The sequence below is a fragment of the Streptomyces sp. NPDC012769 genome, assembly GCF_042901205.1.
Classification (GTDB): Bacteria; Actinomycetota; Actinomycetes; order Streptomycetales; family Streptomycetaceae; genus Streptomyces.
This window is the reverse complement of sequence record NZ_JBIBCP010000005.1, coordinates 643,792-689,838: the sequence shown is the minus strand read 5'-3', so window position 1 is coordinate 689,838 and position 46,047 is coordinate 643,792. Positions and strand designations below refer to the sequence as shown.

General features: G+C 72.9%; 43 protein-coding genes (1 of these 43 only partly in view). 15 read left to right on the top strand and 28 right to left on the bottom strand.

Going from position 1 to position 46,047, the window contains the following annotated elements; genetic code table 11:
- Positions 1–548: 548 nt before the first annotated feature.
- Complete coding sequence (trpS, locus tag ACFY7C_RS28430; protein WP_389655632.1) at positions 549–1,547, top strand: tryptophan--tRNA ligase; 999 nt, start codon at positions 549–551, stop codon at positions 1,545–1,547.
- 85 nt (positions 1,548–1,632) lie between these two features.
- Here the strand turns inward: trpS and proC are convergent, their stop codons facing one another.
- From proC to ACFY7C_RS28405, 5 genes are all read right to left on the bottom strand, one after another.
- Complete coding sequence (gene proC, locus ACFY7C_RS28425) at positions 1,633–2,442, bottom strand: pyrroline-5-carboxylate reductase (protein WP_389655630.1); 810 nt, start codon at positions 2,440–2,442, stop codon at positions 1,633–1,635.
- Positions 2,443–2,532: 90 nt separating this feature from the next.
- Positions 2,533–3,270 (bottom strand): ABC transporter permease, encoded by a 738-nt coding sequence (locus ACFY7C_RS28420; RefSeq protein WP_389655628.1) that lies wholly within the window; start codon positions 3,268–3,270, stop codon positions 2,533–2,535.
- Positions 3,267–4,091, bottom strand: coding sequence for an ABC transporter ATP-binding protein (locus ACFY7C_RS28415; protein ID WP_389655626.1), 825 nt, complete (start codon positions 4,089–4,091; stop codon positions 3,267–3,269). Before ACFY7C_RS28415 ends, ACFY7C_RS28420 begins: the two co-directional genes overlap by 4 nt.
- Before the next feature lie 83 nt (positions 4,092–4,174).
- A complete protein-coding gene (locus ACFY7C_RS28410; RefSeq protein WP_389655624.1) occupies positions 4,175–4,678 on the bottom strand; it encodes a hypothetical protein in 504 nt (167 codons plus the stop codon).
- Positions 4,679–4,714: 36 nt separating this feature from the next.
- Positions 4,715–5,050 (bottom strand): SH3 domain-containing protein, encoded by a 336-nt coding sequence (locus ACFY7C_RS28405; RefSeq protein ID WP_389655622.1) that lies wholly within the window; start codon positions 5,048–5,050, stop codon positions 4,715–4,717.
- Positions 5,051–5,220: 170 nt separating this feature from the next.
- Here ACFY7C_RS28405 and ACFY7C_RS28400 point away from each other — a divergent pair, with 170 nt between their 5' ends.
- The gene (locus ACFY7C_RS28400) at positions 5,221–7,386 is read left to right on the top strand and encodes a protein kinase (RefSeq protein WP_389655620.1); all 2,166 of its coding nucleotides are present in this window, start codon (positions 5,221–5,223) and stop codon (positions 7,384–7,386) included.
- Between the two features lie 92 nt (positions 7,387–7,478).
- Here ACFY7C_RS28400 and ilvD read toward each other — a convergent pair whose 3' ends face one another.
- The 4 genes from ilvD to ACFY7C_RS28380 all read right to left on the bottom strand — a co-directional run bounded on the left by ilvD (position 7,479) and on the right by ACFY7C_RS28380 (position 11,990).
- Positions 7,479–9,332 carry a dihydroxy-acid dehydratase gene (gene ilvD / locus ACFY7C_RS28395; RefSeq protein WP_389655618.1) on the bottom strand — a complete coding sequence of 618 codons (1,854 nt, stop codon included), beginning with the start codon at positions 9,330–9,332 and terminating at the stop codon, positions 7,479–7,481.
- 136 nt (positions 9,333–9,468) lie between these two features.
- On the bottom strand, positions 9,469–10,083 hold the full coding sequence (locus ACFY7C_RS28390) for a TetR family transcriptional regulator (RefSeq protein WP_389655616.1): 615 nt from the start codon (positions 10,081–10,083) through the stop codon (positions 9,469–9,471).
- Positions 10,080–10,913 (bottom strand): sugar phosphate isomerase/epimerase family protein, encoded by an 834-nt coding sequence (locus ACFY7C_RS28385; protein ID WP_389655614.1) that lies wholly within the window; start codon positions 10,911–10,913, stop codon positions 10,080–10,082. Before ACFY7C_RS28385 ends, ACFY7C_RS28390 begins: the two co-directional genes overlap by 4 nt.
- Before the next feature lie 150 nt (positions 10,914–11,063).
- Complete coding sequence (locus ACFY7C_RS28380; protein WP_389655612.1) at positions 11,064–11,990, bottom strand: Ppx/GppA family phosphatase; 927 nt, start codon at positions 11,988–11,990, stop codon at positions 11,064–11,066.
- Positions 11,991–12,133: 143 nt separating this feature from the next.
- On the opposite strand from ACFY7C_RS28380, the gene ACFY7C_RS28375 reads away from it, so the two are divergent.
- Entirely contained in the window at positions 12,134–12,922 is a 789-nt protein-coding gene (locus ACFY7C_RS28375; protein WP_389655689.1) for a hypothetical protein, read from the top strand.
- A 37-nt stretch (positions 12,923–12,959) separates the two neighbouring features.
- Here ACFY7C_RS28375 and ACFY7C_RS28370 read toward each other — a convergent pair whose 3' ends face one another.
- The gene (locus tag ACFY7C_RS28370) at positions 12,960–14,636 is read right to left on the bottom strand and encodes a hypothetical protein (RefSeq protein WP_389655610.1); all 1,677 of its coding nucleotides are present in this window, start codon (positions 14,634–14,636) and stop codon (positions 12,960–12,962) included.
- A gap of 187 nt (positions 14,637–14,823) precedes the next feature.
- Between ACFY7C_RS28370 and radA the strand changes: the two genes are divergently transcribed.
- Both radA and disA read left to right on the top strand, forming a co-directional pair.
- Positions 14,824–16,227: a DNA repair protein RadA gene (gene radA / locus ACFY7C_RS28365; RefSeq protein ID WP_389655608.1), complete on the top strand. Its 1,404-nt coding sequence runs from the start codon at positions 14,824–14,826 to the stop codon at positions 16,225–16,227.
- 194 nt (positions 16,228–16,421) lie between these two features.
- Entirely contained in the window at positions 16,422–17,480 is a 1,059-nt protein-coding gene (gene disA, locus ACFY7C_RS28360; RefSeq protein ID WP_356698777.1) for a DNA integrity scanning diadenylate cyclase DisA, read from the top strand.
- Positions 17,481–17,574: 94 nt separating this feature from the next.
- Here disA and ACFY7C_RS28355 read toward each other — a convergent pair whose 3' ends face one another.
- Positions 17,575–18,396 (bottom strand): hypothetical protein, encoded by an 822-nt coding sequence (locus ACFY7C_RS28355; RefSeq protein ID WP_389655606.1) that lies wholly within the window; start codon positions 18,394–18,396, stop codon positions 17,575–17,577.
- Between the two features lie 207 nt (positions 18,397–18,603).
- Here ACFY7C_RS28355 and ACFY7C_RS28350 point away from each other — a divergent pair, with 207 nt between their 5' ends.
- The 6 genes from ACFY7C_RS28350 (at position 18,604) to cseC (ending at position 24,027) form a co-directional block, all read left to right on the top strand.
- Positions 18,604–19,266, top strand: a complete 663-nt coding sequence (locus ACFY7C_RS28350) for a phosphatase PAP2 family protein (protein ID WP_389655604.1) — start codon at positions 18,604–18,606, stop codon at positions 19,264–19,266.
- Between the two features lie 33 nt (positions 19,267–19,299).
- Positions 19,300–20,292, top strand: coding sequence for an A/G-specific adenine glycosylase (locus ACFY7C_RS28345; RefSeq protein WP_389655602.1), 993 nt, complete (start codon positions 19,300–19,302; stop codon positions 20,290–20,292).
- A gap of 324 nt (positions 20,293–20,616) precedes the next feature.
- Positions 20,617–21,204, top strand: a complete 588-nt coding sequence (locus ACFY7C_RS28340) for a SigE family RNA polymerase sigma factor (protein WP_389655600.1) — start codon at positions 20,617–20,619, stop codon at positions 21,202–21,204.
- A complete protein-coding gene (locus ACFY7C_RS28335) occupies positions 21,192–21,881 on the top strand; it encodes a hypothetical protein (protein WP_389655598.1) in 690 nt (229 codons plus the stop codon). The genes ACFY7C_RS28340 and ACFY7C_RS28335 overlap by 13 nt, the downstream gene beginning before the upstream one ends.
- A gap of 60 nt (positions 21,882–21,941) precedes the next feature.
- On the top strand, positions 21,942–22,646 hold the full coding sequence (gene cseB / locus ACFY7C_RS28330; RefSeq protein WP_389655596.1) for a two-component system response regulator CseB: 705 nt from the start codon (positions 21,942–21,944) through the stop codon (positions 22,644–22,646).
- A 61-nt stretch (positions 22,647–22,707) separates the two neighbouring features.
- On the top strand, positions 22,708–24,027 hold the full coding sequence (gene cseC / locus ACFY7C_RS28325) for a two-component system sensor histidine kinase CseC (RefSeq protein ID WP_389655594.1): 1,320 nt from the start codon (positions 22,708–22,710) through the stop codon (positions 24,025–24,027).
- A gap of 9 nt (positions 24,028–24,036) precedes the next feature.
- Here cseC and ACFY7C_RS28320 read toward each other — a convergent pair whose 3' ends face one another.
- From ACFY7C_RS28320 to ACFY7C_RS28310, 3 genes are all read right to left on the bottom strand, one after another.
- Complete coding sequence (locus tag ACFY7C_RS28320) at positions 24,037–24,486, bottom strand: VOC family protein (RefSeq protein ID WP_389655592.1); 450 nt, start codon at positions 24,484–24,486, stop codon at positions 24,037–24,039.
- Between the two features lie 25 nt (positions 24,487–24,511).
- Positions 24,512–24,970, bottom strand: coding sequence for a helix-turn-helix transcriptional regulator (locus tag ACFY7C_RS28315; protein WP_389655687.1), 459 nt, complete (start codon positions 24,968–24,970; stop codon positions 24,512–24,514).
- 180 nt (positions 24,971–25,150) lie between these two features.
- Positions 25,151–26,728, bottom strand: coding sequence for an MDR family MFS transporter (locus tag ACFY7C_RS28310; protein WP_389655590.1), 1,578 nt, complete (start codon positions 26,726–26,728; stop codon positions 25,151–25,153).
- A gap of 116 nt (positions 26,729–26,844) precedes the next feature.
- Here ACFY7C_RS28310 and ACFY7C_RS28305 point away from each other — a divergent pair, with 116 nt between their 5' ends.
- Positions 26,845–27,399, top strand: coding sequence for a TetR/AcrR family transcriptional regulator (locus tag ACFY7C_RS28305; RefSeq protein ID WP_389655588.1), 555 nt, complete (start codon positions 26,845–26,847; stop codon positions 27,397–27,399).
- Positions 27,400–27,414: 15 nt separating this feature from the next.
- Here ACFY7C_RS28305 and ACFY7C_RS28300 read toward each other — a convergent pair whose 3' ends face one another.
- Positions 27,415–28,152: a M23 family metallopeptidase gene (locus ACFY7C_RS28300; RefSeq protein WP_389655586.1), complete on the bottom strand. Its 738-nt coding sequence runs from the start codon at positions 28,150–28,152 to the stop codon at positions 27,415–27,417.
- Between the two features lie 486 nt (positions 28,153–28,638).
- Here ACFY7C_RS28300 and ACFY7C_RS28295 point away from each other — a divergent pair, with 486 nt between their 5' ends.
- The gene (locus tag ACFY7C_RS28295) at positions 28,639–31,677 is read left to right on the top strand and encodes an NACHT domain-containing protein (RefSeq protein ID WP_389655584.1); all 3,039 of its coding nucleotides are present in this window, start codon (positions 28,639–28,641) and stop codon (positions 31,675–31,677) included.
- A gap of 77 nt (positions 31,678–31,754) precedes the next feature.
- Here ACFY7C_RS28295 and ACFY7C_RS28290 read toward each other — a convergent pair whose 3' ends face one another.
- Positions 31,755–34,277: an ATP-dependent Clp protease ATP-binding subunit gene (locus ACFY7C_RS28290; RefSeq protein ID WP_389655582.1), complete on the bottom strand. Its 2,523-nt coding sequence runs from the start codon at positions 34,275–34,277 to the stop codon at positions 31,755–31,757.
- A 464-nt stretch (positions 34,278–34,741) separates the two neighbouring features.
- On the opposite strand from ACFY7C_RS28290, the gene ACFY7C_RS28285 reads away from it, so the two are divergent.
- Complete coding sequence (locus ACFY7C_RS28285; protein ID WP_389655580.1) at positions 34,742–35,377, top strand: SCO3374 family protein; 636 nt, start codon at positions 34,742–34,744, stop codon at positions 35,375–35,377.
- On the opposite strand, the gene ACFY7C_RS28280 is transcribed toward ACFY7C_RS28285, so the two are convergent.
- The 10 genes from ACFY7C_RS28280 to ACFY7C_RS28235 all read right to left on the bottom strand — a co-directional run bounded on the left by ACFY7C_RS28280 (position 35,356) and on the right by ACFY7C_RS28235 (position 43,641).
- A complete protein-coding gene (locus ACFY7C_RS28280) occupies positions 35,356–35,694 on the bottom strand; it encodes an Lsr2 family protein (RefSeq protein WP_389655578.1) in 339 nt (112 codons plus the stop codon). The genes ACFY7C_RS28285 and ACFY7C_RS28280 overlap by 22 nt on opposite strands.
- Positions 35,695–35,850: 156 nt before the next feature.
- Positions 35,851–36,372, bottom strand: coding sequence for an amino-acid N-acetyltransferase (locus ACFY7C_RS28275; protein WP_389655576.1), 522 nt, complete (start codon positions 36,370–36,372; stop codon positions 35,851–35,853).
- A 9-nt stretch (positions 36,373–36,381) separates the two neighbouring features.
- The gene (locus ACFY7C_RS28270; protein ID WP_389655574.1) at positions 36,382–36,816 is read right to left on the bottom strand and encodes a BlaI/MecI/CopY family transcriptional regulator; all 435 of its coding nucleotides are present in this window, start codon (positions 36,814–36,816) and stop codon (positions 36,382–36,384) included.
- Positions 36,817–36,937: 121 nt separating this feature from the next.
- Positions 36,938–37,117 (bottom strand): hypothetical protein, encoded by a 180-nt coding sequence (locus ACFY7C_RS28265; RefSeq protein WP_389655573.1) that lies wholly within the window; start codon positions 37,115–37,117, stop codon positions 36,938–36,940.
- A 14-nt stretch (positions 37,118–37,131) separates the two neighbouring features.
- Entirely contained in the window at positions 37,132–37,818 is a 687-nt protein-coding gene (locus tag ACFY7C_RS28260; RefSeq protein ID WP_389655686.1) for a hypothetical protein, read from the bottom strand.
- A 181-nt stretch (positions 37,819–37,999) separates the two neighbouring features.
- Positions 38,000–38,806, bottom strand: a complete 807-nt coding sequence (locus ACFY7C_RS28255) for a type III pantothenate kinase (RefSeq protein ID WP_389655572.1) — start codon at positions 38,804–38,806, stop codon at positions 38,000–38,002.
- Complete coding sequence (gene nadC, locus ACFY7C_RS28250; protein ID WP_389655570.1) at positions 38,806–39,822, bottom strand: carboxylating nicotinate-nucleotide diphosphorylase; 1,017 nt, start codon at positions 39,820–39,822, stop codon at positions 38,806–38,808. Before nadC ends, ACFY7C_RS28255 begins: the two co-directional genes overlap by 1 nt.
- On the bottom strand, positions 39,819–41,555 hold the full coding sequence (locus ACFY7C_RS28245; RefSeq protein ID WP_389655568.1) for an L-aspartate oxidase: 1,737 nt from the start codon (positions 41,553–41,555) through the stop codon (positions 39,819–39,821). Before ACFY7C_RS28245 ends, nadC begins: the two co-directional genes overlap by 4 nt.
- Positions 41,552–42,616 (bottom strand): pantoate--beta-alanine ligase, encoded by a 1,065-nt coding sequence (gene panC, locus ACFY7C_RS28240; RefSeq protein WP_389655566.1) that lies wholly within the window; start codon positions 42,614–42,616, stop codon positions 41,552–41,554. Before panC ends, ACFY7C_RS28245 begins: the two co-directional genes overlap by 4 nt.
- Complete coding sequence (locus ACFY7C_RS28235) at positions 42,613–43,641, bottom strand: Rossmann-like and DUF2520 domain-containing protein (RefSeq protein ID WP_389655564.1); 1,029 nt, start codon at positions 43,639–43,641, stop codon at positions 42,613–42,615. Before ACFY7C_RS28235 ends, panC begins: the two co-directional genes overlap by 4 nt.
- Before the next feature lie 123 nt (positions 43,642–43,764).
- Between ACFY7C_RS28235 and ACFY7C_RS28230 the strand changes: the two genes are divergently transcribed.
- A complete protein-coding gene (locus ACFY7C_RS28230) occupies positions 43,765–44,919 on the top strand; it encodes a threonine aldolase family protein (RefSeq protein ID WP_389655562.1) in 1,155 nt (384 codons plus the stop codon).
- Between the two features lie 66 nt (positions 44,920–44,985).
- On the opposite strand, the gene ACFY7C_RS28225 is transcribed toward ACFY7C_RS28230, so the two are convergent.
- A complete protein-coding gene (locus ACFY7C_RS28225; protein WP_389655560.1) occupies positions 44,986–45,660 on the bottom strand; it encodes a response regulator in 675 nt (224 codons plus the stop codon).
- Between the two features lie 18 nt (positions 45,661–45,678).
- A protein-coding gene (locus ACFY7C_RS28220) for a sensor histidine kinase (protein WP_389655558.1) crosses the window boundary here: on the bottom strand, positions 45,679–46,047 show its 3' portion. Its footprint extends 837 nt past the window's final position; only the last 369 of its 1,206 coding nucleotides appear in the window; the start codon falls outside the window, past its right edge — the gene reads right to left on this strand; its stop codon occupies positions 45,679–45,681.

Genomic DNA, 46,047 nt, shown 5'->3' with positions numbered 1-46,047 from the left:
TCCCTTTCGCTTTCGCTCCGGGCCCTTCCGGCGGTTCCGACTCTATCAGATCCTTTCGGGCCTGATTCCCAGTCAGCGGGAGTTGTCTTCGCGGCCGTTGGGCCGTTCCGACGAGTGAGACTTTAGCGGATTCCCCGCCCCCGACGCTAATCGGGGGCTCCCGTCCAAACCTTCGAACGTGGATTCCTCATTTCGCAAAAACGCACGGAAAGACAAGACGGCACGACGAATCGACACCGTCAGGCGTTGTGGTTCTTGCGGAATGGCTGTCCGGGGCCGACCGGAGTCGGTGCTCACGTCGGACAACCCGGAGAACACTACGGTTCCGATAATCCCGTGTCAACCCCGGGCCTGGGGCGTACCCTCCGGGTATGACTACGCATGCGCACACCACCCAGTGGTGGGCCGCCTGACGGCGGCCCGTACGCACGCGTGCAGACGACGGCCGCCGCTTCGGCGGCCGTTCGCGTATCCCCCTCCGGGAGTCCGGCCGACGGGTCGGCGGCGCTCGTACAGAGACAGCCAGGAGAGTAGGGAGAACGAACGCGATGAAGCGGATCTTCAGTGGGGTCAAGCCGACCGGGCATCTGACGCTGGGCAACTACCTCGGGGCCGTGCGGCGGTGGGTCGAGGTGGACCAGCACCGGGCGGACGCGTTGTTCAGCGTCGTGGACCTGCACGCGCTGACCGTGGAGCACGATCCGGCGCGGGTCAGGCGGCTGAGCCGGCAGGCGGCGACGCTGCTGCTGGCGGCGGGGCTCGATCCGGAGCGGTGCACGGTGTTCGTGCAGAGTCATGTGGACGAGCACGCGCGGCTCTCGTATCTGATGGAGTGCGTCGCCACGGACGGCGAGATGCGCCGGATGATCCAGTACAAGGAGAAGAGCGTCCGGGCGCGTGAGTCCGGGCAGAGCGTACGGCTGTCGCTGCTGACGTACCCGGCGCTGATGGCGGCGGACATCCTCGCGTACGGGACCGACGAGGTGCCGGTGGGTGAGGACCAGACGCAGCACGTGGAGCTGGCGCGGGATCTCGCCGTGCGGTTCAACCATCGGTACGGGCACGTGTTCACCGTGCCGAAGGCGACGAGTCCGGCGGTGGCGGCGCGGGTCATGGATCTGCAGGACCCCACGTCGAAGATGGGGAAGTCGCACGAGGACGGGGCCGGGATCGTCTATCTGCTCGATGACGCCGACACCGTGCGGCGGAAGATCATGCGGGCCGTGACGGACAGCGGACGGGAGGTCGTCCACGACCGGGAGGCCGCTCCGGGGGTCGCGAACCTGCTGGATCTGCTGGCGGCGGCGGCGGGTGGGAACCCGATCGAGCTGGCCGGTGTATACGAGTCGTACGGATCGCTGAAGAAGGACACCGCGGAGGCGGTGATCGAGCTGCTGCGTCCGGTGCGGGAGCGGCATGCCGTTCTCGCGGCGAACCCGGGGGAGGTGGACAAGGTGCTGCGGGAGGGTGCCGAGCGGGCGCGCGGGATGGCGCGGCCGCTGGTGGACCGGGCCTATCGGGCGATCGGGCTGTTGCCGGCCGTGTGACGGGATGCCTCGCGGTGGACGCGCGGCCGCGCTCGGCCGTGGCGCTCGGCCGTGGCGCTCGGCCGTGGCGCTCGGCCTTTGCCGGTCAGCCGTTGCCGGAGGCGAGTTCGCGGCTGCGGTCGCGGGCGGCTTCGAGGGCGGCGATGAGGGCGGCTCGTACGCCGTGGTTCTCGAGCTCGCGGATGGCGGAGATGGTGGTGCCGGCGGGGCTGGTGACGGCCTCGCGGAGCTTGACCGGGTGCTCGCCGCTGTCGCGGAGCATGACGGCGGCGCCGATGGCGGCCTGGACGATCAGGTCGTGGGCCTGGGCGCGGGGCAGGCCGAGGAGGATGCCGGCGTCGGTCATGGCCTCGACGAGGTAGTAGAAGTAGGCCGGGCCGGAGCCGGAGAGTGCGGTGGCGGCGTCCTGCTGGGACTCGGGGACGCGCAGGGTCTTGCCGACGCCGCCGAAGATCTCTTCGGTGTGGACGAGGTGCTCGTGGGTGGCGTGGCTGCCGGCGGAGATCACGGACATGCCCTCGTCGACGAGCACGGGGGTGTTGGGCATGACCCGGACGACGGGGGTGCCGGTGGTGAGGCGTTCCTCGATGAAGGCGGTGGGGATGCCGGCGGCGGCGCTGATGACCAGGCGGTCGACGGCGACGTGCGGAGCGAGTTCGTCGAGGAGGCGGCCCATGTCCTGGGGCTTCACGGCGAGGATGAGGGTGTCGGCTCGCTTGGCGGCGTCGGCGTTGCTGACGGCCTCGACTCCGTAACGGGCGTGGAGTTCCTCGGCGCGCTCGGTGCGGCGGGCGGTGACGAGGAGGTTGGCCGGGCGCCAGCCGGCGCGGATCATGCCGCTGAGGAGCGCTTCACCGATCTTGCCGGTACCGAGGACTGCGACGGTCTGGGTCATGGGTCTGTTCACCTCGCCGGAAGGGGCTCCACGTGCAGGGACATCCTCGCACCGGGGGCCCTCCCCGTGCGCCCGGTGTCCGAGGGGCGGTCATGCGGTGCGACGGCGGAGGGTGGCGGCGCCGAGGGCGAGGACGAGGACCGCGCAGCCGGCGACGACGAGGGCGTCGCGGACGAAGTCGGCGGTGATGTCGGTGTGGCGCAGGACCTGGTTCATGCCGTCGACGGCGTAGGACATGGGCAGGACGTCGGAGATCGTTTCGAGGGCGGGGGCCATGCGGTCGCGCGGGGTGAACAGGCCGCACAGGAGCAGCTGGGGGAAGATCACGGCCGGCATGAACTGGACGGCCTGGAACTCGGAGGCGGCGAAGGCCGAGACGAACAGGCCGAGTGCGGTGCCGAGCAGGGCGTCGAGCAGGGCGACGAGGAGCAGCAGCCAGGGGGAGCCGGTGACGTCGAGGCCGAGGAGCCACAGCGCGAGGCCGGTGGCGAGGGCGGACTGGACGACCGCGAGCAGACCGAAGGCCAGGGCGTAGCCGGCGATCAGGTCGGCTTTGCCGAGGGGCATGGCGAGGAGGCGTTCGAGGGTGCCGGAGGTGCGTTCGCGCAGGGTGGCGATGGAGGTCACCAGGAACATGGTGATGAGCGGGAAGATGCCGAGCAGCGAGGCGCCGATGCCGTCGAAGGTCCGTGGGCTTCCGTCGAAGACGTAGCGCAGCAGGACCAGCATCAGGCACGGCACGAGCAGCATCAGGGCGATCGACCGCGGGTCATGACGGAGCTGGCGCAGGACGCGGGCGGCGGTGGCGAGGGTGCGGGCGCTGTTCACGGGCGGGGCTCCTCTTCCATCCGGGCGGGGTGCCGGGCGGCGGCGCGGGCCGCGGCGGCGTCGACGAGGTGGAGGAAGGCCTCCTCGACCGTGGGGGTGTCGTTGCGGCGGCGCAGTGCTTCGGGGGTGTCCTCGGCGAGGAGTTCGCCCTCGCGGAGCAGGAGCAGCCGGTGGCAGCGCTCCGCCTCGTCCATGACGTGGGAGGAGACGAGGAGTGTGGTGCCGCGGTCGGCGGCGATGCGGTGGAAGAGGTTCCACAGGTCGCGGCGGAGCACCGGGTCGAGGCCGACGGTCGGTTCGTCGAGGACGAGGAGCTCGGGGGCGCCGAGGAGGGCGACGGCGAGCGAGACGCGGCTGCGCTGGCCGCCGGAGAGCCGTCCGGCGAGGGCGTCGGCGTGGGTGGTGAGGTCGACGTCCGCGATGGCCCGGTCGACGGCGGCGCGGCGGTCGGCGCGGTGGCCTCGGCCGGGGAGGAGGACGGCGGCGAAGTAGTCGAGGTTCTGGCGGACGGTGAGGTCGTCGTAGACGGACGGGGCCTGGGTGACGTAGCCGATGCGGGAGCGCAGGGCGGGGGCTCCGGCGGGGTGGCCGAGGACGTCGAGGGTGCCGGTGACCTTGGCCTGGGTGCCGACGACGGCGCGCATGAGGGTGGACTTGCCGCAGCCGGAGGGGCCGAGGAGGCCGGTGATGCGGCCGCGGGGGACGGTGAAGTCGAGGTCGCGGAGGACGGGGCGGTCGCCGCGGACGACGCTGAGGCCGGACGCGAGGATCGCGGGGGTGGCCTCGGCGGTGGGGGCGACCCCATCGCTTTTATTCATCATGTGATGAATAGTGGGCCTGGGGGTGCCGCAACGTCAAGGACCCCGGACGATGTCCGGGGTCCTCGGGAGATCTCAGGTGGGGGCTAGCGCTTCGGCTTCTTGCGGCCGGAGGGATTGCCCGTACGGGTCGACCGGCGCTTCTCGTGGCGGGTGACGGCCTCTTCGTACTCGGCGCGCCGCAGCTTCTCGCCCGGGGCCTCGACGAAGGAGCGGACGAAGTAGGCGAGGAGCGAGCCGATGAAGCCGATGGCCTTCAGGCTGCGCAGGGCGTCCTCGCGGGCCGGGTCGGCGGGGCGGCGGCCGAAGCCCTCCCACGTCTTGCGGAAGGCGATCGCGCTGCAGACCGCGAACATCACCACCACGAGCGTGTTGACGAAGCCGCCGACCGCCGCGATCTCCAGGCCCTGGAACGCGAAGCGCAGCACCAGGGCGCCCGCGACGGCGGCGGCGAGCGAGCCGGCGGCCACGCCGACCCGGCGCAGCCCGTAGTGGCCGCCGTGGTCCACCCAGGTCGTCCCGAAGAAGCGGAGCTCCTCGGGCTGGGGCCCTGCCGGAGTGCCGGTCCTGCTCTGCTTGTCGTCGCTCACGGGATCGATTATCCCCGGGTGGGGCGAAGACCGCCGTCAGCCGCAGCGGCGGGCCACATAGCCGTCGGTGCCGGTCTTCACATACGCGTCGGAGACGAACTGACCCGGGCTGATGTTGTCCCAGATGTTCGTGGTGCCGTACGGGCCGGAGATCCATTCGCCGGGCGTCTGGCAGTAGATCTGCACCCAGGCGCCCAGGGTCAGGGTCCGCACGATCGGGTACTTGGTGCCCGGCCCCGAGCGGACGTGCACCCGGTAGCCCGGCGCGATCGGATAGGCGGTCACCTCCGCTGCCATGGTCGCCATCTCGGCGCTGTCGGCGGTCTGGGTGCTCTCCGCGTTCTCCACGTTCTCGGCGTTCTCCACGCTCATGGCCACTCCCCCGTCTGGCGTGAAAGCGCTGTCTCGGAAGCGCTCCGGTGAAATTCACTCTCCGCGACGCGCAGGCTAGCAAGCCCCACCGACATCGGCCGCACCATCGACTAGGCTCCGTGCGTCGCGCACGCGCGCGGACTCGACGGGGAACCACACGGGGGTTGGCGATGCCGCCGTTGCGCAGTACCGGCGCGGACCGGGAAGCGGAAGGGCCCGACTACGCGGGCGAATACCGGCTCCAGGCCTGCCTCGGCGCCGGCGGCATGGGCGTCGTCCACCTCGCCACCTCCGCCTCGGGGCTCCGGCTCGCGGTCAAGGTGGTGCACGCGCAGTACGCGGAGGACCCGGAGTTCAGGGCCCGCTTCCGCCAGGAGGTGGCCGCGGCCCGGCGGGTCAGCGGCGCGTTCACCGCGCCCGTCGTGGACGCCGACCCCGACGCCGTACGCCCCTGGATGGCGACCCTCTATGTCCCCGGGCCGACTCTCGCCGACCAGGTGAAGCGGAGCGGTCCGCTGTCCCCCGCGGAGCTGCGCCGGCTGACGGCGGGGCTCGCGGAGGCGCTGCGGGACATCCACCGGGCGGGCGTGGTCCACCGGGACCTCAAGCCGAGCAACGTCCTGCTGACCGATTCCGGCCCCAAGGTGATCGACTTCGGGATCTCCCGGCCCGTCGACAGCGACCTGCACACCGAGACGGGGAAGCTGATCGGCTCGCCGCCGTTCATGGCGCCCGAGCAGTTCCAGCGGCCGAGGGAGGTCGGTCCCTCCGCCGACGTCTTCGCGCTGGGCTCGGTCCTCGTGCACGCGGCGACCGGGCACGGGCCCTTCGACTCCGACAGCCCGTACATCGTGGCGTACCAGGTCGTGCACGACGAGCCGGATCTGACGGGCGTCCCGGACGAGCTGGCGCCCCTGGTGGCCCGTTGCCTCGCGAAGGAACCGGCCGAGCGGCCGACGCCCGCCGAGATCATGGCGGCGCTGCTGCCGCCCTCGTACGAGGCGGCGGCGTTCATACCCGCTCAGCGGCGGTCCCCCGGCCCCCTGCCGGCCGCCCCCGGTCCCGCCGCCTCCGCATCCCCGTCCGGCGCGTGGGACGCCGACACTCCGGTACGGGCGGTGCCGCCGCCCCGCAAGCGCCGGCGGCTGCGGCTGCCCGTCACCCTGGGCGTGCTGCTCGCCCTCGCAGCGGGGGGCACCGTCGCCGTCCTCGCGGCGCAGGGCGGACAGCGGCCGGCCGCTCCGACGCGCCCGGCGGAGGCGGCCACCTCCTTCCCCGGCTGGCGGACCACCCTCGGCAAGGGCCGTGGCGAGGGCGGCGGCGATCCCACGGCGCCGGCCTGCACGCTCGCCGGGGGCGCGCTCTACTGCTCGGGCCCCGGCGCCGTCGTCAGCCGGCTCGACGCCACGACGGGCCGGGTCGTCTGGGCCCGGCCGGCCGCCGGGACGAGCGGCGCCGCCGCTCCCGCGCTCCTGTCCGGCGGCGCCGCCGTCGCCGTCACCACCGCCACCGGCGAGCTGCGCACCTACGCGGCCGGGACCGGCGCACCGGGCTGGCGCACCGGATCCGCGGCGGCCGAGACCAACCGGCCGGCCGGCTCCGTCGTCGTGCTCGCCGGCGGCACCGGCCGGCTGCGCGCCGTCGACGGCGCCACCGGCAGGCAGGTGTGGCGCCACGCCCTGCCCGGCCACAGCGCCCCGCAGCTCGGCCCGTACGACTCCGCGAGCGGCCTGCTCACCGTCTTCGAACCGACGGCCGACGCGAAGCACACCGTGGTCAGCGCGGTGCGGCCGGCCACGGGCGAGGTGGCCTGGTCGCACCGTCTGAAGGGGAACCTCGCGCCGGTCGCGTACGACCGGGAGGGCGCCCTGGTCCTGTCCGCCACCTACCGCGACATGCAGACCGAGGCGCTGGTCCGCCACGACCCCGAGCGGCGGGAGACGCGGCGCGTCCCGCTCCCGTACCGCATCGACACCGCGTCGATCACCGTGGTCGGCTCGACCGCGTACCTGCTGGGCAGACTCGGGGACCTGACCGCCGTCGACCTCGCCGGGCAGCGGGTCCTGTGGGACCTGGAGACCGGCAGCCGCAACGTCTCCGCGCTCGCGCCCGGGGAAGGCGACCGGCTGTACGTCTCCGCGTCCGACGGCCGGCTCCTCGCCGTCGACACGGCGCACGGCGTCCTCGCGGGCCAGACCCGCCCCCGCCTCGGCGACGGCCGCCTCGGCTTCGTGACCACCGTCCCCGCCCCGGCGACGTCCGGCCCCCGCGTCTACGGCACCGCCCCCGACGGCTCCGTCTTCGCCGTGGACGCGCGCGATCCGGGGAGCTGGTGACGGGGCGGCCGCCCGCCCCGTGAACGGACGGAACGCGCGACGGCGGTGCGGGGAGGATTCCCGCACCGCCGTCGCTCGTCCTTACCGGGGCGTCAGCCCAGCTTCGACACGTCGCGCACCGCGCCCTTGTCCGCGCTCGTCGCCATCGCCGCGTACGCCCGCAGCGCCGCCGAGACCTTGCGCTCGCGGTTCTTCGGGGCGTAGACGCCGTTCAGGGCCTCGCGGCGGGCGGCGAGGGTCGCGTCGTCGACCAGGAGATCGATCGAGCGGTTCGGGATGTCGATACGGATGCGGTCGCCGTCCTCGACGAGGGCGATCGTGCCGCCCGAGGCGGCCTCCGGGGAGGCGTGACCGATCGACAGGCCCGAGGTGCCGCCGGAGAAGCGGCCGTCGGTCACCAGGGCGCAGGTCTTGCCCAGGCCCCGGCCCTTGAGGAAGGAGGTCGGGTAGAGCATCTCCTGCATGCCGGGGCCGCCCTTGGGGCCCTCGTAGCGGATGACGACGACGTCGCCGTCCTTGACCCGCTTGTTCAGGATCTTCTCGACGGCCTCCTCCTGCGACTCGCAGACGACCGCGGGGCCCTCGAAGGTCCAGATCGACTCGTCGACGCCGGCCGTCTTCACCACGCAGCCGTCGACCGCGAGGTTGCCGCGCAGCACGGCGAGGCCGCCGTCCTTGGAGTAGGCGTGGGCCGCGTCGCGGATGCAGCCGCCGGCCGCGTCCACGTCGAGGGAGTCCCAGCGCTCGGACTGCGAGAAGGCCTCGGCGGAGCGGACACAGCCCGGGGCGGCGTGGAACAGCTCGACGGCCTCCTCGGAGGCGGAGCCGCCGCGGACGTCCCAGGTGTCCAGCCACTCCTTGATGGAGCGGGAGTGCACCGCGTGGACGTCCTCGTTGAGGAGCCCGGCGCGGTACAGCTCGCCCAGGATCGCGGGGATGCCGCCGGCCCGGTGCACGTCCTCCATGTAGTACGTGCCGCGCGGGGCGACGTTCGGGGCGACCTTGGCCAGGCAGGGGACGCGGCGCGAGACGGCGTCCATGTCGGTCAGGCCGTAGTCCAGCTCGGCCTCCTGGGCGGCGGCGAGCAGGTGCAGGATCGTGTTGGTGGAGCCGCCCATGGCGATGTCGAGGGCCATGGCGTTCTCGAAGGCCGCGTACGTGGCGATGTTGCGCGGCAGGACGGAGGCGTCGTCCTCGTCGTAGTAGCGGTGGGTGAGCTCGACGACGGTGCGGGCGGCGTTCTCGTACAGCGCACGGCGGGCGGTGTGGGTGGCGAGGACGGAGCCGTTGCCGGGGAGGGAGAGGCCGATGGCCTCGGTCAGGCAGTTCATCGAGTTGGCGGTGAACATGCCGGAACAGGACCCGCAGGTCGGGCAGGCGTTCTCCTCGATGCGGAGGATGTCCTCGTCGGAGACCTTGTCGTTGACGGCCTCGGAGATGGCGTCGACCAGGTCGAGGGTGCGGACGGTGCCGTCGACGAGGGTGGCCCGGCCGGACTCCATGGGGCCGCCGGAGACGAAGACCGTCGGGATGTTGAGGCGCAGCGCGGCCATCAGCATGCCGGGGGTGATCTTGTCGCAGTTGGAGATGCAGATCAGGGCGTCGGCGCAGTGCGCCTCGACCATGTACTCCACGCTGTCGGCGATCAGGTCGCGGGACGGCAGGCTGTAGAGCATGCCGCCGTGGCCCATGGCGATGCCGTCGTCGACGGCGATCGTGTTGAACTCGCGGGCGATGCCGCCGGCGGCCGTGATGGCCTCGGAGACGATCCGGCCGACCGGCTGGAGGTGGGTGTGGCCGGGCACGAACTCCGTGAAGGAGTTGGCCACGGCGATGATCGGCTTCCGCCCGATGTCGGCGCCCGGTACACCGGAGGCGCGCATAAGGGCGCGTGCGCCCGCCATGTTGCGGCCGTGGGTGACAGTGCGGGACCTCAGCTCGGGCATCGTCGCTCGCTCCTCGTGATGGATGTGTCTGAAGTCGAGCGTACGCTTCGACTCCAAGATCTGGACACGATGTCCGTATGACGGACAAGTTGTTCAGTGTGCGGTCAGCCGCCCGGCGGGGCCGGGGCTGAGCAGGTCAGGGCTGGGTCAGATAGCGCTGGAGGGTCGGGGACACCTGGGCCACGATCTCCTCCGGGTCCGCCGACGCCAGCGGCTCCACCTGGATCACGTACCGCAGGATCGCGATCCCGATCATGTGGGAGGCCGCCAGCTCCGCGCGGAACTTCGGGTCCGGTACGTCGAGGTCCGCGGCGATCCGTTCGAGCAGCCGCCGCAGCACGAAGCCGCGCAGCACCTTCGCCGCCGCCTCGTGGGTCAGCGCGGAACGGATGATGGCGAGCAGCGGGGCGCGGGTCGCCGGGTTCTCCCACACCGAGATGAAGAAGCGGGCCAGCCGCTCGCCGATCGCCTCGCGCGGGCCGCCCACGATGGCCGGCACGACCGTCGCCGGCTCGAAGGAGACCTCGATCGCCGCCGCGAAGACCTCGTCCTTCGTACCGAAGTAGTGGTGCACGAGCGCCGGGTCGACGCCCGCGGCCTTCGCGATGCCGCGTACGGAGGTCTTGTCGTAGCCGCGCTCGGCGAACATCGCCCGCGCCGCCTCCAGGATCCGCTCGCGCGCGCCGGGGCCGCTCTCCTCCGCCGCGGTACGGGAGGGGCGGCCGCGCCGCCGGGGGGACGGCTCGGTCACGGGCGCGGGGCCTCGGTCGGTGTCGTGGCCGCGGCCAGGTGCAGCCGGGTGAAGGCCAGGGCCTCGGCGAGATCGGCCTCGCGTTCGGCGGAGGACATCGCCCTGCGGGTGTTGACCTCGATGACGACATGGCCGTCGTAGCCGGTGCGGGCCAGGTGCTCCAGGAGCTCGGCGCACGGCTGGGTGCCGCGGCCCGGCACCAGGTGCTCGTCCTTGGCGGAGCCGCGGCCGTCGGCGAGGTGGACGTGGCCGAGGCGGCCGCCCATGCGGTCGACCATGGCGAGGGTGTCGGTGCGGGCGGTCGCGGTGTGCGAGAGGTCGATCGTGAAGTGCCGGTAGTCGTCCTTGGTGACGTCCCACTCGGGGGCGTACGCGAGCATCTCGCGGTCCTTGTACCGCCACGGGTACATGTTCTCCACGGCGAACCGGACGTCCGTCTCGTCGGCCATCCGCCAGATGCCGGTCACGAAGTCCCGCGCGTAACTGCGCTGCCAGCGGAACGGCGGGTGCACGACGACCGTCGAGGCGCCCAGCTTCTCGGCCGCCGCCTGGGCCCGCTGGAGCTTCACCCACGGGTCGGTGGACCACACGCGCTGGGTGATGAGCAGACAGGGCGCGTGCACGGCCAGGATCGGCACCTGGTGGTAGTCCGAGAGCCGGCGCAGCGCCTCGATGTCCTGGCTGACCGGATCGGTCCACACCATGACCTCGACCCCGTCGTACCCGAGGCGCGCGGCGACCTCGAAGGCCGTCGCCGTCGACTCCGGATACACCGAGGCCGTCGACAGGGCGACCTTCGCATCCGGGACGCGCACCGCTGGTTCTGCCACGCAGACAGGGTACGGGGCGGGCCGGAGGACCGGGGGGTGGTTCCGGTCACCCCCCGGCCGGGGACCCCGGCCCGGGGCCCGCACGGCAGGGGGCGGGGCGGCGTTACGGCCGGGGGCCGGGCGACGTTACGGCAGGTGGTCCAGGCGGCGTTACGGCAGGTGGTCCAGGCGGCGCAGGATGACGCCCTCCCGCAGCGCCCAGGGGCAGATCTCCAGCTCCTCGATGCCGAAGAGGTCCATCGCGCCCTCGGCGACCAGGGCGCCGGCCAGGAGCTGGGCGGCCCGGCCCTCGGAGACGCCCGGGAGGGCGGCGCGCTCACCGGCGGTCATGGCGGCGAGGCGCGGGACCCACTCCTCCAGGGACTTGCGGGACAGGTTGCGCTGGACGTACAGCCCGAAGCCCGAGCCGGGGGCGCCGGCGATGCGGGCCAGCTGCTTGAAGGTCTTGGAGGTCGCCACGACGTGGTCGGGCGGCCCGAAGCGGCTGAATTCCCCCACCGTACGGGCGATCTGCGCCCGCACGTGGCGGCGCAGGGCCTTCACGTCCGTCAGCTCGGGCGGATCGCCCGGCAGCCAGCCGGAGGTGAGGCGGCCCGCGCCGAGCGGCAGGGAGACGGCCGTGTCGGGCTCCTCGTCGATGCCGAAGGCGATCTCCAGGGACCCGCCGCCGATGTCGAGGAGGAAGAGCTTGCCCGCGGACCAGCCGAACCAGCGCCGGGCGGCCAGGAACGTGAGCCGGGCCTCCTCCTCGCCGCTGAGGACCTGGAGCGCGATGCCGGTCTCCTCGTACACCCGGGCGAGGACCGCGTCGGCGTTGCTGGCCTCGCGCACCGCCGAGGTCGCGAACGGCAGCACCTCCTCGCAGCCCTTGTCCTCGGCGGCCGTGAGCGCCTCCCGGACCGTGGCGATCAGCCGCTCCACACCCGCCTCGGCGATGGCGCCGCGCTCGTCGAGGAGCTCGGCTAGCCGCAGCTCCGCCTTGTGGGAGTGGGCGGGCAGCGGGCGGGCGCCGGGGTGGGCGTCCACCACGAGCAGGTGCACCGTGTTCGAACCGACGTCGAGGACTCCGAGTCTCATGGACGGAACGCTACTGCGCGCGCCCGCATACGCTTGGCGTTGTGCCAAAGACGAAAAAGGCGAAGCCGGGCAAAGACAGTGCAGCCGCCCCCTCGGACGACCACGCCGCCAAGGCGGCCAGGACCGCGCACGCGGCCAAGGCCGTGAAGGTCGGCAGGAAGCGGGGCAAGGACGCCGCCGAGCCCGACGAGAAGGGCCTGGACTTCCCGCGCGCCTGGGTCGAGTTCGCCGATCCCGACGACGAGGAGCAGGTCTACCGCTGTGATCTGACCTGGCTCACCTCCCGGTGGACCTGCATCTTCGGCAACGGCTGCCAGGGTATCCAGGAGGGCCGCGCCGACGACGGTTGCTGCACGCTCGGCGCGCACTTCTCCGACGAGGACGACGAGAAGCGGGTCGCCGAGCATGTGGCCCGGCTCACTCCGGAGCTGTGGCAGTTCCACGACGTCGGCAACGAGACGGGCTGGGTGCAGCTCGACGAGGACGGCGACCGGCAGACCCGCCGCTGGGAGGGCTCCTGCATCTTCCAGAACCGTCCCGGTTTCGCGGGCGGCGCGGGCTGCTCCCTGCACATCCTGGCCGTGCGGGAGGGCCGGGAGCCGCTGGAGACCAAGCCGGACGTGTGCTGGCAGCTGCCGGTGCGGCGCACCTACGACTGGATCGAGCGCCCGGACGACACCAAGGTCCTCCAGGTGTCGATCGGCGAGTACGACCGGCGCGGCTGGGGCCCGGGCGGCCACGACCTGCACTGGTACTGCACGACGGCGAGCTCGGCACACGTCGGCCCGGAGCCGGTCTACGTCTCCTACCGGCCCGAGCTCGTCGAGATGATGGGCGAGGGGGCGTACAAGGTCCTCGTCGGGCTGTGCGAGGCGCGGCTCGCCTCCCAGCTGCCGCTGGTGGCGCCGCACCCGGCGGACCCGGCCCCCTGACTCCGTACCTGTGACTTCGTGCTCCTGACGTGAACCCCTAGGGAGTGGACGGCGCCGGGTCGTGGCTCGGTGTGCCGGTCGCCGAGTCGGTGGGCGCGGGTGTGGGCTCCGTGGTGGGCTCCGTCGTCGGAGGCGGTGTCGTCGGATCGGTCGTCGGGGGCGGGGTGGTCGGCGGCTCGGTCGGCGGCGGGGTCGTCGGCTCCGTCGTGGTCGGCGGCGGTGTGGTGGGGTCCGTGGAGGGCGGCGTCGCCCCGTGACCGTCGATCCGCACCACCGCGCCGGACGGCTCGATCCCGACCCGGGCGCTCCAGGCGCCGGCGGGCTCGCGGGAGCGGTCGACGGAGATCCGGACCGTGACCGCCTCGCCCGGCCGCAGGGTGCCGGAGGCCTGGCTCACGTACAGCCAGGGGGCGTCGGACCACAGCGACCAGGCGGCGGGCGCGCCGCCGTCGTTGGTGAGGGTGAGCAGGGTGGTCGCGCCGCTGCTTCGCGCGGCGACGGTGATCCGGGCGGGCGCGGGTTCTCCCGGCCGGGCCGGAGCGGTGGGCGCGCCGGGGCTGATCACCTCGACCGACACGTCCGGGCTGCGGGGGAGGCCGGGGGCGGGTGTGGCCTGGGCGTTGCCCGTGTTCTCGTAGCGCTCGCCGGGGCGGCCGGCGGCGGCGCCCTGGGAGGCGCCCGGCCCGTCCTGCTCGCGCGCGCTGATCCGCGCCCCCTCGTGGCCCTCGCCGGCGACGGGTGTGCCGCGGTACGAGGTCCACAGGGCGAGGACCGGGGCGGCGACGACCGCGGCGACCACGGTGGTGGTGACGGCGCGGGCGCGCATCCGGTCGCGGCGGGCCGCGTGGTCCTTGGGGTCCATGGGGAAGCCGGTCGGGCCGAAGCGGGGGGCGCCGGCGCGGGCGCGCGGGACGTGCAGCATCGCCACGTACGCGGCGGCGCGCGGCGCCTCGACGATCGGGAGCCGCCCGGTGGGGGCGCTCAGGGCGCCCGGCCAGGGCGCTCCGGCGCCCGCGCGCTCGGCGGCCCGGCGGCAGCGGGGGCAGTCGTCGACGTGCCGGACCAGCTCGGCGCGCAGGGCGGAGGAGAGCAGCACCTGGTGGTCGCCGGTGAGGCGGGCCACGGTGGGGCAGCCGCCGGTCTCGACGACGGCGAGGGCGGCGCGGGTGCGCTCGACCTCGCAGCCCGCGGAGGCCAGCAGCTCACGGGCGGCGACCGGGTCGAGCGAGAGCACGGCGGCGACCTCGCGGGGCCCCAGGCCGTGCCGCACGGACAGCTCCAGGGCCTCGCGCTGCTCGGGCGTGGTGCCCGCGGCCTCGGGCCAGGCGAGCGCGGCCAGTTCGGCCCGGCGCCGCTCGGCGGTCTCCGGCGCGACCGGTCGCGGGGCGGGCGCGGCGACGGCGGGGCGGCCGGTGTGGGCGCCGTGGCGTCTGCCGCGCTGCTCGCCGAGGCTGCGCAGACAGGCCCAGCGGGCCAGGGCGTACAGCCAGGCGCGGCGGCCGGACGCGTCGGCGGGGCAGCGGCCGTGGTGGCGCTCGGCGATGGCCAGCACGTCACCGAGGACGGCGGTGGCCGTGTCGTGGTCGCAGAGCACCGAGAGGCAGTAGGTGAAGAGCCCGTCCAGGTACTCCTCGTACCGGGCGGGGGGCCGCTGGCCCGGGGTGCGGGGGCCGCCGGTGGTTCGCGTGGGGTGTTCCAGCCTGCTGCTCGTCACCCGGCGACGGTAGGCAAGAGGGCGGGGGGTCTTCTCACCGCTTGCACACTTTTAATCCGTACGGGTGAAGCTATCGCCCGAAAGGGGACACGAGACGTCCCGGCGGCGGCCGGACCCGATGCCGTCGGCGGCGGCCGCCGGGTGCCGCCGGGGAGCGTTGTCAGTGGCGGGGGCTACGGTGGCGCCCATGGCTGCTCGTACCAAAACCGCCAAGGACCGGCCGTCCTACCGCTGCACCGAGTGCGGCTGGCAGACCGCCAAGTGGCTCGGCCGCTGCCCCGAATGCCAGGCCTGGGGCACGGTGGAGGAGTACGGCACGCCCGCCGTCCGGACCACCGCCGCGGGCCGCGTGTCCACGGCCGCGCTGCCCATCGGCCAGGTCGACGGGCGGCAGGCGACGGCCCGCGGCACCGGTGTCGACGAGCTGGACCGGGTCCTGGGCGGCGGGCTCGTGCCCGGCGCGGTCGTGCTGCTCGCGGGCGAGCCGGGCGTCGGCAAGTCCACGCTGCTGCTCGACGTCGCCGCCAAGGCCGCGAGCGACGAGCACCCCACGCTGTACGTGACGGGCGAGGAGTCCGCGAGCCAGGTCCGGCTGCGCGCGGACCGGATCAACGCGCTCAACGACCACCTCTACCTGGCGGCGGAGACCGATCTGTCGGCCGTCCTCGGGCACCTGGACGCCGTGAAGCCCTCGCTGCTGATCCTGGACTCGGTGCAGACCGTCGCCTCGCCGGAGATCGACGGTGCCCCCGGTGGCATGGCCCAGGTCCGCGAGGTCGCAGGCGCCCTCATCCGGGCCTCCAAGGAGCGCGGCATGTCGACGCTGCTCGTGGGCCACGTCACCAAGGACGGCGCCATCGCGGGCCCCCGGCTCCTGGAGCACCTGGTCGACGTGGTGCTGCACTTCGAGGGCGACCGGCACGCGCGGCTGCGGCTGGTCCGCGGCGTGAAGAACCGGTACGGGGCGACGGACGAGGTCGGCTGCTTCGAGCTGCACGACGAGGGCATCACCGGACTCACCGACCCGTCGGGCCTGTTCCTGACCCGCCGCGACACGGCCGTGCCCGGCACCTGTCTGACGGTGACCCTGGAGGGCCGCAGGCCGCTGGTGGCCGAGGTGCAGGCGCTGACGGTCGACTCCCAGATCCCCTCGCCGCGCCGGACCACCTCCGGTCTGGAGACCTCCCGGGTCTCGATGATGCTGGCGGTCCTGGAGCAGCGCGGCCGGATCACCGCGCTGGGCAAGCGGGACATCTACAGCGCGACCGTCGGCGGGGTGAAGCTCTCCGAGCCCGCCGCCGACCTGGCCATCGCCCTCGCGCTGGCCTCCGCCGCCAGCGACACCCCGCTGCCGAAGAACCTGGTCGCGATCGGTGAGGTCGGCCTGGCGGGCGAGGTCCGCCGGGTGACCGGCGTGCAGCGCCGGCTCGCCGAGGCGCACCGGCTCGGCTTCACCCACGCGCTGGTCCCGACCGACCCCGGAAAGGTCCCGCCGGGCATGAAGGTCACCGAGGTCGCGGACATGGGCGACGCCCTGCGGGTGCTGCCGCGCGGCCGCCGGGCCCGCGCGCCCCAGGAGGCCGAGGGGTAGGGCGGCCGGGAGGCGAGGGCAGCACACCGCCGGGGGCCGGGCGAGGTCGAGGCGGGGTCGGAGCGGGCTCCCGGGCGGGGGGCTTCCGGCGCGCGGCGGAGGGCGACGGGGCGGTGTCGCTAGACTTTGCCCTGGTCTCGCCCATCCGTACGAGCCGGAGGAGTGCAGTGGCAGCCAAGGACAACGAGGCACTGATGCGTGCGTCGCTCAGCGCCGTCGCCCCCGGCACCGCCCTGCGCGACGGGCTCGAACGGATCCTCCGCGGCAACACCGGCGGTCTGATCGTGCTCGGCATGGACAAGACCGTCGAGTCGATGTGCACCGGCGGCTTCGTCCTCGACGTCGAGTTCACCGCCACCCGGCTGCGCGAGCTGTGCAAGCTCGACGGGGCGCTCATCCTCGACAAGGACATCAGCAAGATCCTGCGGGCCGGCGTGCAGCTGGTCCCGGACGCGTCCATCCCCACCGAGGAGACCGGCACCCGGCACCGCACCGCGGACCGGGTGTCCAAGCAGTGCGGCTTCCCGGTGGTGTCCGTGTCCCAGTCGATGCGGCTGATCGCCCTGTACGTCAACGGCGAGCGCCGGGTCCTTGAGGAGTCGGCGGCGATCCTGTCCCGCGCCAACCAGGCCCTGGCGACCCTGGAGCGCTACAAGCTGCGCCTGGACGAGGTGGCCGGCACGCTCTCCGCGCTGGAGATCGAGGACCTGGTGACCGTCCGGGACGTCACCGCGGTCGCCCAGCGCCTGGAGATGGTGCGCCGGATCGCCACCGAGATCGCCGAGTACGTGGTGGAGCTCGGCACCGACGGCCGGCTGCTCTCGCTCCAGCTCGACGAGCTGATCGCGGGCGTGGAGCCGGAGCGCGAGCTGGTCATCCGTGACTACGTGCCCGAGCCAACTGCCAAGCGGTCCCGTACGGTCGCCGAGGCGCTGACCGAGCTGGACGCGCTGACCCACGCCGAGCTGCTCGAACTGCCGATAGTGGCCAGGGCGCTCGGCTACACCGGCTCCCCCGAGACGCTGGACTCGGCGGTCTCCCCACGCGGCTACCGGCTGCTCGCCAAGGTGCCGCGGCTGCCGGGCGCGATCATCGAGCGTCTGGTGGAGCACTTCGGCGGACTCCAGAAGCTGCTCGCGGCGAGCGTGGACGACCTCCAGACCGTGGACGGCGTCGGCGAGGCCCGGGCGCGCAGCGTCCGCGAGGGTCTGTCGCGGCTGGCGGAGTCGTCGATCCTGGAGCGGTACGTCTGACGACGGCGGACCGGGCGGACCGGGCTGGGGGGCCGCAGGCCCCGTACCCCGTCGGCCCTCGCCCGTCAGTCCTTGGCCGTCAGTCCCTTGCCCGTCAGTCCTTGTCCAGCCGGAACGACACCGGCGACACCTTCACGCCCGCGACCGACGCCTCCACCAGGTAGGTGTCCGGGCCGACCTCGCCCGCCGGGGCGGTCGCGCACCGCGGGGCGCTGCGGTGGCGGTCCCACTCCACGGTGTGGGTGATCGTCGACCGCGCCGGGACTTTCAGGAGCAGCGGGGCCGCGACGCGCGGGCAGTCCTCGGAGGACCACAGCTCGCCCTTGGTGTCACGGATCGTCAACACCGCCGCCTTGGGCCCGAGATCGGCCTTGCAGTCGGCGGCCGAGGTGTTCTTCACGACCAGGAGGAAGCGGGGCTTCTCGCCCGGCTCGTAGGCCACCTTGGCGCTGCGGAGGGTCAACTGCATCGTCGCGGGAGCGCAGTTCGGCAGCGGAGAATCGGCCGGAACCCGCTGTCCCGCGCCCGCGCCGGCACCGCCGTCAGCCCCCGTGCCGTCCGTGTCGCCGTTCTTGCCGACGCCGGAGGGACCGGCGTCCGCGCCCGCCCCCGCGTCCGTACCGCCGTCGCCCTCGCCCGTTCCGTCGCCGCCCGTGGTGTCACCACCGCCGGACTCGTCGCGGCCGCCGGGCTGTTGGCTGATCGCCGGGCCGGAGCCTGAGGGTCCGGGGGTGATCGAGGGCGCGGGAGAGGCGCCGTTGGTGGAGTCGTCGCGCTTCCCGCCCTGACCGCCACCGGAGGTGAGGGCCCACACGGCGAGCACCGCCAGCAGGGCGATCAGGCACAGCGCGACGGCCCTCCGACGCCAGTAGATGGAGGAGGGAAGCGGCCCGACCGGATTGCGCAGAGATCCCACGCCACGAACCTTACGAGAGATCGCGGCCAACTCCCGCCCCCCATGCCGCCCCAGGCACAAGTTTTGCCGATGATCACATCCAGATCCCCCCGGAACCCCCACCGACCCCTCGCGGGGCGCCTGTTCGGCACCCCCTACTTTCGTCGGGGACGGGGGTCGCCGATCGGCCGGGGCGGACCGGTCCGTGCGCCGGATACCGTCCTGACCATGGAAAACCTCCCTGACCTCTCCGACGGCCTGTATCTCGACATCACCGAGTTCGCCCACACCACCCCGCACTGGTTCCAGAAACTGGCGGAGGTCTGGACGGAGCTCGGCCTGCTGCTCTTCGGGGCGCTGTTCGTGGCCGGCTGGTGGCGGAAGCGGCACGGGTCGGCGGACGCGATGGCGCTCGCGCTGCTCGCCCCGCTGGCGACCGCCTTCGGTTACGTGGTGAGCGAGGGGCTGAAGTCACTGGTCGACGAGGAGCGTCCGTGCCGGGCGGTGGCCGGGGCGCCCGCCCCGCTCGTCGACTGCCCGGCGTACGGCGACTGGTCCTTCCCCAGCAACCACTCGGCCATCGCCGGGGCGGCCGCCGTCGCGCTCGCCCTGTCGTGGCGCGGGATGATCTGGCTGACCGCTCCGATGGCCCTGCTCATGGCCTTCTCCCGGGTCTTCGTCGGCGTGCACTACCCGCACGACGTGACGGTCGGCCTGCTGGTCGGCGGCGCGGTCGCGTTCGTCGTCGTGAAGGCGGCCGGGCGGCCGGTCCGCTCCCTGGTCGGGACGGCGAGGTCGAGCCGCAACGGCGCGGTGGTGTGGTGCGTGGGGCGCAGCCCGCGCGTGCGTGCCTCCGCGCGCCCCGAGGGCGTGCGCCACGGCGCGTACTGATCGCACGGAGAACGTGCCAGGATCGGGGGTGCCATGACTTCCACTTCCGCCGCTTCCGCCCCGTCCCCCGAGACCCCTTCCGCCGTCGTCCCCCCGGCGCCCGCGGCCCCCGCCGCCTCTGCGCCCTCCGCCGACCCCGCGGCTCCCGTCTTCTCCGCCGAGCTGCACGGTCCGGTCCTCGCCTGGTTCGACCGGCACGCCCGCGATCTGCCGTGGCGCCGCCCCGAGGCCGGGGCGTGGGGCGTGATGGTCAGCGAGTTCATGCTCCAGCAGACACCGGTCGTGCGTGTGCTGCCCGTGTACGAGCAGTGGCTGGCGCGCTGGCCGCGCCCGGCCGATCTGGCCGGCGAGGCGCCGGGCGAGGCCGTCCGCGCCTGGGGCAGGCTCGGCTATCCGCGCCGGGCACTGCGGCTGCACGCGGCGGCCGTGGCCATAACGGAGCGGCACGGCGGTGACGTACCGAGGGATCACGGGCAGTTGCTCGCGCTGCCGGGGATCGGGGAGTACACGGCCGCGGCGGTGGCCTCCTTCGCGTACGGGCAGCGGCATCCGGTCCTGGACACCAATGTGCGCCGGGTCTTCGCGCGGGCGGCGACCGGTGTGCAGTATCCGCCGAACGCCACCACCGCCGCCGAGCGCCGGCTCGCCCGGGCCCTGCTGCCGGAGGACGAGGCGACGGCGGCCCGCTGGGCGGCGGCCTCCATGGAACTGGGCGCGCTGGTGTGCACCGCGAGGAACGAGGACTGCGGGCGCTGTCCGCTGGCCGACCGGTGCGCCTGGCGCCTCGCCGGGAAGCCGGCCCACGACGGCCCGCCGCGGCGCGGCCAGACGTACGCGGGCACGGACCGGCAGGTGCGGGGCAAGCTGCTCGCCGTGCTGCGGGAGGCCGTGGACCCGGTGGAGCAGGCGGCCCTGGACGCGGTCTGGGACGAACCGGTGCAGCGGGCCCGGGCCCTGGACGGCCTGGTCGCCGACGGCCTGGTCGAGCCGCTGGAAGGCGGCCGCTACCGCCTGCCGCTGGCCTGAGCCCGGCCGGGCGGCCATGGCCCCGGGCTCGGGCCGCCCGCCGATGCCGCCCGCGCCCGGGCCGCCCGGCCTCACGCGCCCGGGCTCCGGCTTTCGCCCCGGCCCCGGCCCCCGGCCGTGGACCGGACCGGCACCGAACCGTGCCCCACACCCCCGGACCGCCTTCGATCCGAAGGATCCGGAACCTATGAATCCGCTGTTACACAACCGATGGGTAGCCGTGCGCCCGCCGACGGCTGCCCCGCACAGCCTCGTGACAACCGCTCCGTAGCGTCGTCGACGTAACAGATCAGGGCTGGTCACGGGGATCGGAGGCGGTTCGGGATGGCGCACGGCGAGGTGCTCGATTTCGAGGAGTACGTACGCACTCGGCAGGACGCGCTGCTGCGCAGCGCCCGCCGTCTGGTGCCCGACCCGGTGGACGCCCAGGACCTGCTGCAGACCGCGCTGGCCCGTACGTACGGCCGCTGGGACGGCATCGCCGACAAGTCGCTGGCCGACGCGTACCTCCGCCGGGTCATGATCAACACCCGGACCGAGTGGTGGCGGGCCCGGAAGCTCGAAGAGGTGCCCACCGAGCAGCTGCCCGACGCGAGCGTCGAGGACGCCACCGAGCAGCACGCCGACCGGGCCCTGCTGATGGACATCCTGAAGGTGCTCGCGCCCAAGCAGCGCAGCGTGGTCGTGCTCCGTCACTGGGAGCAGATGAGCACGGAGGAGACCGCCGCCGCGCTCGGGATGTCGACCGGTACGGTGAAGAGCACGCTCCACCGCGCCCTGGCCCGACTGCGCCAGGAACTGGAGAGCCGGGCCGCCGACGGCGACGCCCGGGCTCTGGACGCGGGTGTCCTGGAGCGGACGGCGAAGGCCGTACGAGGCGACGAGCGGGAGCGGGAGCGGTGCGCGGCCTGAGACCGGCTTTCACTGCCAGGGAGCGGGCGGCGAGCGTCACGGCGATGGCCGGGCTCGCCGCCGTCGGCGTGCTCGTGGCCGGCTGCTCGACCGGGGGCACCGGCTCCCGTGACGAGGGAGCGGCCCGCCCCGACGAGGTCGCCTCGACCGTCCCCGCCGCACCGAAGCCGTCCGCCTCGCCGGGCCGGGACGGCGGGCTCGCCTCCGAGCGGGTGGACCCGATCGCCCTGCTGAAGGCCGACCCGAAGATCGGCGAGCGGCTCAAGGCCGACCTCAAGCCGTGCGCCGCGGACGCCTATCCGGTGGACACCTCCTACGGGTACCTGACCGGCTCCACCTCCCCGGACGTCGTCGTGAACGTGATGACCTGCGGAGACGCCATCGGCATCGGCACGTACGTGTACCGCGAGGAGAACGACACGTACCGGAACGTCTTCATGGCCGAGGACGGGGCCGTGTACGGCACGATCGACCGGGGCGACCTGGTCGTCACCAAGCAGGTGTACGCGAAGGGTGACCCGGTCGCCTATCCCTCGGGCGAGGACGTGATCACGTACCGCTGGATGGGGAACAGGTTCAGCCAGCACGACTGGGTGCACAACGACTACAGCAAGGCCGTCGGCGACGGCGGCATCGACGGTGCCGCCCCCGCGCCGAGCGAGCCGGGTTCGGACTGACGCGACCCACTGACCGAACCGCAGGAAGCAACGAAACGAAGGAAGGGCGGAAGGCGCACCATGGCCGAGACGCATGTCCTCTTCGTCGAGGACGACGATGTCATCCGTGAAGCCACCCAGCTCGCGCTGGAGCGGGACGGCTTCACGGTGACGGCCATGCCCGACGGCCTCTCCGGCCTGGACGCCTTCCGCGCGAACCGGCCCGACATCGCGCTCCTCGACGTCATGCTGCCCGGGATGGACGGCGTCAGCCTGTGCCGGCGCATCCGCGACGAGTCGACCGTTCCCGTGATCATGCTGTCGGCGCGGGCCGACTCCATCGACGTCGTCCTCGGCCTGGAGGCCGGGGCGGACGACTACGTCACCAAGCCCTTCGACGGCTCCGTCCTGATGGCCCGGATCCGCGCCGTGCTGCGCCGCTTCGGCCACGCCGGCGGGGCCGGCGCGGGCGACGGCGGACGCGAGGATGCCGCTGCGGGCGGGGTGCTGGCCTTCGGCGACCTGGAGGTCGACACCGACGGCATGGAGGTGCGCAAGGCCGGGGCTCCGGTCGCGCTCACCCCGACGGAGATGCGGCTGCTGCTCGAGTTCTCCTCGGCGCCGGGCACCGTGCTGTCCAGGGACAAGCTCCTGGAGCGGGTCTGGGACTACGGCTGGGGCGGCGACACCCGGGTGGTGGACGTCCATGTGCAGCGGCTGCGCACCAAGATCGGCCAGGACCGGATCGAGACGGTCCGGGGCTTCGGCTACAAGCTCAAGGGATGAGCGCGCGCAAGGGACGGGCTCCGGTCGCCGGAGCGGCGAGAACGAAGCAGGTCAGCAGGTGGTGAACGGGCTCGCCCTCCGTACGGGCGTCCGCTGGAAGATCGCCGTCGCCATCGCGGCGGTCGGCGCACTCATCGCGGTCACGCTCAGCCTGGTCGTCCACAACGCGGCCCGCGTCTCCATGCTCGACAACGCCCGTGACGTGCAGATGTGGCGGCTGATCTCCGCCCAGCGGGTGTACGAGACCTCGAAGCCCAAGGAGCCGCGCTTCGGCACCAAGATCAACGACCCGGCGCTGCCGCCCCAGCTCGACCAGCTGATGCGGGACGGGCGGCGCGGCACCTACATCCAGGAGCACGACGGCGGGGCGCCGGACGTGTGGGCCGCCGTGCCGCTCGCCAACGGCGACGTGCTGTCGCTGCACGTCCCCTTCGCCGACCGCAGCGCCACGATCATGAAGGACCTCGACCGGGCGCTGATCATCGGCTCGGTGTCGGTGGTCTTCGGCGGCTGCGCACTCGGCGTGCTCATCGGCGGCCAGCTCTCGCGCCGGCTGCGCAAGGCCGCCGCCGCGGCCGGCCGGGTCGCCCAGGGCAACACCGAGGTCCGGGTCAGGGACGCCGTCGGCGGAGTCGTACGCGACGAGACCGACGAGCTCGCCCGCGCCATCGACGCCCTCACCGACGCGCTGAACGAGCGCATCGAGGCCGAACGGCGGGTCACCGCGGACATCGCGCACGAGCTGCGCACCCCGGTGACCGGGCTGCTCACGGCCGCCGAGCTGCTGCCGCCGGGGCGCCCGACCGAGCTCGTGCGGGACCGGGCGCAGGCCATGCGGACCCTGGTCGAGGACGTCCTGGAGGTGGCCCGGCTCGACAGCGCGTCGGAGCGGGCCGAGCTGCAGGAGATCGCGCTCGGCGAGTTCGTCGCGCGCCGGGTGCGGGCGCTCGACCCGGAGGCGGTCGTCCGGGTCGTGCACGAGTCCTGGGTCAGCACCGACCCGCGCCGTCTGGAGCGCATCCTCGGCAACCTCCTCGCCAACGCCGCCAAGCACGGCAAGGGGCCCGGCCCGGTCGAGGTCACCGTCGAGGGCCGCGTGGTCCGGGTCAGGGACCACGGCCCCGGCTTCCCCGAGGCGCTGCTCCGGGAGGGCCCGAGCCGCTTCCGTACGGGCAGCAGCGACCGCGCGGGGCAGGGCCACGGCCTGGGCCTGACCATCGCGGCCGGCCAGGCCCGGGTCCTCGGCGCCCGGCTGACCTTCCGCAACGCGGCCCCCGAGGGCACCCCGGACGGCGCGGGCGGCGCGGTCGCGGTGCTGTGGCTCCCGGAGCACGCGCCGACGAACACGGGGAGCTTCCCGGTGCTGCGGCTCGCGGACTGATCGCTTCCGTCAGCCTTCCGGAGTCAGCCCGAAGTCCTTGGAGAAGTCCAGCTCCTCGCTGCGCTCGGTCAGCGAGTACCAGTTGCCGTTGTCGTCGCGGAAGATCGCCTCGATCCCGTACGGCCGTTCCTTCGGCTCCTGGACGAACTCGACGCCCCTCGCCTTGAACTCCTCGTAGTCCCCCCGGCAGTCGTCGGTGCGGAACGCCCCGGCGCCCAGGACGCCCTTGCTGACGAGCGTCTTCAGGGCGGCCGCGGACTCCTCGTCCATGGCGGGGCCGTCGGGGCTCATCAGGGCCAGCTCGACGTCCGGCTGGTCCTTGGCGCCGACGGTGACCCAGCGCATGGGGCCCATGGCGAGGTCGGTCCGCACCTCGAAGCCCAGCTTCTCGGTGAAGAACCTCTTGGTGCGCTCCTGGTCGAGCGTCCAGACGGTGGTGATGCCCAGTCCCTTGATCATGCGTCCACCGTAGACAGCGCTCCTCTCACCCCGCTTCTCCGGAATTGCGTTCTCCGGAATCGGGCTCGCCGGAATCGGGTTCGCCGGAATCGGGTTCGCCGGAATCGCGCTCCCGCTCGGCCTCGCCGGGCGGCCGCCCGGGGAAGCCGCCCGCGTACAGCAGGGCGAAGCAGCCGGGTATGAGCGCGGCGCCCCGGCCGACGTGCCGGGCGCGGTACGCGGTCGGGGTGAGGCCGGTGAGCTGCTTGAAGCGGGCGGAGAAGGTGCCGAGGCTGCTGAAGCCGACCAGGCCGCAGATCTCGGTGACCGTGAGGTCCGCCGTACGCAGCATTTCCTGGGCGCGCTCGATGCGGCGGCGGGAGAGGTACTGGCCGGGGGTCTCCCCGTAGGCCGCCTTGAAGGCGCGGACGAAATGGAACCGCGAATAGCCGGCGTGCCGGGCCACCGCGTCCAGGTCGAGCGGCTCGCCCCAGTCGCGGTCCATGGCGTCCTTGGCGAGGCGCAGCCGGCGGAGCAGGGCCAGCCGCGCACCCTCGGGGGTGCTGGTCTCCACGCCTCCGAGGTTCGCACTCGCCACTGACAACGGCCCCCACTGCCCACAGGGCAGCGGGGGCCGTCCTCGCGCGGCTGTTTTCGGGGGCGTCGTCGCTAGGGGGCCGGACCGTCAGACCGGCTCGACGACCTTGGCGGCGCCGTCCGCCGGGGCGGGCTCGTCCTTCCCGGGGCCGGTGCCGCGCAGCGGCTCCTCCTTGACCAGGAAGGCGAGGACGAAGCCGAGGACGGCGACGGCCGAGCCGACGAGGAAGGCGGAGTGGGTGCCGGCGGCGACCGCGTGCTGGTAGGCCTCGCGGAGCGCCTCCGGGAGCTTGAGCAGGCTCGCCGCGTCGAGCTGGGCCGACTGGGCGGTGGCGGCCCCTCCGCCGCGGGCCGCCATCTCGTCCTGGACCCGGCCGTTGAACAGCGCGCCCATGACCGCGACGCCGAAGGAGGAGCCGAGGGTCCGGAAGAGCGTGGTCGAGGAGGAGGCGACGCCCATGTCCTTCAGCTCGACGCTGTTCTGCGCGACGAGCATCGTGATCTGCATCAGGAAGCCCATGCCGGCGCCGAGCAGCGCCATGTAGAGGCCGGAGGTGAGCCGCGAGGTGCCGGTGTCCATCTGGGCGAGCAGGAACAGGCCGACGGCCATGAGCGCCGAACCGACGATGGGGAAGATCTTGTACTTGCCGCTGCTGGTGGTGATGCGGCCGGAGACCATCGAGACGACCATCATCGACAGCAGCATCGGCAGGAGCAGCAGCCCCGAGTTGGTCGCAGAGGCGCCCTGCACGGACTGCTGGAACAGCGGCAGGAAGAGCACCGCGCCGAACATCACGAAGCCGACGAGGAAGCCGATCACGGACATCAGCGTGAAGTTGCGGCTGCGGAAGATGTGCAGCGGCACGATCGGGTCGCTCGCGCGGGTCTCGACGTAGAGGAAGGCCGCGAGGGCGCCGACGCCGCCGACCGCGAGGCCGACGATGGTGGCCGAGCCCCAGGCGTACTCGCTGCCGCCCCAGGTGGTGACCAGCACGATGGCGGTGATGCCGAGGGTCAGCAGGGCGGCGCCGAGGAAGTCGATCCGGGTGCCGGGGTCGCGCCGCTTCCTCGGCAGGTGGAGCACGGTGGTGACCATCGCGAGGGCGACGGCGCCGAGCGGCAGGTTGATGTAGAAGGACCAGCGCCAGCCCCAGTGGTCGGTGATGGTGCCGCCGACCAGCGGTCCGCCGATCATGGCGAGGGCCATCACGCCGGCCATCATGCCCTGGTACTTGCCGCGGTCGCGGGGCGGGATCAGGTCGCCGATGATCGCCATCACGCCGACCATCAGGCCGCCCGCGCCCAGGCCCTGGACGGCGCGGAAGCCGATGAGCTGCCCCATGTCCTGGGCCATGCCGCTGAGCGCGGAGCCGATGAGGAAGAGCACGATCGAGGCGAGGAAGACGCCCTTGCGGCCGTACATGTCGCCGAGCTTGCCCCAGATGGGGGTGGAGGCGGCGGTGGCCAGGGTGTAGGAGGTGACGACCCAGGCGAGGTGCTCCAGGCCGCCGAGCTCACCGACGATCGTCGGCATCGCGGTGCCGATGATCATGTTGTCCAGCATCGCGAGCAGCATCGCGATCATGAGGGCGAGGAGGACGACGCGGACGCTGCGCGCCGGCGGTTCCCTCTCCTCGACTGCTCGGTCCGTCCCGTAGGTCGCCATGCCCGTTTCCTTACTTGCCGCCCGGCTAGTTCTACACTGGGGACGGTAGACCCGTAACTTGCCGGTCGTCAAGTAAGTATGTTCCGCGTCGGCTTCCTGGAAAGTGGAGAGCAGTCATGGCCCGAGGCAACACCCGCCAGCGCATCCAGGACGTGGCCCTCGAGCTCTTCGCCGAGCAGGGATACGAGAAGACCTCGCTGCGCGAGATCGCGGAGCGCCTCGACGTCACCAAGGCCGCGCTGTACTACCACTTCAAGACCAAGGAGGACATCCTGATCAGCATCTTCCAGGACCTCACCCGTCCCATGGACGAGCTGATCGAGTGGGCGGGCGGGCAGCCGCGCACCCTGGAGACCAAGCAGGAGATCCTCCGCCGCTACCAGCGGGCACTGCTCGCCGCGGCCCCGCTCTTCCGCTTCATGCAGGAGAACCAGGCGGCGGTGAGCAAGCTGAGCGTCGGCCTGACCTTCAAGGAGCGCATGATCGCGCTGACCGGTCTCGTCCAGGAGCCGGACTTCACGATGACGGACAAGGTCCGCTCCATCAGCGCGATCTTCACACTCCACGCGGGGACGTTCTTCATGCAGAACGTCGAGGGCGACCCCGAGGAGAAGCAGGAAGCCGTCCTCGAGGTCGCCCTCGATCTGATCGGGCAGGCCCACCGGGCCTGACCCCTCACGTCACCGTCAGATGGAGACGCCGTGGGACCGCAGGAAGGCGGCCGGGTTCACGGCGGAGCCGTAGTTCGGGGTGGTGCGGATCTCGAAGTGAAGGTGCGGGCCGGAGGAGTTGCCGGTGTTGCCCGAGAGGGCGATCTGCTGACCGGCGGCGACCTTCTGGCCGATGCCGACCTTGATCTTCGACAGGTGGGCGTACTGCGAGTACGTGCCGTTGGCGTGCTTCACGACGATCGCGTTGCCGTACGCGGGACCGTCGCCGCCGCCGTTCGGGCCGGCCTTCACGACGGTGCCGGAGCCGGCGGCCTTGACCGGGGTGCCGACCGGAACGGCGAAGTCCTGGCCGGAGTGCTTGTGGGCCCACATGGCGCCGCCCTGGTTGTAGCTGGCGGTCAGGGTGTAGCCGGCGACCGGCTTGACCCAGGCGGCCTTCTTCGCGGCGGCCTTCTTCACGGCGGCGGCCTTCTTGACGGCGGCCTGCTTGGCGACGGCCTGCTTCTGGGCGGCGGCCTTGGCAGCGGCGGCCTTCACCTGCGCGGCCAGCTGGGCGGCGGCCTTCGCCTGGACGTCGGCCTGCTTGGCGACGGCGGCGGACGCGGCGACGGCGGTCTGCGTGTTGGCGACGGCGGCATTGCCCTCGGCGGCGAACGCGGAGCCGGCTCCGGCCACCAGCGACGCTCCCAGACCCGCGGCGGCGAGGGCGACGGCGGTGGTACGGATGCTGGGCTTCATGACGCGCTTCGACATACGGGGGAGAACCTCCGGACAGAATGGGACCCGGCGCGAGAGCGGTGAGCGCCGGGCTTGCTCATCCTTGGTAACCCGGACCCCCATCCCGGCCAAAACACCCCATCTACGACATCGCGTCGTAGCGATCTCCAGGGAAGTTCACCTCTTGACGACCCCACGAGGGGCGCACGAAATCGGACAAACCGGCACGCTCGGATCGGTTTAAGCCCATGTGGCACCCCGGCGCCCATGCCCGAAAGGCCGCCGCTCGCCCGCTTCGGGACCCTCCGGGACCAAAGTCCCGCCGGTTCAGTCCTGAACGTCCCGAATCCAGACCAAAAGTCGCCACTATTCCGGCTAGTACCCCCGAAAAGCCCTGTGCGCCTTGTCACCACGGCCGACCCGCGAATGCGAGCTGGGTCACGCAACCAGGGCCTTCGCGGACCCGTCCCGGACTACGCTGACGCTTTCGGGGACGTACGCGGGGAACGCGGGGGGACGCACATGGATCCGGCACTCATCGGCACCCGGCTCGCCTCCGGGGTGCTCGGCCCCCTCCTGAGGAAACTGCTGGTCAGCGACGGCCCGGGGGCGGGCCTTCCGGGCGGGGCCCGGCGCGTGCGGCTCTCCTCCCTCGTCTCCTTCCGCGGCGAGAAGCGCACCCTCACCGAGAAGGACGTCCGCCGCCTCGCCGCCACCCTCGTGGAACGCGCCGCCGACGGCCCCGGCGAGCCGCCGTTCCCCGCGGACGAGACCGAGGCCGTCACCGAGGCGCTCGCGGCCCGCCTCCTCGCCCTCGGCGACCTCGACATGGACGACGTCCAGGCCGTGGCGCTCGGCCCCCAGGCCCTCGCCCGCCGCCTCGGCGCCGCCGCCCCGCCCCCGGACGGCCTCGCCGCCGCCTCCGCCCTCTTCCTCGACTCCGTCACGGAAGCCGCCTGCCGCCACATCCTGGAGTTCTTCACCCAGCGCTCCACCTTCGTGGCCAGGACCCTCGTGGAGCAGACCCGGGGCCAGGCGGAGCTGGGCACGAAGCTGGACCGCCTGAGCGACCGGGTCCCCCACCCGGCCGTACGGGACGCGGACTTCGAGCGGCGCTATCTGGCCCACCTGGCGAAGAAGCACGGCCGGCTCACGATCTACGGCATCGACCTGCACCACTCACCGGACGAGTGGCCGCTGGACATGGCGTATCTGTCGCTGGAGGCGACGGGACCGGCGGAGACCGGCGCCCCCTGGCACGAGCTGAGCGCCCGGGAGCAGCTCTTCGGGCGCCGGCACCCGGGCGCCGCCGCGCTCATCGCCGACCGGGCCCTGGCGGTGCACGACCGCATCCTGCTGCGCGGTCTCGCCGGCTCCGGCAAGACCACCCTCGTCCAGTGGCTGACCCTCTCGGCGGCCGCCGAAGGCCGCACGGAGGGCATGGCCTACCTCCACGGCCGGGTCCCCTTCGTCCTGCCTCTGCGCACCCTCACCCGGCACGGCGAGCGGCTGCCCGCCGCCGAGGACTTCCTCGCCGCCGCCGGCTGCCCCCTCACCGCCCCCGACGGCTGGGTCGACCGGGTCCTGACCGCCGGGCGCGGCCTGGTCCTGATCGACGGCATCGACGAGATCCCCGAGGCCGAACGCGGCCGGGCCCGCCGATGGCTCCGCGACCTGCTCTCCGCCTACGGGGACGGCAACCGCTGGCTCGTGACCTCGCGCCCCAGCGCCGTGGGCGACGACTGGCTGGCCGGGGACGGCTTCACCGAGCTCAGCCTCTCCCCCATGTCCCGTACCGAAGTGGCCACCTTCGTACGCCGCTGGCACCAGGCCGCGGGCCCGGACGCCGCCCCCTACGAGCAGCCGCTGCTCGACGCGCTGCGCACCACCGAGCACGTCGCCCAGCTCGCCACCAACCCCCTGATGTGCGGCCTGATCTGCGCCCTCCACCGTGACCGCCGCGGCTATCTCCCCCGGGGCCGCAAGGCGCTCTACGAGGCCGCCCTGTCCATGCTGCTGACCCGCCGCGACCGGGAGCGGGACATGGGCACCCCGTACGGCATCGCGCTCGACGAGGCCCCGCAGATCCAGCTGATCCAGCGCCTCGCGTACTGGCTCGCCCTGAACGGCCGCACGCAGATGGACCGCGACCACGCCCGCTCGGTCGTCCAGGAGGCCGTGCCGGCGGTCCTGGACGCCTCGGCGTACGACACCGAGACGGTCTTCACCCACCTTCTGCACCGCAGCGGCCTGCTGCGCGAGCCCACCGCCGACACGATCGACTTCGTCCACCGCACCTTCCAGGACTACCTGGCCGCCAAGGCGCTCGTGGACCGCTGGGACATCGGCGTGCTGATCTCCCACGCCGCCGACGACCAGTGGGAGGACGTCATCCGCATGGCGGTCGGCCACGCCCGCCCGCGCGAGTGCGCCGAGATCCTGGGCGAGCTGCTCGCGGCGGCCGACACGACCGAGGACCGCACCACCCGGTTGCGGGTCCTGCTCCTGGCCGCGTCGGCCATGGACCACGCCACGGAGGTCGCCCCGGAGGTCCGCAACGCCGTCCTGGCCCGTACGGCGGACCTCATCCCGCCCCGCAGCCTGGAGGAGGCACGGGAGCTGGCCCAGGTGGGCCGGCTCGTCCTCGACCTGCTCCCCGGCCCGGAGGGGCTGAGCGAGGAGGAAGCCCTGATGGCGGTGACGACGGGAACCCACATCGAGCTCGACGCGGCGATCCCGTACCTGGCCCGGTTCGCCGCCCATCCCGCGCTGAGCGTCCGCTCGCAGCTCGTGTGGGGCTGGGGGCGGTTCGAGGCCGGGCCCTACGCCGACGCGATCGTGAGCCGTCTCGACCCCACCGGCCTGCGGTACACCGTCGTGGACGACGAGCGGGCCGGGGAGATCCTTCGTCTCGCCTCCCTCCCCGATGCGCTCGACATCCGCTCCGAGGTGTCGGACGGGCAGGTGGCCGCCCTGCTCGAGCGCTGCGACCCCCGGGTGCTCGACCTGACGCGGAGCGACGTACGGCCGGATCTGGCCGCGCTCGCCTCGCTCGGGCGGCTGGCGAGCCTCAGGCTGCGCCTTCCCGCGGAGGCCCACTGGCGACTCGGCGACCTCGCGCGGTCCACCCCCCTGCGCAGGCTGCACTTCACCGCCTGGCCGGAGGACGGTCTTGCGGCCCTGGGGGAGCACGCCGGGCTGGATCAGCTCCTGCTGTGGGACGCGCGCATGACGCCCATGGAATGGCGCGAGGTGGCGGAGCTGAAGCGCCTCCTCGTGCTCGCGATCCACGCCATCGACCTGTTCTCCTGTCCGGACGGGCTGCGACTGCCCGACCTGGACGAGCTGGTCATCGATGCCCGCCGGTCGAACCTGCCCTCGCTGGACCGGCTGGTGCGGCTGTTCCCCACCTTGCGGAAGCTGCACGTCCTCGTCGACTCGGGGGACACCATGGACGTCTCCGCGCTCGCCGCCCTCCCCCGGCTCACCGAGCTCCAGGCGATGGGCCTCACCCTCACCGGCACCGAGCACCTCCCGCCGGCCGTCCGGATCCAGACCTGACGACACACAAAGGGGCGGCCCCGGGACCATGAGGTTCCGGGGCCGCCCCTTCAGCGCTGGCTCAGCTCAGCGCAGCGTTACGCGTCCTTCGACAGGTTCGGGCCCGCGCCGCCCGCCGCCTCCACCGGAGGGACGTCCGGCAGAGCCGACTTCTCCTCGCCGCGGAAGGTGAACGTGCGCTCCTCGCCCTCGCCCTCGGTGTCCACGACCACGATGTGGCCGGGCCGCAGGTCGCCGAAGAGGATCTTCTCGGAGAGGGTGTCCTCGATCTCGCGCTGGATCGTCCGACGCAGCGGACGGGCGCCCAGCACCGGGTCGTAACCCTTCTTCGCGAGGAGCTCCTTCGCGGACTGGGAGAGCTCGATGCCCATGTCCCGGTCCTTCAGGCGCTCGTCGACACGGCCGATCATCAGGTCGACGATCTGGAGGATGTCGTCCTGGGTCAGCTGCGGGAAGACGATGACGTCGTCCACACGGTTGAGGAACTCCGGGCGGAAGTGCTGCTTCAGCTCGTCGCTGACCTTCGCCTTCATCCGCTCGTAGTTGGACTTCGTGTCGCCCTGGGCCGCGAAGCCGAGGTTGAAGCCCTTCGAGATGTCCCTGGTCCCGAGGTTGGTCGTCATGATGATGACCGTGTTCTTGAAGTCCACGACCCGGCCCTGGGAGTCGGTCAGACGACCGTCCTCCAGGATCTGGAGAAGGGAATTGAAGATATCGGGGTGGGCCTTCTCGACCTCGTCGAAGAGGACCACGGAGAACGGCTTGCGGCGCACCTTCTCGGTGAGCTGGCCGCCCTCTTCGTAGCCGACGTATCCGGGCGGAGAACCGAAGAGGCGGGAGACCGTGTGCTTCTCGCTGAACTCCGACATGTCGAGGGAGATCATCGCGTCCTCGTCGCCGAAGAGGAATTCGGCGAGCGCCTTGGACAGCTCGGTCTTACCGACACCGGACGGACCGGCGAAGATGAACGAGCCACCGGGACGCTTCGGGTCCTTCAGGCCGGCACGCGTACGCCGGATGGCGCGCGAGAGGCCGATGACGGCGTCCTTCTGGCCGATGACGCGCTTGTGGAGCTCGTCCTCCATGCGGAGCAGTCGCGAGGACTCCTCCTCGGTCAGCTTGAAGACCGGGATGCCGGTGGCGGTCGCGAGGACCTCGGCGATCAGCTCGCCGTCGACCTCGGCGACGACGTCCATGTCGCCGGCCTTCCACTCCTTCTCCCGCTTGGTCTTCGCGGCGAGGAGCTGCTTCTCCTTGTCGCGCAGGGAGGCGGCCTTCTCGAAGTCCTGCGAGTCGATCGCGGACTCCTTGTCCCGGCGGACGGCGGCGATCTTCTCGTCGAACTCGCGGAGGTCCGGCGGCGCGGTCATCCGGCGGATGCGCATCCGGGAGCCGGCCTCGTCGATCAGGTCGATCGCCTTGTCGGGCAGGAAGCGGTCCGAGATGTAGCGGTCGGCCAGGGTCGCGGCCTGGACGAGGGCCTCGTCCGTGATGGAGACCCGGTGGTGGGCCTCGTAGCGGTCGCGCAGACCCTTGAGGATCTCGATCGTGTGCGGCAGCGACGGCTCGGCGACCTGGATCGGCTGGAAGCGGCGCTCGAGGGCCGCGTCCTTCTCCAGGTACTTGCGGTACTCGTCGAGCGTGGTGGCACCGATGGTCTGCAGCTCGCCGCGGGCCAGCATCGGCTTGAGGATGCTGGCGGCGTCGATCGCGCCCTCGGCGGCACCCGCACCCACGAGGGTGTGGAGCTCGTCGATGAACAGGATGATGTCGCCGCGGGTGCGGATCTCCTTGAGGACCTTCTTCAGGCGCTCCTCGAAGTCACCGCGGTAGCGGGAGCCGGCGACCAGCGCGCCGAGGTCCAGGGTGTAGAGGTGCTTGTCCTTGAGGGTCTCGGGCACCTCGCCCTTGACGATGGCCTGGGCCAGGCCCTCGACGACCGCCGTCTTGCCGACGCCGGGCTCGCCGATGAGGACCGGGTTGTTCTTGGTCCGGCGGGACAGCACCTGCATGACCCGCTCGATCTCCTTCTCGCGCCCGATGACCGGGTCGAGCTTGGACTCGCGGGCCGCCTGGGTGAGGTTGCGGCCGAACTGGTCGAGGACCAGGGACGTCGAGGGCGTGCCCTCGGCAGGACCGCCGGCGGTGGCGGCTTCCTTGCCCTGGTAGCCGGAGAGCAGCTGGATGACCTGCTGCCGGACCCGGTTGAGATCGGCGCCCAGCTTCACGAGGACCTGGGCGGCGACGCCCTCGCCCTCGCGGATCAGGCCGAGCAGGATGTGCTCGGTGCCGATGTAGTTGTGGCCGAGCTGGAGGGCCTCCCGGAGCGACAGCTCCAGGACCTTCTTGGCACGAGGGGTGAAGGGGATGTGCCCGGACGGGGCCTGCTGGCCCTGGCCGATGATCTCCTCCACCTGCTGGCGGACCGCCTCGAGCGAAATCCCGAGGCTCTCCAGGGCCTTAGCGGCGACACCCTCACCCTCGTGGATAAGGCCCAGGAGGATGTGCTCGGTGCCGATGTAGTTGTGGTTGAGCATCCGGGCTTCTTCCTGAGCCAGGACGACAACCCGCCGCGCGCGGTCGGTGAACCTCTCGAACATCGTTAATCGCTCCTCAGAGCGGTCAGTCAGTTAGGGGTCGATCCCCTCCCTGTCCTTCCGCAGCTTAGTCCCGCAAGCGGGGACCGCTCATTCCAACTGCCGACATCCGTCCGGATCACCCCCTTACTTCTCGGGGAGACCTGCTGCCGAACAGCCGACAAATGCTCCAACTCGATGGTGCGAGACGATGTTCCCGCAGGCCAAGCTGTTAGCCACGGCTTCAGTACGCCGATGGCGAACGTGAGACGCTTCCGCCTGCGAGACGCCCCTCCTCACATGGAATGTCTTACCCGTAAGTACCGACACTCCATGCGGCGCACCCCGGTTCCCTCCGCTACGGGCGAACAACCTTGCGCGGTCGAATGCACCCGTACGCCCCCATCATGGACACCCGGTGCTCCCGAGCGAGGACTCTCGGTCACCGTTCGCCGTAACCCGCCGGGTCCCGGGGGCGTTCCCCCGGTATGGCCCTCACCGTCCCGCCGCCCCGCTCGCCGATCGACGGCGGTCTGGCGCGGTGGTACGAGCACGAGCTCGGCTGGGCGACCGCCGCCGGGCCACCGGTGCAACTGGTGACGGGGCTGCGGTTCGACGTCCTGGAGCTGCCGGCGGCGGCCGGCCGCGGCGTGCTGCGCCGGTTGGGCGCCGCCGTCGGTCCGGTGGCCCTCATGGGGCGGCGGATGCGGCTGCTCGTGGCAGCGGGGAGCGCGGAGGAGCTTCCCGGGCTGCTCGACTGGCTGGAGTGGGGCGGGATCTCACTGGATCTGGCGATGCTCGGCACCGACGGCCGGATGACCGCCCCCGTACCCCCCGGCCTGAGACCCGCCGGTCGCGGCGGTTCCGGCACGCCGGACGCCGCGGTGTGGCTGAGGGCCCCGGAGCCGGGGCGCGAGGTCGAGTCCTCGCTGCCGGCCCTGCGGCCCTCGCTGGGGGGACGCCCCGCCGACGCCGGCCGGCCCTGTCTGGTGCGGCTCGTGGCCGCCGCGGCCGCCGAGTGCCACCGGGTGCGGCTGCTGAGTGCTGCCCGGGGCCGCCGGCCGGAGCCGGAGGCGGGGGCGGCGGCTCAGCAGCGAGGCGCTCAGCGGTTCGCGTCCTCGTAGGCGGCCTTGATCTCGGCGGGCACGCGACCGCGGTCGTTCACGTTGTAGCCGTTCTCCTTCGCCCAGGCGCGGATCTTGGCGGTGTCCGGGCTGCCACCGGAAGCGGCGACACGGCCCTTGCCGCGGGTGCCGGCGCTGCGGCCACCGGTGCGACGGCCATTCTTGGTGTACGGCTCGAGCAGGTCACGGAGCTTGTCCGCGTTGGCGGTGGTGAGGTCGATCTCGTAAGACTTGCCGTCCAGAGCGAACGTCACGGTCTCGTCCGCCTCGCCGCCGTCGAGGTCATCGACAAGAAGGACCTGAACCTTCTGTGCCACCGGATTTCCTTTCATCGAAAATGCAGTACGCGGAAAGGAAACCGCTTTTCCCGGAAAAACACAAACCCCTGGCAGAGGTTCAGAACCCCGGCAACGCGGGAAACGTGCGCGATTCGGACATAGGCACTCCGAAGACGCCCCGATCCGCCCGCCCGGTCACAGGTGCAGAAGCATCCGGCTGTTGCCCAAGGTGTTCGGCTTCACTCGTTCGAGACCCAGGAACTCGGCGACACCCTCGTCATAGGAACGCAGCAGCTCGCTGTAGACATCTCCGTCGACCGGAGTCTCGCCGATCTCGACGAAGCCGTGCTTCGCGAAGAAGTCGACTTCGAAGGTGAGGCAGAAAACCCGGCGGACACCCAGCCATCGCGCGGTGTGCAGCAACTTGTCGAGCACCTGATGTCCCACTCCGGCGCCCTTGAAGTCGGGGTCGACGGCGAGAGTGCGGACTTCGGCGAGGTCTTCCCACATCACGTGCAGGGCGCCGCAGCCGACCACCACGCCGTCGTCGTCGCGTTCGGCGACCCAGAACTCCTGGATGTCCTCGTAAAGCGTCACGGTCGCCTTGTCGAGGAGGATGCCGCGGCGCGCGTAGGGGTCGACGAGACGGCGCAGAGCGGCGACATCGGAGGTGCGGGCCCGGCGCACGGTGACGGCATTGACGGAAGCGGATGACATGGAGGGACGTTATCGCCCGGGGCCGCCGGTCTCCTCGCCGCCCTCGGCCGTTTCGGCGGGTGGCGCGGGGGCGGCTTCGGGGGTGTCCTGGCGGGCGATACGGACGGCGTCGTTCAGTGCCTCGCGCTGTTCGGGCGACATCATCCCGAAGAAGGCGACGAGGGCCGCGGCGGGGTTGTCGCTCTGCGCCCAGGCCTCGTTCATCAGTGCGGCCGAGTAGGCGGCCCGGGTGGAGACCGCCGTATATCGATAGGCGCGGCCTTCGACTTCCCTGCGCACCCAGCCCTTCTGATGGAGATTGTCCAATACCGTCATGACGGTGGTGTAGGCGATGGACCGTTCCTGCTGGAGATCCTCCAGGACTTCCCGGACGGTCACCGGGCGGTTCCATTGCCAGACGCGGGTCATGACGGCGTCTTCCAGCTCTCCCAATTGACGGGGCACAGCGCCACCTTAGTGCGAGACCGGTGAATACACACCCATTCCTGGACGAAACGCCTCGGGAGACAGCAAAAAGGACGTACGGCCTGACGGCGGTCGTACGTCCTCGGGGCCCCGGTCCCTGCTACGGGGCGGTGCTGCCGCCCTGCTGGCGGGCGGACTCGGCGCGGGAGAGGGCGGCGTCCACGGCCGCGTCCTCCTTGGCCTTGTTCGGTCCGCCCTGGCTCTTGACGATCGTGACGACGAGGCCGATGAAGAACGCGGCCATCACGACGGGGGGCAGGAGCGCGGATACGTAGTCCATGGCGTCCAGAGTAGCTATCCGGCGGCGCGTTCTTCGGGCGGGGGCGGCGGTACGGGGCGCCGGCGCGGCGGGAACACCTCGGAGGGCTTGGGCACCGGTCGCTCGCCCGGCGCGGGCGGTTTCGGCCCGGGCCGTCCGGGACCGTCCGGGGCGGGCGCCCTCGGGCCCTCCTCGGCCGCGCGGCCGCCGGGCAGGGCGAGCAGCCGGGTGCGCGGTGCGGGCGCGGTGCCGGCCGGGGCCGGGGTCCGCGCCGCGACGGGGGCGGGAAGCGGGGTGCGCGGCCGGGCGGGGGCCGGGGCGGTGAGCGGTGTCCGGGTGCCGGCCTGGGCGACACGGGCCAGGCGGGCGCGGACGGATCGTTCCGCCAGGACCTGGCAGCGGGCCAGCAGCGCGGCGGCCGCCGGGTTGCCGCGCAGGGCCCGCAGGGCGGCGAGGTCGTCGGCGCCGGGGTCGTAGCCGGCGGCCAGGGCGTCCTTCAGGAGCGCCAGATAGCCGGGCAGGGCGGCGGGCAGGGCCTGGCGGTAGCGGACCAGGTCCGCGAGGAGGAAGGCGCGCTGCCGGCCTGCCTCGCGCACCGCCTCGTCCACGGAATCGGCCAGGCGCAGGCAGTCCTGGACGTCGTCGTCCTGAAGGGGGGCAGGGTTGAGTGCGGTGGCGAGGGCGCGTCGGAGCACACGCAGCTCGTCCGCGCTGAACGCCATGCCGCCGCGGGGTCCGTAGGGCGTGGGCATGGGCCGACGATACGCGCTAATCGGACAAATCCCCGCGCTTTTCGATCTTCTCGGCGGGTCGGTCCGCCGATCGGGTCGAAAGGTCGCCCACCCGGCCCTACCCGCCCTGCCCGGCCCTGCCGGCCCGGCCCTGCGTACGCGACCGGCCGCGCTACATGCGCGACACGTTCCGCTCGTAGACCATCCGCAGGCCGATCAGCGTCAGCCACGGCTCGTGCGCGTCGATCTCCTTCGAGTCCGCCAGCACCATCGGCGCCAGACCGCCGGTCGCGATGACCGTCACGGCCGACGGGTCCCCGTTCGGGCCGGCCAGCTCCTGCTTCATCCGCGCGACCACGCCGTCCACCTGGCCCGCGTAACCGAAGACGATGCCGGACTGCATCGCCTCGACCGTGTTCTTGCCGATCACGCTGCGCGGGCGGGCCAGCTCGATCTTGCGGAGCATGGCGCCCTTCACACCGAGCGCCTCGACCGAGATCTCGATGCCCGGGGCGATGGCGCCGCCCGCGTACTCGCCGCGCGCGGTGACCGCGTCGTACGTCGTCGCCGTGCCGAAGTCGACGACGATCGCCGGACCGCCGTACAGCTCGACGGCCGCGACCGCGTTGATGACGCGGTCGGCGCCGACCTCCTTGGGGTTGTCCGTGAGGATGGGGACGCCCGTCTTGACGCCCGGCTCCACCAGGACCGCGGGGACGTCCCCGTAATAGCGCCGCGTCACCTCGCGCAGCTCGTGCAGCACCGAGGGGACCGTCGCGCAGATGGCGATGCCCCCGATGCCGTCGCTCAGCTCGACGCCGAGCAGCGGATGCATGCCCATGAGGCCCTGCAGCAGGACCGCCCACTCGTCGGCGGTGCGCCGCGGATCGGTGGAGATGCGCCAGTGCTCGACGATCTCCTCCCCGTCGAAGAGACCGAGCACCGTCTGCGTGTTGCCGACGTCGATGGTGAGCAGCATCAGCCCCGCACCTCGCGCAGGTCGAGGCCGATGTCGAGGATCGGCGAGGAGTGCGTGAGGCCGCCCACCGCCAGGTAGTCCACGCCGGTCGCCGCGTACGCCGCCGCGTTCTCCAGGGTGAGCCGGCCGGAGGACTCCAGGATCGCCCGGCCGGCGACCAGGGCGACCGCCTCCTCCGTCTCGATCGGCGTGAAGTTGTCCAGCAGGATCAGGTCGGCGCCCGCGTCCAGGACCTCGCGGACCTGGTGCATGGTGTCGACCTCGACCTCGATCGGCACGTCCGGGAAGCGCTCCCGTACGGCCTTGAACGCCTCGGCCACTCCGCCGGCGGCCACCACGTGGTTGTCCTTCACCAGCGCCGCGTCCGACAGCGACATGCGGTGGTTGACGCCGCCGCCGCAGCGCACCGCGTACTTCTCCAGGGCGCGCAGGCCGGGGGTGGTCTTGCGGGTGTCGCGGACCTTCGCCGACGTGCCCTCCAGGGCGTCCGCCCAGGCGCGGGTGGCGGTGGCGATGCCGGACAGGCGGCACAGGATGTTCAGCGCGCTGCGCTCGCCGGTGAGCAGGTCGCGGGTGCGGGCGGTGACGCTGAGCAGCTTGTCGCCGGCCTCGACCCGCTCGCCGTCCTCGACGTGCCGCTCGACCTCGAACTCGTCGGTGCAGACGATCGACAGGACCGCCTCGGCGACCCGGAGACCGGCCACCACACCGGCCTCGCGGGCGGTGAAGTCGGCGGTCGCGACGGCGTCCTCGGGGACGGTCGCCACCGTCGTCACGTCCACGCCGCCGTCGAGGTCCTCGGCGATGGCCAGGTGCGCGATGTCCTCGACCTGCACCGGGTCGAGCCCGGCGTCGGCGAGGAGCTGGGCGAGCGCCGGGTCGAGGCCGCACTCGAACTCGTCGGCCTCGCCGCAGCCACAGCCGTCGCCGCAGCCGCCACCGGCCTCGGCGGGTGCGTTGATCTGGATGAGGGGCACGTCCACGGGCTCCGGACGTGCTTCTTCGGGCGTGCTCACGGCTGCGGCTCCCTGGGTGCGTCGGGGGTTACGGGCGGAAAGTCTGCGGTGGCGGTGCGGTGCACCGCCAGTCGCCGGTCGGACGTCAGGCGTACGACCAGATGGCGGCGCCAGGTCGCGTCGTCCCGGTCGGGCCGGTCCTCGCGCCAGTGGCAGCCGCGGGTCTCCTCGCGGTCGGAGGCGGCCGCGACCAGGAAGCGGGCGACGGCGAGCAGGTTGGTGGTCTCCCAGGACTCCACGCCCGGCTCGGCGGTCTTCCGGTCGCCCGTCGCGTCCGCGCCGGCCGCGTCTCCGGCGTCTGCGGCGTCTCCAGCGGGGATGTCGAGCGCGTCCAGTTCCCGGGACGCCGTGCGCAGGCTCTCTGCGGACCTGAGCACTCCGGCGCCCTGGGTCATGACGCGCTGGATGCGGCGGCGGACGCTCGGTTCGATCAGCGGCAGGACCACGGGCTGCGGGTGCGCCACCGGAACGGCGGGGCCCCGGCCGGCGGCGTGGGCGACGACGTCGTCGGCGATCCGCTCGGCGAAGACCAGGCCCTCCAGGAGCGAGTTCGAGGCCAGCCGGTTCGCGCCGTGCACGCCGGTGCAGGCGACCTCGCCGCACGCGTACAGGCCCGGCACGGTCGTACGGCCGTGCAGGTCGGTGCGGACGCCGCCGGAGGCGTAGTGGGCGGCCGGGGCGACCGGGATCGGCTCGGTGACCGGGTCGATGCCATGGGCGCGGCAGGCCGCCAGGATCGTCGGGAAGCGCCGCTCCCACATCTCGGCGCCGAAGTGGCGGGCGTCGAGGTACATGTGCTCGACGCCCTTCTCCTGCATCCGGCGCATGATCGCCTTGGCGACGATGTCCCGGGGCGCCAGCTCGGCCAGCTCGTGCTGCCCGATCATGAAACGGACCCCGTCGGCGTCGACGAGGTGGGCGCCCTCGCCCCGTACCGCCTCGGACACCAGCGGCTGCTGGCCCTCGGAACCGGCGCCCAGGAACAGCACCGTCGGGTGGAACTGGACGAACTCCAGGTCGGAGACCTCCGCGCCGGCGCGCAGCGCGAGCGCCACGCCGTCGCCGGTGGAGACGGCCGGGTTGGTGGTGGCGGAGAAGACCTGGCCCATGCCGCCGGTGGCGAGGACCACGGCGGGGGCGTGGACGGCGCCGACGCCGTCGTGCTGGCCCTCGCCCATGACGTGCAGGGTGACGCCGGCCGTACGGCCCTCGGCGTCCTTGAGGAGATCGAGGACGAGGGCGTGCTCGATGAAGCGCACGCCCCCGTCGCGTATCGCCTCGACCAGGGCGCGGGAGATCTCGGCGCCGGTCGCGTCGCCGCCGGCGTGCGCGATCCGGCGGCGGTGGTGGCCGCCCTCGCGGGTGAGGGCGATCTCGCCGTCGTCGGTGCGGTCGAAGGCGGCGCCGGTGGCGATGAGCCGCTGGACGGCGCCGGGGCCCTCGGTGACCAGGGTGCGCACGGCCCGCTCGTCGCACAGCCCGGCGCCCGCGACGAGGGTGTCGTCGAGGTGCTGCTCGGGGGTGTCGCCCTCGCCGAGCGCGGCGGCGATGCCGCCCTGGGCCCAGCGGGTGGAGCCGTCGTCGAGCCGGGCCTTGGTGACGACGACCGTGCGCAGCCCGGCGGAGGTGCAGCGCAGGGCCGCGGTCAGGCCGGCGACGCCGGAGCCGACCACGACGACGTCCGCGTCGATGGACCAGCCCGGGGCGGGCGCGTGCAGCCGTATTCCGGTCACTTCGTGACTCCGAAGGTCAGGGGGAGGTTGTCGATGAGCCGCGTGGTCCCCACCCGCGCGGCGACGGCGAGGATGGCCTCTCCGTCGTGGTCGTCGGCGACCTCGGTGAAGTCGGCCGGATCGACCAGGGCCAGATAGTCCAGAAGGAGCGGCGGATCGGCCTTCGCCGCGTCGTCCAGGACGGCCTGGGCGGCCGCCCGCACGGCCTCGGCGCCCCCGCCCTCGGCGGCCTGGGCGACCGCGTGGGCGTCGGCGGCGGCGCGGGCCTCGCCGAGCCGGGACAGCGCCTCCGCGCGGGTCTCGGCCCGTCCCTGCGCGGCGGGCAGGGCCGTGGCCCTGGCGCGCAGCGCCTCCTGGGCTGCGAGCCGGTCACGGGCGGCGAACAGCGCCCGGGACAGCGCCAGCGCCGTACGGCGCTCCTCGGTCGACAGATAGCGGTTACGGCTGGACAGGGCGAGGCCGTCGCTCTCGCGCACCGTTGGCACGCCGACGACCTCGACCGGGAAGTTCAGGTCGCGGACCATGCGGCGGATCAGCGCCAGCTGCTGGGCGTCCTTCTGGCCGAAGAACGCCAGGTCCGGGCCCGTCAGGTGGAGGAGCTTGGCGACGACGGTGAGCATGCCGTCGAAGTGGCCGGGCCGTGAGGCGCCTTCGAGGCGCTCGCCCATGGGACCGGCGGTGATCCGCACCTGCGGCTCCCCGCCGGGGTAGACCTCGTCGACGCCGGGCGCGAAGACGGCGTCGGCGCCGGCCGCGACGGCGAGCGCCAGGTCGGCGTCGAGGGTGCGGGGATAGCGGTCGAGGTCCTCGCCCGCGCCGAACTGCAGCGGATTGACGAAGACGGTGGCGACGACGACGCCCTTCTTCCCCACCCGCTCGCGGGCGGTGCGGATCAGGGTGGCGTGGCCCTCGTGGAGGGCGCCCATCGTCATGACCACGGCGAGGCCGCCGCCCGAGCGGTGGGCGACGAAGTCCTGGAGGTCCTCGACCGTGGGCAGGAGCTCGGCCGACTGGCGGACGGGCCGCTCGCCCTCGGCGCGGTCGCGGGCGGACAAGCTCATCGATCGTCTCCTTGCGGCCCCTCGGCGGGTCCGGTCGGGTCCGCCGAGGTGTCGGCGGCGAGCACGCCCAGCAGGTCCTGGGCCAGCTCGGGCTTGAGCAGGCCGTGCGCGAGCGCGCGGTCGGCGGTGGCGCGGGCCATCGCCAGATAACCGGCGACGGTGCCCGGCGCGTGCTTGTGCAGTTCGGCGACATGGGCGGCGACGGTGCCGGCGTCCCCCCGGGCGACGGGCCCGGTCAGGGCGGAGTCGCCGGACCGCAGCGCGTTGTCCAGGGCGGCGCCGAGCAGCGGGCCGAGCATCCGGTCCGGGGCGGCGACCCCGGCCGAGCGGAGCAGCTCCATGGCCTGGGCGACCAGGGTGACCAGGTGGTTGGCGCCCAGCGCGAGGGCCGCGTGGTAGAGCGGCCGGTTCTCCTCGGCGATCCACTCGGGCTCGCCGCCCATCTCGATGACGAGGGCCTCGGCGGCCAGCCGCAGCTCCTCGGGGGCGGTGACGCCGAAGGAGCAGCCGGCGAGCCGCTGGACGTCCACGGAGGTGCCGGTGAAGGTCATCGCGGGATGCAGGGCCAGGGGCAGGGCGCCGGCCCTGCGGGCCGGGTCCAGGACCCGCACCCCGTACCGCCCGGAGGTGTGCACCAGGAGCTGGCCGGGGCGCACGGCGCCCGTGTCGGCGAGGCCCTCGACGAGCCCGGGCAGGGCGTCGTCGGGGACGGTGAGCAGGACCAGGTCCGCGCGCGCGAGCACCTGCGCGGGCTCGACGACGGGGACGTCGGGCAGCAGGGCGGCGGCGCGGCGCCGGGAGGCGTCGGAGACCGCCGAGACGGCCACCGGGCGGTGCCCGGCGAGCTGGAGGGACGCGGCGAGGGCGGGGCCCACCCGGCCGGCGCCGACGACCCCGACGGTGAGCCGGGCGGGGCGGTCCTCGGCCCGGTCGGACTGCTGCCGGGGTGCTGCTGGTGGTGCGTTCACGATGCGGGTCGGCCTTCCGTTCCAGTCCGCGGCGGGTACCGGACGATTTCTGGTCATGCTACGCCAGCGTTTCGCGCTCTCCTGCGACTGTCCACAGGGTGTGGGCGGCAGTGTGACGATCACATCGGGGCTGGGGAAAACTCCGGTGAGGAGTCCCGTTCCATGGTCGATGATCGGGCCATGGAATCCGATCAGCGATGCGTCGAGGAACCGGCCCGCGAGTACCGCGCCCGGGTGTGGGGCGGCGCCCCGCGCCGACTGTGGGAGACCTCGATGGACGGCACCACCGGCGGGCGGCTGCGCGAGCTGGCCGACTGGGCCGCCACGACGCCGTACGGGGACGGGCCGGTCGACATGTACGGCGACGCGGTCGTCGAGCGGCTGGAGCGCCGGGTCGCCGAGGAGCTGGGCTTTCCCGCCGCGGCCTTCTTCCCCACCGGGACCATGGCCCAGCAGGTGGCGCTCCGCTGCTGGGCCGGCCGGACCGGGAACGCGGTGGTGGCCCTGCACCCGCTCGCCCACCCCGAGCTGCACGAGAGCGGAGCCTTCGGGGCGGTCAGCGGCCTGCGCACGGTCCACCTGACGGACGAGCCGCGGCTGCCGACGGCCGAGGAGGTGCGGGAGCACCCGGAGCCGTTCGGGGCGCTGATGGTGGAGCTGCCGCTGCGGGACGCGGGCTTCGTGCTGCCGACCTGGGACGAGCTCGTCGAGGTGGTGGAGGCGGCCCGCGAGCGGGACGCGGTGGTCCACTTCGACGGGGCGCGGCTGTGGGACTGCCCGACCCGTTTCGGCCGTGGTCTGCCGGAGATCGCCGGCCTCGCGGACAGCGTCTACGTGTCGTTCTACAAGTCGCTCGGCGGCCTGTCGGGCGCGGCCCTCGCCGGCCCCGACGAGCTGGTGGAGGAGGCCCGCCTGTGGCGCCACCGCTACGGCGGCCAGGTCTTCCAGCAGTATCCGGCGGCCCTGTCCGCCCTGCGCGGCCTGGACACGGAGCTGCCCCGGCTGCCGGCGTACGTGGCTCAGGCGCGCGTGGTCGCCGCCGCGCTGCGGGAGGCCTTCGCCGAAGCGGGCGTGCCCTGGTTCCGCGTCCAGCCGGAGGTCCCGCACACCCACCAGTTCCGCGTCTGGCTGCCGTACGAGCCCGACGCCCTCACCGCCGCCGCCCTCTCCCTCGCCGAGGACACCGGCACCACCCTCTTCCGCCGCTGGTTCCCCGCCCCCGCGAGCGGCCCGCCGGGCATGGCGGTGACGGAGGTGACGATCAACGCGCCGGGTCTGGAGTGGACGGAGCAGGACGTGAAGGAGGCGGTGAGAGCCTTCCTGACCCGGCGCTGACCGGCGCTGACCCGGTACGAGCCCCCGGTGCGCGGGCGGACGGGAGCGGACGGGAGCGGCGGCCGTTCAGACCGCTCCGCCGCCGGCCCGGACGAGGCCGGTCTCGTACGCGAGGACGACGACCTGGACGCGGTCGCGCAGGCCGAGCTTGGTGAGGATGCGGCCCACATGGGTCTTCACGGTGGCCTCGGACAGCACCAGCCGGGCGGCGATCTCGCCGTTCGACAGGCCCTGCGCCACCAGCATCATCACCTCGCGTTCCCGGTCGGTGAGCCGGTCGAGCTCCTTCTGGCGCGGCTCGGGCCCGGCCGAGGGCAGCATCGGGGAGAAGCGGTCGAGGAGGCGGCGGGTGGTGGACGGCGCGACGACCGCGTCACCGCTGTGGACGGAACGGATCGCTCCGAGGAGTTCGCCGGGCGGCACGTCCTTGAGCATGAAGCCGCTCGCGCCCGCCTTGAGCCCGGAGAAGGCGTATTCGTCGAGGTCGAAGGTGGTCAGGATCAGCACCTTCGGGGCGTCGGGCTGCGCGCAGATCCGCCGGGTCGTCTCCACCCCGTCCAGCTTGGGCATGCGCACGTCCATCAGGACCACGTCCACCGCCGTGCCCCGCAGGACCTCCAGGGCCTCCACCCCGTCGCCCGCCTCCGCGACGACCTCCATGTCCGGCTGGGCGGCCAGCACCATGCGGAAGCCGGTGCGCAGCAGCACCTGGTCGTCGACGAGCATCACGCGGATGGACATGGGGATCCTTAGGGGTCGTCAGTGAGCGGGCTTGAGGGGGAGCAGGGCGCTGATGCGGAAGCCGCCGCCGGGGCGCGGGCCGGCGTCGAGGGTGCCGCCGACCATGCCGACGCGCTCGCGCATGCCGATCAGACCGTGGCCGCGGCCGTCGGCGCCGCCGTCCTCGTACATCTCCTGCGGCGCGCCCCGCCCGTCGTCCTCGACGAGCAGTCCGAGGCCGTCGTCGAAGTAGACGAGGCGGACGCTGGCACCGGCGTCGGGGCCGCCGTGCTTGCGGGTGTTGGTGAGGGCTTCCTGGACGATCCGGTACGCGGTGAGCTCGACGCCGCTGGGCAGCGGGCGCGGGGTGCCCTCGATCTTGAAGTCGACGGCGAGACCGGCGCCGCG

Coding starts and splice junctions, on each gene's coding strand:
- ilvD (WP_389655618.1), bottom strand. CDS start 9,332: ATGCCCGAGCTGAGGTCCCGCACTGTCACCCACGGCCGCAACATGGCG.
- ACFY7C_RS28235 (WP_389655564.1), bottom strand. CDS start 43,641: ATGACCAGAAATCGTCCGGTACCCGCCGCGGACTGGAACGGAAGGCCG.
- ACFY7C_RS28225 (WP_389655560.1), bottom strand. CDS start 45,660: ATGTCCATCCGCGTGATGCTCGTCGACGACCAGGTGCTGCTGCGCACC.
- ACFY7C_RS28400 (WP_389655620.1), top strand. CDS start 5,221: ATGCCGCCGTTGCGCAGTACCGGCGCGGACCGGGAAGCGGAAGGGCCC.
- radA (WP_389655608.1), top strand. CDS start 14,824: ATGGCTGCTCGTACCAAAACCGCCAAGGACCGGCCGTCCTACCGCTGC.
- ACFY7C_RS28320 (WP_389655592.1), bottom strand. CDS start 24,486: ATGATCAAGGGACTGGGCATCACCACCGTCTGGACGCTCGACCAGGAG.
- ACFY7C_RS28405 (WP_389655622.1), bottom strand. CDS start 5,050: ATGAGCGTGGAGAACGCCGAGAACGTGGAGAACGCGGAGAGCACCCAG.
- ACFY7C_RS28265 (WP_389655573.1), bottom strand. CDS start 37,117: ATGGACTACGTATCCGCGCTCCTGCCCCCCGTCGTGATGGCCGCGTTC.
- ACFY7C_RS28260 (WP_389655686.1), bottom strand. CDS start 37,818: ATGGCGTTCAGCGCGGACGAGCTGCGTGTGCTCCGACGCGCCCTCGCC.
- cseB (WP_389655596.1), top strand. CDS start 21,942: ATGGCCGAGACGCATGTCCTCTTCGTCGAGGACGACGATGTCATCCGT.
- disA (WP_356698777.1), top strand. CDS start 16,422: ATGCGTGCGTCGCTCAGCGCCGTCGCCCCCGGCACCGCCCTGCGCGAC.
- ACFY7C_RS28275 (WP_389655576.1), bottom strand. CDS start 36,372: ATGTCATCCGCTTCCGTCAATGCCGTCACCGTGCGCCGGGCCCGCACC.
- ACFY7C_RS28285 (WP_389655580.1), top strand. CDS start 34,742: ATGGCCCTCACCGTCCCGCCGCCCCGCTCGCCGATCGACGGCGGTCTG.
- ACFY7C_RS28415 (WP_389655626.1), bottom strand. CDS start 4,091: ATGATGAATAAAAGCGATGGGGTCGCCCCCACCGCCGAGGCCACCCCC.
- ACFY7C_RS28340 (WP_389655600.1), top strand. CDS start 20,617: ATGGCGCACGGCGAGGTGCTCGATTTCGAGGAGTACGTACGCACTCGG.
- ACFY7C_RS28310 (WP_389655590.1), bottom strand. CDS start 26,728: ATGGCGACCTACGGGACGGACCGAGCAGTCGAGGAGAGGGAACCGCCG.
- ACFY7C_RS28345 (WP_389655602.1), top strand. CDS start 19,300: ATGACTTCCACTTCCGCCGCTTCCGCCCCGTCCCCCGAGACCCCTTCC.
- ACFY7C_RS28290 (WP_389655582.1), bottom strand. CDS start 34,277: ATGTTCGAGAGGTTCACCGACCGCGCGCGGCGGGTTGTCGTCCTGGCT.
- ACFY7C_RS28295 (WP_389655584.1), top strand. CDS start 28,639: ATGGATCCGGCACTCATCGGCACCCGGCTCGCCTCCGGGGTGCTCGGC.
- ACFY7C_RS28350 (WP_389655604.1), top strand. CDS start 18,604: ATGGAAAACCTCCCTGACCTCTCCGACGGCCTGTATCTCGACATCACC.
- ACFY7C_RS28315 (WP_389655687.1), bottom strand. CDS start 24,970: ATGGACCGCGACTGGGGCGAGCCGCTCGACCTGGACGCGGTGGCCCGG.
- panC (WP_389655566.1), bottom strand. CDS start 42,616: ATGAGCTTGTCCGCCCGCGACCGCGCCGAGGGCGAGCGGCCCGTCCGC.
- ACFY7C_RS28300 (WP_389655586.1), bottom strand. CDS start 28,152: ATGTCGAAGCGCGTCATGAAGCCCAGCATCCGTACCACCGCCGTCGCC.
- proC (WP_389655630.1), bottom strand. CDS start 2,442: ATGACCCAGACCGTCGCAGTCCTCGGTACCGGCAAGATCGGTGAAGCG.
- ACFY7C_RS28255 (WP_389655572.1), bottom strand. CDS start 38,806: ATGCTGCTCACCATCGACGTCGGCAACACGCAGACGGTGCTCGGTCTC.
- trpS (WP_389655632.1), top strand. CDS start 549: ATGAAGCGGATCTTCAGTGGGGTCAAGCCGACCGGGCATCTGACGCTG.
- ACFY7C_RS28305 (WP_389655588.1), top strand. CDS start 26,845: ATGGCCCGAGGCAACACCCGCCAGCGCATCCAGGACGTGGCCCTCGAG.
- ACFY7C_RS28380 (WP_389655612.1), bottom strand. CDS start 11,990: ATGAGACTCGGAGTCCTCGACGTCGGTTCGAACACGGTGCACCTGCTC.
- ACFY7C_RS28230 (WP_389655562.1), top strand. CDS start 43,765: ATGGAATCCGATCAGCGATGCGTCGAGGAACCGGCCCGCGAGTACCGC.